The organism is Promicromonospora sp. NPDC110617 (genome assembly GCF_055598465.1).
This window is the reverse complement of the sequence record NZ_JBVKBM010000004.1, coordinates 419377-476127: the sequence shown is the minus strand read 5'-3', so window position 1 is coordinate 476127 and position 56751 is coordinate 419377. Positions and strand designations below refer to the sequence as shown.

The following is a 56751-nucleotide window of genomic DNA, read 5'->3' as shown; positions in this document are numbered from 1 at the left end:
ACGTCGGTCAGGTCGGCCGTGGTACCGGTCTCGAGCTGGACGGGCGCCAGCTCCCCCAGGCCCTCGACGACGGGCTGGAGCAGGGCCCGGACGGGCATGACCAGCAGCCGGACCTCGCTCGCCTGCCCGTGCCCCTCGGCCGGGTGCGCGAGCCGGCGGAACACGGCCAGGCGCTTGGCGACGGTGTCGGCGCGCGGGCTGAGCCGCTCGTGCGGCAGCGTCTCCCAGGCGGGGAGCACGGCGACCTCGTCGCCCCGCTCCTCCGGGAGGTAGCCGCGCAGGCTCGCAGCCAGGTCGTCGGCCTCCCGGCCCGTCGCGGTCACGACCACGAGGGGGCGCCGCTCGGCCGCGGCCACCAGCAGCGGCGGACGCACCCCCACCGGGCCCACCACGTCCGCGAAGCCGCGGGTGCGCACGTGCTCCACGGCGGCGGACGCGCCGGGATCGCGCAGAAGAGTGGGGAGGAGGCAGGTGAGGTTCATAGATCTGTTCCTTCGAGGGCGCACGACGACGGGCCCTTCACGGGCATGACCCGGGGAGGGCACATGCGGTGAGGGGCTGGGTCCAGGCTACTCCTGGGCACTGACACCGCGGTTTGCGGTGCCTTCCGTCCCGCTCTGTCCTACGATGACCGGCGATGTTCACCCCCTCCGGTGCCCCGCGGCACGGCACACCCGCGGCGCGCGACGCCGCCGTCGCGCGCCGCGGCGCCGTCCGCCTCGCCTGGCCCGACGCCGCGCGCGGCCTCGCCATCTCACTGGTGGTGCTCTACCACGCCACCAACTGGACGTGGTCCACGGGCTACGAGGTGAGCGTCCTGCGCGAGGTCAACGAGACGCTGCGCAGCCTGCGCATGCCACTGTTCTTCGCGGTGGCCGGCATGTTCGCCGGGAAGTGGACGGCGGTGCCGTGGTCGCGGCTGGCCCGCGGCAAGCTGCTCCACTTCGCCTGGGTCTTCGTGCTCTGGGAGCCGATCTCCCTGGTGGTGCGCCTGCTCACGGGCTACTACCAGGTGGCGGACGCCGACTGGGGCACCCTCGCGCACGACCTCGCCTGGTCGCTGCTGGTCCCCCGGTCGGAGCTGTGGTTCCTCTGGACGCTGGCCGCGTTCTTCGTGCTCGCGCGGCTGCTGCGCCGGGTGCCCGTGCCGGTGCAGCTCGTGGCGGCGGCGGCCGTGAGCGGGTGGGCGCTGGCCGGCTGGGAGCCGGAGAGCATCGCGTGGCGCGGCACGGCGCAGTTCGCGGTCTTCTTCCTGGCGGGCCTGCACCTGCGGCCGCTGCTCGAACGGTTCGCCGAGCGCGTCACCTGGCTCTGGGCGCTCCTCGCCGTCGGCCTCTGGCTCGGGATCCAGATCACGGTGCGTGACCTCGGCCTGTCCGACGTCCCCGGGCTGTACCTGCTGGCCAACGTCGCCGGTGTGCCGGCCGGCGTGGCGGTGAGCGTGCTGGTCTCCCGGGTGCCCGGCGCGCTCGGGCTGCGCTGGATCGGCTCGCGCACGCTGCCGGTCTTCGTCACGCACACGTCGGTGGTGCTCGCGCTGCTCTGCCTGCTGTACCGCAACGCGATCTGGATTCCCGCGCCGCAGTCGCAGTGGCTGCCCGTGGTCCTGTGGGCGACGGCGATCTCCGTCGGGCTGGGGCTGGGCGCGCTCGCACCCCGCATCGGCGCGCGCTGGCTGTTCGCGCCGCCGCGATGGCTGGCCGGCGGCACCCGCTGACGGGGCCGGCCCGGCCCGCTACCAGGACGTGCCGGATATCTACCCCGTAAGCGACTTGCCTGTTACTGTTTCACCCTCAGTACGGCGACGGCGCCGTCCTGACGGCGGAGCCGCGGCCTCGCCCTGGCCCTCCGGGAGGTCTCGTGCGACGCATCAGACGAACGGCGGTCCTCGTGACCGCGCTGCTGGCCCTGGGCCTCGGCGGCACCGCAGTGGTGGTACCGGCGTCGGCCACGGACGGCGCGCCCCAGGCCCTGCCCGAACCCACGCTCCCCACGCCGGAGTCCGAGGTGAACGCGACCGGGACGCCGTTCACCGGCACCCGGCCCGACGGGACGGTGTACGGCCTGATCGACGCGCACAGCCACCTGTTCATGCAGGACGGCATGGGCGGCGCCGCCGTCTGCGGCAAGGTGTTCTCGGAGCAGGGGATCGGGACGGCGCTGCGGGACTGCCCGTCGCACGAGCCGCACGGGCTCGGCGCGCTGCTGGAGAACCTGACCCGGGACGGCTCCCCGATCGGCACGCACGACACGACCGGCTGGCCCACCTTCGCCGACTGGCCCGCCCACGACTCCCTCACCCACCAGCAGATGTACTACCGCTGGGTGGAGCGGGCCTGGCGCGGCGGGCAGCGCGTGCTCGTCAACGACCTGGTCACCAACGGCCTGCTGTGCTCGATCAACCCGGGCACCTACCAGAGCTGTGACGAGATGACGGCGATCCGCCGCCAGGCCCGCGACACCTACGACCTCCAGGCGTACGTCGACGAGCAGTACGGCGGGCCGGGCCGCGGCTGGTTCCGGGTGGTGACCAGCAGCGCGCAGGCGCGCCAGGTGATCGAGGAGGGCAAGCTGGCCGTCGTGCTCGGCGTGGAGACGTCGGAGCCGTTCGGCTGCAAGCAGACCCTGCGCATCCCGAACTGCTCCCGGGCGGACATCGACGCCGGGCTCGACGAGCTCCACGCCCTCGGTGTGCGCTCGATGTACCTGTGCCACAAGTTCGACAACGCGCTGTGCGGCGTGCGGTTCGACGCCGGCACCCTGGGCACGGTCATCAACGCCGGCCAGTTCCTGTCCACGGGCACCTGGTGGGACGCGCGCTCCTGCCCCGCGGACCAGCCGCACGACAACAACCCGGGCAACGGCGAGCTGCCGCCCGAGCTGGAGGACGACCTGCCGCCGGTCCTGCCCCTCTACCCGCCGGGCACCGTCTGCAACACCCGCGGCCTGACGGGGCTGGGCGCCTACGCCGTCCGCGGCCTGGTCGAGCGCAACATGATGGTGGAGGTCGACCACATGAGCGCGAAGGCCGCCAGCCAGACCCTCGACCTCCTGGAGGACGAGGGCTATCCCGGCGTGCTGTCGACGCACTCCTGGATGGACGAGAGCTACCTGGACCGCCTCTACGCGCTGGGCGGGTTCGCCACGATCTACGGCCACGCCACCGAGGAGCTCGTCGCGGAGTACGAGCGCACCGCGCCCGTCCGCGACCGGTACGGCGCCGGGATCGGGTTCGGCTTCGACATGAACGGGTTCGGCGGCACGCCGCCGCCCCGGGCGGACGCCGCCGCGAACCCCGTCACCTACCCGTTCCGGTCGTTCGACGGCGGGACGCTGCTCGACCGGCAGACCACCGGCGAACGCACCTGGGACGTCAACGTCGACGGCGTGGCGCACTACGGGCTGGTGCCCGACTACGTCGAGGACCTGCGGCTCGTGGGTGGCCAGGACCTCGTCGACGACCTGTCGCGCGGCCCGGAGAGCTACCTGACGACGTGGGCCGGGGCGGAGGCCCACTGACCCCGCACGGGGTCGCCTCACCCGGGTGAGAAACCCAGTTCACCCCTGCCTGACCGGTCGGGACCGGGGCCCCCGGTCGTAGCCTGAGCGACATGTCAGGGCTCCTCCGCGCTGCTCCGGGAGGGACCGGCACACCGACCGGAACTCCGTCCCCCGAACGGCCGGGCGCGCGACCTCCCGCCCGGCAGGACGCCGCGCGCCGCCGCGCCGGACGGGTCTCGTCCACCGTGGTCACGCTCGGCGTGGTGAGCTTCCTGACGGACGTCTCCTCCGAGGCGGTCACCGCGATCCTGCCGCTGTACGTCACCGCCGCGCTCGGCCTGTCGGTGGTCGCGTACGGCGTGGTCGACGGGCTCGTCCAGGGCGCCGGCGCCCTGGTCCGGGTCGCCGGCGGCTGGGCCGCGGACCGCACCGACCGGCCCAAGTGGGTCGCCGCCGTCGGCTACGGGCTGTCGGCCCTGACCCGGGTCGGCCTGCTGTTCGCCGCGGGCCTCCCGGCCGTCGCGAGCCTCGTCGTCACCGACCGGGTGGGCAAGGGCGTGCGTACGGCACCGCGCGACGCCCTGATCGCCGCGTCCGCCAACCCGCGCAACCTCGGGCGCTCCTTCGGGGTGCACCGGGCCCTGGACACGGCGGGAGCCGCCCTCGGCCCGCTGCTCGCGTTCGTGGTGCTCTGGGCCATCCCGGACGGCTACACGACGGTCTTCGTGATCTCGCTCGGCGCCGCGGTGCTCGGCGTCGGCGCCCTCGTGCTCCTGGTCCCGGACCTGCGGCCCCGGCAGGCCGCCTGGCTGCGGACGCACCGCACGCGCGAGTCCCGCGGGCTGCCCAAGTGCAAGGGCTGCACGTGCGAGGCACCGGGCGGCCTGGAGCTCGCCGGGCGGCCGTTCTCGTGGAGCTTCCTGCGCGGCGGCGCCACGGTGCGCCTCCTCGTCGTCGCCGGGCTCCTCGGCCTGCTGACCGTGGGCGACGGGTTCGTCTATCTGGCGCTGCAGGACCGCGACGGCTTCGCGACGCAGTGGTTCCCCCTGCTCTACGTCGGCACGAACGCCGTGTACATGCTGCTCGCCGCGCCCGTCGGCCGGTTCGCGGACCGCTTCGGCCGGGCCCGCGTGCTGGTCTGGGGGCACGTGCTGCTCGCGGCCGCCTACGCGTGCGCGGCTTCCCCGTTCGCGGGCACGACGACGACGGTGGTCGCCCTGGTGCTGCTCGGCGCCTTCTACGCCGCGACCGACGGCGTGCTGTCCGCGCTGACCAGCGCGCTGGTCCCCGCGGCCGTGCGCGGCACCGCGATCGGCACCGCGCAGACCGTCACGGCCGTCGCGCGGATGGCCGCCTCCGCCGGGTTCGGCGTGCTCTGGTACGCGACGGGCCGGGTCGACGCGCTGTGGATCGCGACGGCGGCGCTCGTCCTGGCCGTCCCGGTCTGCGCCTACGTGCTGCGGAGGTCCCCCGCATGAGCCCGCGCCCGACCCTGCGCCGGCGCACGGCGTTCGGCGTGCTGGCCGTGGTGGTGCTGGCCGGCACCGGCTGGTACGTCACCACCGAGGTGCTGCGCGCGCGGGCCGAGCAGGCCGCACCCAGCGCGGTCGAGGTGGCCGAGGACGTGCTGGACGGCCCGCACGTGCTGTTCCGCGGCACCGCGCCCGGCGAGCTGTACGGCAGGGTGTCCGCCGTCGCGCTGGACGACCTGTCCGGTCCCCGCGAGGTGACGCCCGCCGTCTGCGACCGCGTCGACACCGACGGCGAGACGACGGTCTGCCTGCACACCCGCCGCGGCGTCGTCACCACCTACGAGGCCGAGGTGCTCGACGACGCGTGGCAGCCCACGGCGAGCTGGCCGCTGCCCGGCGTCCCGAGCCGCACCCGGCTCTCGCCGGACGGCCTGGTGGCCACCACCGCGTTCGTGACCGGCCACTCGTACGCCACGACGGGCTTCTCCACGGAGACGACGGTGCACCGCGCCGACGGCTCCGACGTGTCCGGCAACCTCGAGGACTTCACGCTGCTCGTCGACGGCGAGCCGGTGGCCCCCGTGGACCGGAACGTGTGGGGCGTGACCTTCGTGGACAAACGGACCTTCTACGCGACGGTCCAGTCGCAGTCGCTCGGCCGCACCTGGCTCGTCCGGGGCGACCTGGACGACCGCACCCTCGTCACGCTGCTCGACGGCGTGGAGTGCCCCTCGCTGTCGCCCGACGGGACCCGCCTGGCGTTCAAGCACGACGCCCGCGAGCCCGGCGCGGCCACCCCGCACTGGACCCCGGCGGTGCTGGACCTCGACACGATGGCGGTCACCGTGCTCGACGGCGAGGAGCGGAACGTCGACGACCAGATCACCTGGCTCGACGACACGACGATCCTGTACGGGCTGCCCCGCGCCGACGAGCCGGGCACCACCGACGTCTGGGCCCTGCCCGCGGACGGTTCGACGGCTCCGGCCGTCGCGATCCCGCAGGCCTGGTCCCCGAGCGTGGTCAGGGGATGACACCATGCGCACGAACCGTAGGAGCACCGCGCGGAGCATCGCGACCAGGAGTACCGCGGCCGCCCCGCTGCTGGCCGCGGCCCTGGTCCTGACCGGCTGCACCGGCACGCCCGAGGCGAGCCGGACGCCCGACGACGGCACCGCCTCCGCGACGAGTCCGGGCACGGCCCCGGCCACGCCGTCGGACGAGCCGGACGACGGCGGCACCGGGTCGGCCGAGCCGAGCACGGAACCGGGCGTGAGCGCGGAGCCGAGCGCCGAACCCGAGACCGAGCCGACGAGGACCGGGGCCACGGCGCCCATGCCGGACGGCGGCAGCGACGGGCAGAGCGGCGGCGACGGCAGCGAGGTGATCCCGCCCGTGTCGCAGGACGGGTCGCCCGCGAACGGCCTGGGCAACGCCACCGGACCCGCCGCGGGCCGGCTCGGCGGTGGACAGCAGACCGGCAGCGCCGCCGGCCTCGTGGCGGGCTTCCCCGAGGACGTCGTGCTCGTGCCGAAGGGGGCCGACGTCGACTCCAGCTCCGTGACCGGGGCGGACGGCCGCTACCAGGTCACGCTCGACGCGACCGTCGACGCCGCGTGCACCGACGTGCTGCTCGACTACCGCTCCTGGTTCACCTCCGGCGGCTTCGCCGAGCAGGACACGACGAACCGGCCGCGCCGCACCACCGTCGACCTGGCCCGCAAGGGCGAGAGCGTGGTGCTCACCACCGTCCGCGCCGGCGACGGGTGCGCGGTCACGGTGTTCGCCACGCTCACGGCGCGCTGAGCCCGGCACACCGGTGAGGCGGACGCCGCCCGGCACGGCAGCGTCCGCCTCACCGGCGCCTCACCGGCGTCGTCCTACTGGTCGGTGAACACGGGGTCCACCCAGTACCCGGTGCTCTGCCAGGTGTACTGCGGGAACCCGCCGCCGTAGAGGTAGGTGCCGGCGTTCGCGGGCGCCGTCAGCGGGCCGACGGTGCGCGCCTGGGAGAAGTAGCCCGACCCCGCCGCGTAGCCGCCGTTGGGCGCGAGGTAGGACACGGTGTACGTGCTCCCGGCGGTGACCGCCACCCGCTGGGCCAGGGTGACCGTCTGCCAGCCGTCGCTCCCGCCCGACGCCGCCTGGGCCGTCGCCAGGCGCGTGCCCGCGGAGTTCCACACCGACACCGTCTGGGTGCCGGTGTTCGCCGGCCCGCGGTAGAAGCGCACGGCCGTGACGAAGCCGTTGCGGCTCGCCGTGAACCGCGTGCCGAGCTCCACGGCCGCGCCGTCGTCCGCGGACGCGACCGGCGGCACGGCGGCGCCGAAGATCGTGCACGGGCACTGGCCGTCGGCCGCCTTCGTGGTGAACGACCACGAGGTGGGCCCGAGCGTCTGCCCGCCGGACGTCTTCCCGGTGAACGCCGCCGTGTAGGCCGTGCCGGGCGTCAGGGCACTCCCGGGCGTGAACGTCGCCGTCGTGCCGGAGACGGCCAGGCTGCCGGACACCGCCTGCCCGCCGGGGCCGGTCAGCGTCAGCGTCGTGCCGGCGGTCGCCAACGTCTGCGAGGCCGTGACCGAGACCTTGGTGCTCGTCGCCACGTCGACCGCGGAGGCGGACGGCGTCCGCGACGTGATGGTCGGGGCGGCGGCGGCCGGCTCGAACTGCACGTCGACGAGGTAGGACGAGGACGTCTGGGTGGTCGGACGGCCGGAGCCGTAGAGGTACACGCCCGCGTTCTGCGGCGAGCTCAGGTCCCCGACTGTCCGGGCCGCGCCGAGCGCGCCGAGCGTCACCGGGTAGCGGCCCGACGGCGCGCGGTAGCCCACCGTGTACTCCTGGCCGCCGGTCACGTCGGCCGGCGTGTCGAACGTGACGTCCTGCCACCCCTGCGGCACCGGGTCCGAGACGGTCTTCTGCGCGACCACCTGGCCGCTCGGCCCCCACAGGGTCGCCACGAACGGCCCCGCCATCTGGGTCGACTTCCAGAACTGCAGCCCGGAGACCTTGCCGGTCACCCGCGGCGTGAAGCGCATGCCCAGCACGACGGCGGCGTTGTCGGCCGCTGCCGTGACGCCCGGCACGGTCGTCTCGTCGAACAGACCGCAGGGGCACGTCGTGGACGGCGGGCGGAGGGTCCGGAAGCTCCAGGTGCCGCCGTCGGACAGCGTGGTGCCGTCGGTCGTCCGGGCGGAGACCACCATCTTGTAGGTGGCGAACCCGGCGAGCGGGGACGACGGCGTGAACGTGGCCGTGCGGGTGGCGGCGTCGTACGCCACGGTCCCGGGGGCCGCCACGCCGGCCTGGTCGGTCAGCGCCATGCTGATCGACGACGCCACGACGCTCTTGGAGAACGTGATCCGCACCGGGGCGTCCAGGCGCACGCTGACCTCACCGGGGACCGGGGTCCGCGAGGAGGCCACCAGCGGCGAGCTGTCGTTCGTCGTGTACACCGCGTCCACCCAGTAGGCGGCGTTGTCCCAGTTCTCGGTGGGGACCGTGCCGGGCGCGCCGTAGAGGCCGGCCGGCGCGGCACCGAAACCGCCCTCGACGGTGAGCGGCCCGGCCTCGCGCCCCTTGGTCTGGAAGGCCCACGGGCTCGACGTGTAGCCGCCGTTGGGCGCGGTGTAGGACACCGTGTACGCCTGCCCCCCGACGACGGGGACGGGGCTGGTGAACGACGCCTCCTGCCAGCCGCTCGCCGTCTCACCGGTGAACTGCACCCGGGCGAGCTGCTCGCCGGAGGCGCTCCAGAGCGCCCCGAAGTGGGTGCCCGTGTTCGCCGCCGTCTTGTGGAACCGCACGCCGCTCACGTAGCCGCTGTCCGTGGGCACGAACCGCATGCCCAGCTCGACGGCCGACGAGTCGTCGGCCGGGCCGGTCGGCGGCGTCGTGGTGCCGAACACGGTGCACGGGCAGGTCACCTGCGCGCCCACCGTCGCCACGGCCCCCGTGTTCGCGGAGTCGTCGATCGCCCGGGCGCGGAGCTGCGTCGCGCCCGACCCGAAGGCCTGACCGGTGTACTTCCAGCTCGCGCGGCCCTCGGCCGGGTGCCAGGACTTGCCGCCGTCGAGCGACACCTCCACGCCGGCCACCTTGCCCGCGGCGTCCGTGGCCGTGCCCGTGACGGTCACGCTCGCCCCGCCGCGGTACGTCTGCCCCCCGGCCGGGCTCGTGATCTGGGTGGTCGGCCCGGTGGTGTCCGTCGTCCGCGTCGCCGGGGTGATGCCCGAGGCCAGGGTGGCCGGCTGGATGCCCATGTCCGCGAAGAGGTTGACCGTCGCCTGGCGCATCCGCGAGTCGGCGGGCGCGCCGTTCCCGTCGTGCTCCTGGTCCAGGCCCCAGGCCCACTGCACCGTCCCGGCGGAGAACACCAGGGCGCCGCTGGAGGCCTTGTACAGGGTGATGGTGTGCTTCGTGACGCCGGGCGCCACCGTGTTGCCGAAGTCCTGCAGGTACTCCGGCACGTTGCCCACCGTCGTCGACATCCGGATCAGGCCCGCCGGTCTGAAGCCGTTGTCCAGGTCCTCGTTCGACTCGTACCCGACCGTGTGCTGCGCGAGCGCCTGGGAGGTCCCCGCGGGCAGCGAGCCCAGGGTCGTGCCACGCCAGATGCGCAGCTTGCCGTCCTCGGACGTGACCGTGAGCGGCAGGTCCGAGTAGTTGGTCGTGTACAGGGTGCCGATCACGCCGTTCTCAGGGCGTCCGGCGCCCGCGGCCGCGCTCGCGTACCGGGGGTCGCGCCAGGTCCCGGTCCACTCGCTGGACGGGTCGATCTTGGCCCGGCCCCAGGTCTCCTTGTACGAGACGAGGGTGCGGTGGCTGGTCGACGGGCCGGCCGCCGAGGGCTCCCAGCGCGTGCGCCAGTACATGTCGTTGCCCGCGAAGAAGCCCAGGTGCACGCCCGCGTCCCGAGCCTGCTCGACGGCGGCCCGTTGCGGGCCGGACCAGTACTCGTCGTGCCCCACGGACAGGAACGCCTTGTGGTTGAGCAGACGGGCCCCGTCGCGGTGGGTGTCCGCCCCGGCGATGTAGGTGACGTCGTAGCCGTTCTGCTCCATGAACCGGACCATCGCGTACTCGGCGCTGAAGTAGAAGTCCCGGCCGTTCTCCAGCCCGCGGGTCGCGAACGGGCGGTTGTAGCTGAGCTTGTACGCGCGCCCGTTGGCGCCGCCGGTGTAGAAGCTGGACCCGCCGTAGGTGTTGTAGGCCTGCCACGTGGTGTCCGACGTCTGGAAGACGACGTCGGAGGTGGACCCGTCGTCACGCACGACGAAGGTGATGTGGCTCTGGCCGCCGGTGTCCGTCCTCGTCAGGAGGGCGATGTACACCCCGGACACAGCGGTCGACGGAACGTTCCAACCCGCCGAGACGCCCCAGCTCCCGCAGTCGACCAGCTCGGTGGTCTCGTCCCAGGCGCACTCCGGCTGCCGCTGCGGCAGCGTGGCGCTGGGCGAGACCGACGTGATCTTGCGCGCCCCGAGCCCCTGGTACCAGCCGGTGCGGTAGATGTCGATCGTGTACGCCCGGGCGTCGGTGTCGATCTTGAAGTCGACCCGGCTGCCGGTGTCGACGCTCATCTGGGTGGCGAAGCCCTGGATGCTGGCGTCGCCGGACCGGTCGATGTCCCACACGTCGGGGGACGTACCCGGCTTCGAGTTCTCGCAGGCGACCGGGTTGCCCCCCGACCCGCACGGGTCGGCCGCGGTCGCCGCGGGAACCACCGCCAGCAGTGCCGACGAGGCCGCGAGGACGGCGACCACGAAGGCCGCGAGGGGGCGACGGCCCCGGCGGGTCCGGTGTGACGAAAGTGCGAAGGTGCTGCCCACATCGCCACCCTAGGATCGCCCGTGCCGGTTGGGCCCTGCCAGGACGGCATGATCACCCCCGGTTCACCCGGTTGCATACACCGCTGTCAGACCCCGCCGGACACGGCAGATCCCCAGGTCACGCGAGCGACCTGGGGAATCCGGCACGGGAACGAGACGGACGGCGGTGCGGCCGCCTCAGGCCTTGGCGACGTGGTACTTGCCCTGGGCCGCGAGCAGCCCCTCGGTGAGCAGCATCTCGACGGCGTCGGCGGCGTCGTCGACCAGGATCGGCAGGTCCTTCTTCTCGGTACCGCTGAAGTCGCGCAGCACGTAGTCCGCCGTGTCCATCCGGCCGGGCGGGCGGCCGACGCCGACGCGCACCCGGTGGTACTCCTTGGTGCCGAGCGCCTTGGTGGTGTCGCGCAGACCGTTGTGTCCGCCCTCGCCCCCGCCGACCTTGAGCTTGATGGTGTCGAAGGGGATGTCCACCTCGTCGTGCACCATGACCACGTGGTCGGGCTCGACGTCGTAATACTTCGCAAGGGCACTGACCGGGCCGCCCGAGGTGTTCATGTACGTGGTCGGCTTCGCGAGGATCACGCGGGGGCCGGGGGCCCCGCCGGGCAGCACCCCGAGCCGGGCCTCCGCGACGACGGCCTGGGCCCGGGCGTGCTTCGAGAAGCGCGCGCCGGTGCGCTCGGCCAGCAGGTCCAGCACCATCTGCCCCACGTTGTGCCGGTTGCCGGCGTACTTGGGGCCGGGGTTGCCGAGCCCGACGACGAGCCAGGGCCGGTCGCTCATGTCATGTTCCCTTCACGACGGCGTTCACGGGGGCGGGCTGCCGCGCCGTGCCGGAGAGACGGCACGGCGGAGACAGGTCGGGCCGAGGCGGAACCCGCGCCGCACACGATCCTCTCGTGCGCGCGTCAGGACGTTCCACCTCGGCCCGTCGTGCCTGGACCCGGTACGTCCGGCACAGGCCGGGACGCTGCGGGTCGCGGGAGGGGCTCAGCCCTCCGCGGGCGCCTCGGCGGCCGACTCGGCGGACTCCGCCGACTCCTCGGCCTCGTCCGGGCTGGCCTCGCCGCGCGGCTCGGTGATCAGCACGACGACGTGCTCCGGGTCGGTGAGCAGCGTGGAGCCGGACGGGAGGGCGACCTCGCCGGCGTGGACCTGCGCGCCGTTCTCCAGCCCCTCGATGGAGACGTCGACGGACTCGGGCAGGTGCGTGGCCTCGGCCTCGACCGACAGCGTCTGCGCCTCGACCAGGTGGATGGTGCCCGGGGCCGACTCGCCCACGATGTTCACGGTGACGTCGACGGTGATCTTCTCGCCGGCGCGCACGACCTGCAGGTCGATGTGCTCGATGACGTTGCGGACCGGGTCGCGCTGGATGTCCTTGGCGACGGCCAGCTGGCCCTTGCCGTCCAGCTCGATGGAGAGCAGCACGTTGGTCTGGCGCAGGGCCAGCATCGACTCGTGGCCCGGCAGGGTCACGTGCACCGGGTCGGTGCCGTGGCCGTACAGGACAGCGGGGATCTTGTTGTCGCGGCGGATGCGGCGGGCCGCACCCTTGCCGAACTCGGTGCGGGGCTCAGCGGCGAGCTTGATCTCGGCCATGGGAACTCACTCCTGGAAGATATGTGTGCAACTCGAAGATGGCGGCTGCGTCGGCGCGGGACACGTGACGGGCGCGGAGCGGGCACGCGGGGCGAGGTCTGGAGGGGTACTCCGCCCGGGGCCGCCGACGGCCGCCCAGTCGATCACGGACGCCGGCCGAGTGCTTGCGGGATCAGGTCCCGCCGCGGCCGTCAGACGTCCCTCGCCGAGGCAACCTGACTACTGTACCCGCTCGTCGGCCCGGTCCGCACCGAGAGGCGGTGTGACGCCGATCGCCGGCTGCGTGCGCCGGGGCTTGTAGACCACCTGGACGTGGAACACGAACCGCAGCAGGAACGCGACGACGAGCGTCACCGCCTGCACCAGCACGGGCCACATGCCCGTGTGCTCGACCAGCCACCACAGCACGGGCAGCCGGATGGCCGCCTCCGTGCCGTTGAACGCGAACGAGTGCGCGAACCGCGACCAGACGCCGCGGCCCTCGTCGCGCAGGTCCCGGAACACGAAGCGTTCCTGCAGCAGGAAGTTGATCAGGATCGTCACGACGGCGGAGATCACCGCCGCCTGCACGTAGTGCACGCTCAGCGCGGTGAGCAGCCACAGGATGAGCACGTTGAGCACGGCCCCGAAGCCACCGATGATCGCGAACCGCGACATCCGCCCGAACCGCAGCGCCGCGAGCTGCTCCAGGTAGCGCAGGCCGGTCTTGAAGGTCGCCTTGGAGTGCCCCGCGTACCGCTCGCCGAACACGAACGGCTCCTCGCCCACTGCGAGGGTGTTGCGCGCCAGCAGCTCGAGCAGGATCTTGAAGCCGCGCGGGTGCAGGGCGTCGAGGTCCAGGCGCTCCACGCGGGCGGCGAAGAAGCCGGTGAGCGGGTCGGTCACGTTCCGCAGCCGGACCGGGAACATGGAGCGCGCCAGCAGGGCCGACGCGATGGAGACGCCGTGCCGCCACCAGCCGTCCAGGCCCCCGGCGTCGCCGTCGCCCGTGTACCGGGACGCCACCACGAGGTCGAGGCCCGCCTCCCGCCCGCGCGTGACGAGGGCGGGCACGAGCTCCGGCGGGTGCTGCAGGTCGCCGTCCATCACCACGGCCCACTCGGTGTCCACCGTGCGCAGCCCGGCCACGACGGCACCGCTGAGCCCGCCCTGCGGCGTGTCGCGGTGCAGCAGCCGCACCGGGACGGGTGCGCTGGCCGCCACCTCGCGGATCCGGTCGGGGGTGTCGTCGGTCGAGTCGTCGACGAAGAGGATCTCGGCCAGCTCCGGAGCCCCCACCGGAGCGGGGCCGCCCTCGGGTCCGCTCGGGACGCCGGAGCGGCGACCGTCGTCGGGCAGCACCCCGAAGGCGGCGCAGAGCCGCTCCGTGAGCGCGGCGACGTTGGGTCCCTCGTTGAACGTAGGGACCACGACGGTGACGGTCACTGACCCTCCCAGATCGATGTCAAGACACGGTCCACCGTTGGCCGGGTCTGAGTCAAGTGTCCCGCTCGGCGCTCCGGATCAGGAGTTGCCGTCGAACAGCGAGGTCACGGACCCGTCGGAGTGGACCTCGTTGATCGCGGAGGCCAGCAGCGGCGCGATCGAGAGCACCTTGAGGTTCTCGAACCGGCGGTCCTCCTCGATCGGCAGCGTATCGGTGACCACGACCTCGCGCGCCCCGCACTCGGTGAGCCGCTGCGCGGCCGGTCCGGACAGCACGCCGTGCGTCGCCGCGACGGTCACGGACTTGGCGCCCGCCGCCATGATCACCTTGACGGCCTCGGCGATGGTGCCGCCGGTGTCGATGAGGTCGTCCACCAGCACGCAGTCCTTGCCCTGGACGTCGCCCACCACGCGGTTGGCGACGGACTGGTTGGGCCGCGTGACGTCGCGCGTCTTGTGCACGAACGCCAGCGGGCCGCCGCCCAGCTTGGACGCCCAGATCTCGGCGACGCGGATGCGGCCGGCGTCCGGCGACACGACGGTGACGTTCTCGACGTCGACGCGGGTGCGCACGTAGTCGACCAGGATCGGCATGGCCCACAGGTGGTCCACGGGCCCGTCGAAGAAGCCCTGGATCTGCGCGGTGTGCAGGTCCACGCTCATCAGGCGGTCCGCGCCCGCCGTCTTGAACAGGTCCGCGATGAGCCGGGCCGAGATCGGCTCGCGGCCGCGGCTCTTCTTGTCCTGCCGGGCGTAGCCGAAGAACGGCGCGACCACGGTGACGGAGTGCGCCGAGGCGCGCTTGGCCGCGTCGACCATGAGCAGCTGCTCCATGATCCACTGGTTGACCGGCATGGTGTGCGACTGGAGCAGGAACAGGTCCATGCCGCGCACCGACTCGCTGAAGCGGACGTAGGTCTCGCTGTTCGCGAAGTCGTACGCGGACACGCCCAGGAGGTCGATGCCCAGCTCCTTCGCGACGTTCTTCGCCAGCTCAGGATGCGCTCGGCCCGCCGCCAGGACGAGCGGGTGGCGGTTGGGTCCGGGAACGGTGCTGGACATCAGTGCGACTTTCCTTCCTCGTCGGCCCCCGGAGCGGGGGCCTGGTCGGCCGGTCCGGCCTGGGTGGCCGCGGCCTGCGGGGCCGTGGGGGCCCCGGCTGCATTCTGCTGGGCAAGCTGGCGCTGTGCCTGGTCACCGAGGCCGGACGGCGCGCTGGCCGACGCCGCGGCGTCCGCCGCGGCCGTGCCCGGCCGACGACGGCCGACCCAGCCCTCGATGTTGCGCTGCTGCCCGGCGGTGACCCCGAGCGCGCCCGCGGGGACGTCCCGGCGGATCACGGACCCGGCAGCGGTGTACGCGCCGTCGCCCACGGTCACGGGTGCGACGAACATGTTGTCCGCGCCGGTGCGCGCGTGCGAGCCGATCACCGTGCGGTGCTTGTGCACGCCGTCGTAGTTGACGGTCACCGACGCGGCGCCGATGTTGGTGTGCTCGCCGATCGAGGCGTCACCGACGTAGGAGAGGTGCGGCACCTTGCTGCCCTCGCCGATCTCGGCGTTCTTGGTCTCGACGAAGGTGCCGATCTTGCCCTTGCGGCCCAGCTTGGTGCCCGGGCGCAGGTAGGCGAACGGGCCCACGGAGGCGCCCTCGCCGATGACGGCGAGCGACCCGTGCGTGCGGACCACCGTGGCGTCCGCGCCCACCTCGACGTCGGTCAGCGTGGTGTCCGGGCCGATCGTCGCGCCCGTGGCGACCACGGTGGCGCCCTTGAGCTGCGTGTTCGGCAGGAGCGTGACGTCGGGGGCGAGCTCGACGTCGACGTCGATCCACGTGGTGGCCGGGTCCTGGACCGTCACGCCCGCGCGCTGCCACTCCTCGACGACGCGGCGGTTCATCTCGCGGGCGAGGACGGAGAGCGCCACGCGGTCGTTGACGCCCTCGACCAGCATCGGGTCGTCGGCGAGCAGCGCCCGCACGTGCAGGCCCTCGGAGCGGGCGAACGCGACGACGTCGGTCAGGTAGACCTCGCCCTGCGCGTTCTTGCTGTCCAGCCCGTTCAGCCCGCGACGCAGGGTGGCGGCGTCGAACACGTACACCGACGAGTTGATCTCCAGGATCCCGAGCTGGTCCGCGCTCGCGTCCTTGTGCTCGACGATCTCGAGCACGTCCCCCGTGCCCTTCTCGCGGACGATCCGGCCGTAGCCGGTCGCGTCGGCGACCTCGGTGGTGAGGATGGTGACGGCGTTGCCGTCCGCGTGGTGCGCCGCGAGGAGCTGGCCGAGCGTGGCGCCGTCGAGCAGCGGGACGTCGCCGGCCACGACGACGACCGGACCCTCGATGCCGTCGCCCACGACCTCGCCGTCGGCCAGGCCCGCCGCGGCGGACGCCGCCTGGGCCTTGGAGTCGAGCGCCGCCAGCGCGCACTGCACGGCGCGGCCCGTGCCGGGGACGTCGTCCTGGTCCACGAGGATCGCGGCGGGGTCGAGCCGGCCGACGGCCTCGGCGACCAGGTCGCGCTCGTGCCGGACCACCACGGCGACCTGCGCGGGCTCGAGCTCGCGAGCCGCGGCCAGCGCGTGCCCCACCATCGGCTTGCCGCCGAGGGGGTGCAGGATCTTCGGCAGCGCTGACTTCATGCGGGTGCCCTGGCCGGCGGCAAGAACGATGACTGCTGCCGGCTGAGGTGTCTCGGTCACGAGTGCTCCGATCGGTGGGTTCGTCAGATCCGGATGGCTCCGCCCCCAGGATTCGAACCTGGACTAAAGGCACCAAAAACCTCTGTGCTGCCGATTACACCAAGGCGGACCGGGCGCGCGGGAGGCTCCGTCGTGACCCGAGGCGGGCGTGTGCCACCGTCGCACGTCCGTGAACAGTCTGCCAGGTCCCGGGGCATGCCCCATGCCGGACGGGTCGAGTCGTCAGCCACATCCGCGGCGCGGGCCGCCCCGGCCGGGACACGCCCCGAACGGCCGCTCGGGCACAATGAACCCCATGGCCGCCGAAAACCGACGTACCCATCGACCTCGCATGACGGCCAGCCAGCGGCGTGAGCAGCTGCTCATGGTCAGCCGCGGCCTGTTCGCCCAGAAGGGCTTCGAGGGCACCAGCGTGGAGGAGATCGCGGCCCGGGCCGAGGTGTCCAAGCCCGTCGTCTACGAGCACTTCGGCGGCAAGGAGGGCATCTACGCCGTGGTCGTGGACCGCGAGGTGCAGGCCCTGACCCACGCCCTGACCGGGGCGCTCGGCTCCGGCGGCCACCCGAAGGTGCTGCTGGAGCGGACGGCGCTCGCCCTCCTCGACTACATCGAGTCGTCCGAGGACGGATTCCGGATCCTCGTGCGCGACTCCCCCGTGGCGCAGGCGACGGGGACGTTCTCCAGCCTGATCGGCGACGTCGCGACCCAGGTCGAGGCGATCCTGGAGCCGCAGTTCCGGGAGAACGGGCTGGACACCAAGGCTGCCCCGCTCTACGCCCAGATGCTGGTCGGGATGATCGCGCTCACCGGCCAGTACTGGCTGGACGCGCGCAGCCCCAGGAAGACCGAGGTGGCGGCGCACCTGGTGAACCTGGCCTGGAACGGCCTGCACAACATGGAGAAGAAGCCGGCCCTGACAAAGATGTCGCGCTGAGGCCCGGCGTCGCCGCACACTGACGGAGCGTCAATACCGGCGGCGAAATGCCGTGGACAACTGAAATGCCCGGTGTCGTCAAGTCAGTTTGCGCGGACGCAACAATGTCTGCGCCAGCGCAAAAGAACGAACGCCCCCTGCGTTGAATACGCAGAGGGCGTTCGCTTTGGCTGGGGATGTTGCTCACGCCGCTATAGCGGCGTATTCCCTGCTCAGAGACCCAGAAGGACGCGGATCTGCGCCAGGGTGATGCCGAGGGAGTCGAGCAGGGTCGAGACGATGTCAACAACAGACATGGTGCTTTTTCCTTCCGGAAAACGGGAATCACAGGATGATCACCTGCGAGCGGAACAGTGTTCGCGTTCCATACATTAAGCACACGACACGGACTCTGCAACGGGAAATGGATATTCGACTTTAATGCGCACCCAGTTTCACCCTGTGATATTGGGGGTGAAACTGAACCATGGTCCGCCATGAAGCGGACATATTTCTGAACGAGAGTCAGTTGTTCCTGGCGCCGGTCAGCGCGTGCAGGACCCGCGAACACGTCGCGCCCGTCGACCTCCCGGTGGCGCACATCTGACCGGGCACCGCGCCAACGAGTGCCATAGAGTGGAGGTACGAGAAGGCGGGCCCCGAGTCACCGGGGCTCGCCTTCGTGCATCCACGACGACAGGAAGCCCGTGCGGCCGATCGATCCCGACCGACAGATCCCCGATGAGGTACCTCGGCGCGCCCACGTCTTCATCGACGAGTCAAAGTCCCGCGGCTATCTCATGGCGGCTGCCTTCGTCCATCCCAAGCATCTGCAGTCCCTGCGCCGTGCTCTGCGCCAGCTCCGGCCTCGCGGGCGGCGCAGCGTGCACTTCAACGGGGCTCGGGACGACCTTCGCCATGCTGTCCTGGACGTCCTGGTCGCGCACGAGGTCATGGCGATGGTCGTCCAGGCGACCGGGCGACGCGGGCTGCGGCAACGAGAGACATGCGTCCGGAAGCTTGCCCAGTGCTGTGTGGCGGTAGAGACCGGCGTGGTCGTCCTGGATCTCGACGAGAGTGTCGTCGGCAAGGACCGCCGGTGGCTGTACGAAGAGCTGCACAAGAGCGAGACCCGCTATGACCATCTGCACCGCCACGAGGAACCCTTGCTCTGGGCAGCGGATGCGGTCGCGTGGGCGTGGCAGCGGGCCGGTTCGTGGCGAGACCGTGTGCGCCCGATGGTCGCCCAGTTCCACGAGGTGCCCTGACAGCGCGAAGCCCGGGCCACCCACCTGAAGGGTAGGCTCCCGGGCTCACTTCTCGGGGCTAGTGCCCCTCGCATCATCAATTCTACCGACATCCCTGTGCTCGGCAAGCACTGACGACTGCCGACGAGGACGATCTAGGCTGCGCCGCGTGACCACCTCCGAGCAGCTCGCAACCGTCCGCGACGACTACGACGACCAGGCCGAGGCGTACACCGCGTTCATCGGCGAGGCGTTCGCCGGCCAGCCCCTGAACCACGTCATGCTCCAGGCGTTCGCCGACCTGGTCCGGCGCTTCTGTGCGCAGACGCGCGGCGAGCAGGCGGACGGCGGGCAGTCAGCCGGCGCGCAGGTGGCCGACGTCGGCTGCGGCCCCGGGCACGTCACCGCCTACCTCCGGGACCGGGGCGTCGACGCGTTCGGCGTCGACCTGTCGCCCCGGCTCGTGGAGCACGCCCGCGCGGCCCACCCGGGTGTGCGGTTCGACGTCGGCGACATGGGCGACCTCGGCGCGCTCGGTGTCGCGACGGCGGGCCTGGCCGGGGTGGTGGCGAACTACTCCCTCATCCACACGCCGCCGGACGCGCTGCCGGCGACGCTCGCCGAGCTGATCCGCGTCCTGGCCCCGGGCGGGTACGTCCTGCTGTCGTTCCAGGCGCTCGGCCCCGCGAGCAGCCCGGCCGAACCCTTCGACCACAAGGTGTCGCCGGCCTGGCGGTACTCGCCCGACCACGTCGTCGGCCTCCTCGGCCGGCACGGCGTGACCGAGGTCGCCCGCCTGGTGATCGCGCCGGGCGAGGACCCGGTGCGGGGGTTCCCGCAGGCGCACCTCCTGGGCCGCAGGGCGGCCTGAAGCCCGCCGCCCGTCGGCTGGTGCTCGTCCGTCGGACCGGGCTCGTCGCCCGCGCCTCACCACGCGGCGAGCAGCAGCTCCTCCACCGCGTCGGCGGTGACCTGGCGCGGGTTCGGGTAGGGGTCGGCGGCCACCCGTTCGGCCGCCTCGCGCAGCGCGGTGCGGGGCAGGCCGAGCGCGCCGAGCGTCGTCGGGCCGTCGTGCCGGGCCGCGAGCGCCGCGACCGCGCCCGCCGGGTCGCCGTTCGCGACGCGCGTCAGGCGCGCTGCCGCGTCCGGGGCGGCGACCAGGTCGAACCGCATGACGTGCGGCAGCAGCAGGGCGTGCAGCTCGGCGTGCGGCAGGCCGTAGGTACCGCCGAGCACGTGGGCGAGCTGGTGGTGCAGGCCCATCCGCGCCTGCGCCAGGCACGCGCCCGCCAGCCATGCCGCCTCCTGGAGCCGGCCCCGCGCGTCGACGTCGGACAGCCGGTCCAGCACCAGCGGGAGCGCGGACAGGATGCCGTCGGCGGCCTCGACCCCGTACGCGCGAGTCGCCGCGCTCGACTCGGTGTCCCACAGCGCCTCGACGGCGTGGGCCAGCGCGTTGAGCGCGGAGGTCAGCGTGAGCCCGTGGGGCATGGACAGTGTGAGCTCCGGGTCGTAGACGACGGTGCCGGGCGCGAGAGCCGGGTCGCGCCGCGTCGTCTTGACGCCGTTCTCGGTCTCCCCGAGCACGGGCGTCGCCTCCGAGCCCGCGTAGGTGGTGGGCACGGCGACCTGCGGCATGCCGGTCCGGACCGCGAGCGCCTTGGCGAGCCCGATCGCGGACCCGCCGCCGATCGCCACGAGCGCGTCGGCACGTACCTCCCGGGCCACGGCGAGCGCCTCGGCGGTCACCTCGACGGGGGTGTGCTGGGCCGGGCGCCCGAAGGTCGCAGCATGCCGCTCCCCCAGGTTCGTGGCCAGGTCCTGCGCCACCTCGGCCGACGACGGCGCCGCGACCACCAGCACCCGCTGCGCACCGAGCCGTTCGATCTCGTCGGGCACGAGGGCTCGCGCCCCGACGCCCTGCAGCACGCGTCCGGCGTAGACCTGGTGCACCCTGATGTCTGTTCCCACGATGCCTGAGCCTACGGTCGCCGGACCATCGTCCACCACGGTACGCACGGCAGGCGTCTGGTCGAGATTCTTGATATCGAGACATCCGGTAGCCTCTCGCCATGGAGCACACAGGTCCCGCCGACGAGGTCGACCGCATCGTCGCCGCGTGGCACCACGTGCGCCCGGACCTCGAGCTCGAACCGCTGACGGTGTTCAGCCGGGTGTCCCGGCTGGCCCGGCACCTGGATCTGGCCCGCCGCACGGCGTTCGCCCGGCACAGCCTGGAGACCTGGGAGTTCGACGTGCTCTCGGCGCTGCGCCGTGCCGGCGAGCCCTATCGCCTGTCGCCGGGCACGCTCGTCACCCAGACGCTGGTCACGAGCGGCACCATGACCAACCGGATCGACCGGCTGGAGTCGCGCGGGTTCGTCAAGCGGCACCGCTCGCCGGACGACCGCCGCGGTGTGCTGGTCGAGCTCACCGACGAGGGGCTGGCGCGGGTCGACGCCGCGATGAGCGACCTGCTCGACATCGAGGCCAAGGTGCTGACCGCCCTGTCCCCCGCGGAGCGCCCGCAGCTCGCGGCGCTGCTCCGCACGGTGACCGCCCAGTTCGACGACTGAGTCGGAGGTGCAGCGCAGGGTGAGGGCCGAGGAACGAGGCACGCGCCCGGAGCGGAACCGCAGGCTCAGCGGTCCCGGCTCACCATGATCTTCTCGCGGCCCACCTGGTCCGGCAGGAAGAAGAGGTCGTCGGCGTCGGCGACGTACAGGGGCAGCTCGCCGAGCTTCGCCGGCATGCCGTCCGCGTCGGTGACTGTCAGCTCGACGTGGTCCGCGGAGCTCTTCGAGTTGTACTTCCAGGTGCCCTCGATCTCGGCGGGCACGTCACTGCCCGCGCCGTCGAGCAGCTCGTCGGGGACGCCGACGGCCGTGAACGTCCGGTCCTCGCCGAGCGCCACGACGGTCCCTGCGCCGTCACCCACCCAGGAGCCGACGAACTCGGGCTCCGTGTAGTCCACCTTGCCGAGATCGAACCCACATCCCGACAGCATGAGTACGCCGACGAGTGCTCCCACCGCGGGGAAGACCTGCCGCTGGTTCATTCCACACCTCAGTTGTTCCAGTCGTGACCGGTCGCCCAATCTAGCGGGAAAGCCGCAATCCCTCCTGGGGGAACCGGGGTGTCGAGCAGCACATCGTGTGGTGATGCGATGGACGTCCGACGCAACCAACTGCCGCCGTCACGCACAATGAACGCATCATGAGCAACATCCGCGCGGCGGCGGGCGGCTCCGCGCTGCTCGTCGCGGTACTCGTCTTCGCCCTGAACCTCCGCACCCCCATCACGTCTCTCCCGCCGGTCATGTCCGACGTCGCCGCCGGGCTCGGCCTCGACCAGACCCTGGCGGGCCTCCTCGTGGGCATCCCGGCGCTCTGCTTCAGCGTGGTGGCACCGGCGGCGTCGACCCTGATCGCCCGGGTCGGGCCGTACGCGGCGGTCACGGTCGCCCTGGTCGGGGTGATCGTGGGCACTCTGATCCGGTCTGCCGGGTCGGGCACGGTGGGGGTGGTGGCGGCCTTCACGGGGACCGTCGTGCTGGGCTCGGCCATCACCGTGGGCAACGTGGTGGTCCCGGTGATCATCGCGCGGGACTTCCCGGCGCGGACGGCGCCGGCCACCGGCCTGTACTCGTCGGTGATGAACCTCGGGTCGGTCTTCGCGACGTCGCTCACCGCGCCCCTCGCCGCCCTGCTGGGGTGGCGGGGCGCCATCGCGTCGTGGGCGATCGTGGCGTTGGTCGCGCTCGTGTGGTGGAAGATCACCACCCGCCACCTCGTCGACCGGCCTGCCGTCACGCGCGCTCCGCACGTGGCGGAGAGGCCTGAGGAGACCTGGGCCGGCGTGCTGCGCCGTCCGATCACCTGGGTGCTCACCGTCGCGTTCGCGGGCCAGTCCTTCTCGTACTTCGCGGTGACCGGCTGGCTGCCGGAGCTTCTGCGCGACCTGCTGGGCGTGTCGGTGACCACGGCGGGCAACGCGGCCGCGCCGTTCCAGGGGCTCGCCATCGCGGGCAGCGTGCTGGTGCCGCTCGCCCTGGCCGCCCGGGTGCCGATGCGTGGTGCGGCGGTGGCGATGGCCCTGCTCTGGGTCTCGCTGCCGGCGGGCCTGCTGCTCGCGCCGCAGTGGTGGCTGCTGTGGGTGAGCCTCGCGGGGATCGCGCAGGGCGGGAACTTCGTGGTGATCTTCACGGTGGTGGCGCAGCGGTGCCGCACCGTCGCCCAGACCCGGCGGACGGTCGCGGCCGTGCAGGCCTTCGGCTACGCCGTGGCGGCGTCCGCGCCCGCGGTGATCGGCGCGGTCCACGCGGCGTCGGGCGGCTGGACCGCGGCGCTCGGGGTGATGCTGGGGTCCACGCTGGCGCTCGGGACGGCCGAGCTGGTCGCGACCCGGCGGCGCGGGCCCGCGCGGCCGTAACAGGAACTTTTCCATACTCGTTGAAACTTGGCAGGATCATTGCCAATCTTTCCAGCATGACGACACACCTTGAGCCCACCGCAGTGCTCCCCACCCTCCGCGAGCACCTCCTCGTCGACGGGTTCGACCTCGTCCTCGACCTCACCCGGTCGCACGGCTCCACGCTCGTCGACGCGCGGGACGGTCACGAGTGGCTCGACCTGTTCACCTTCTTCGCCTCGTCGCCCCTCGGCATGAACCATCCCGCCCTGGCCGACGACCCGGCCTTCCGCGAGGAGCTCGCCGCCGCCGCGATCAACAAGCCGTCGAACTCCGACATCTACACGGTCGAGATGGCGCGGTTCGCCGACACGTTCGCGCGGGTGCTGGGCGACCCCGCCCTGCCGCACCTGTTCTTCATCGACGGCGGGGCGCTGGCCGTCGAGAACGCGCTCAAGGTCGCGTTCGACTGGAAGTCCCGCCACAACGAGGCGAACGGCCGGTCCCCTGAGCTCGGCACCCAGGTGATGCACCTGGAGCACGCGTTCCACGGCCGCTCGGGGTACACGATGTCGCTCACCAACACGGAGCCGGGCAAGGTCGCCCGCTTCCCCAAGTTCGACTGGCCCCGCATCCCGTCCCCGTACCTCGCCGAGGGCAAGGACATGGACGCCGCCGAGGCCGCGGCGCTCGGGGCCGCCCGCGCGGCGTTCGAGGCCAACCCGCACGACATCGCGGCCTTCATCATGGAGCCCATCCAGGGCGAGGGCGGCGACCACCACTTCCGCCCCTCGTTCCTCCAGGGCACGCAGGCGCTGTGCCGGGAGTTCGACGCCCTGTTCGTCATGGACGAGGTGCAGACCGGCGCCGGGATCACCGGCACCACGTGGGCGTACCAGCAGCTCGGCGTCACGCCGGACATCGTCGCGTTCGGCAAGAAGACGCAGGTCTGCGGCATCATGGCCGGCGGCCGCGTGGACGAGGTGCCGGACAACGTGTTCGCCGTCTCGTCGCGGATCAACTCCACCTGGGGCGGCAACCTCACCGACATGGTGCGCTCCCGCCGGATCCTGGAGACCTACGAGGAGGAGGGCCTGGTCGAGCGGGCCCTCATCATGGGCAAGCAGCTCCAGGACGCCCTCACCGAGCTCGCCGGGCGGCACGCCGGTGTGACCGACGTGCGCGGCCGCGGCCTGATGTGCGCGCTGACCCTGCCCTCGCGCGATGTGCGCGACCGGGTGCTGGCGGCGCTCACCGAGCGGAGCGTGCTGCTGCTGGGCTGCGGCGAGCGCTCGGTCCGCTTCCGCCCGGCCCTGACGGTCACGACCGAGGCGCTGGAGGCCGGCGTCCAGGCCCTCGACGAGGCGCTGACGGCCGCCCTCTGACGGCCCGGCCGCCCCCTCCCGGGCGGCCCCGGACCGACCGGTCAGGCGCTCGGGTGCCCAGAAGACCCGGGCGCCCGGCCGGTCACTCGTCCTCGGCCGCGACGCTGTCCGCGATCCGGATCAGCTCGGCCACCGAGGGCCCGGCGTTGGCCGTCGGCGTGCGGCCGATCGTGGCGAGCAGCAGGTAGGAGCCCACGTCGTCGGTCCACTCGACCCGGACCGGGCCGAACCCGTTGTTGTCCACGCGGGTCACGCGTGCCTCCAGGCCCGACTCCTTCAGGTCCTGCCACTCGACCGTCACGGTGTCGCCGGACAGCTTGCCGGACAGCTCCTTCGCTCCCGGGTACGCCACGTAGACGATGGCCGACGCCGGGTGGAACGCCCCGCTGCGGACCTCCTCCTCGGGCCACCCGGGGCCAGGCCGGCCGCGGAACGTCTCCGCGTTCTCGGGGCCGTCCAGCGGGTAGGTGATCCAGGTGCCGAGGTGGTCCTCCGCCGTCGTGCGACCCATCCCCGCCGAGATCTCGGCAGGGCACTCCGCCACGGCCCGGCGCACGTCGTCGGGCACCCAGTGCGGCTGGCGCAGGTCGGCGGCGCAGGTGTTCGCCGTGAGTTCGGTGGCGTCCGCCGGGACGACGACGGGCTCGTCCTCCCCCGCGCCGAGCACCATCGTGACCACCACGATGATGATGGCGCCCAGCAGCGTCACGGCCCCGCCGAGCAGCCACTCCGGCCGGATCTTCGGCTCGTCGATGGTGGTGACCACGTCAGCCCCCGCACTCGATCTCGGTGACCGCGTCACGCGAGAGCGCGATGACCTTGTTCGAGGCAACCGGGCTCCGCGCCACCCCGGGCAGCACGTAGGAGCCCCAGTCGCAGTCGTTCTCCGCGAGGTAGGCGTCCCGTGCACCGCCCGGCGCGGCATAGCGGATGCGGTGGTCGGGGCCCTGGCAGCTGTAGTCGGGATCGCACAGCGAGATGGCCAGCGCGCGCATCGTGACCCACGTGCTGGTGTCGACGCAGCCGTCGACGGGCAGCCCGTTGTACGCCTGGAACGCCCGGGTCGCGGCCTCCGACTGGCTGTCCCAGGTGCCGTCCACGGTCTCCAGCCCGGTCGCGGCCGACAGCACGTTCTGCGCCGCGACCACCTGGCCGCCGGACGTCTTGCCGCACTCGCCCACCGGGTCGTTGGACACCCAGGTCGCGCTCGAGTTGGCCGCCTGCACCACGGCGGCGACGATCAGGGCGAGAACCGCGGTGCCCCCGCCCGCCTGCAGCCAGGTTCGGGTGGTGGGCATTTCCTCGCGCTCCTTCGTGTGCCCGACGACGGAGCCGGGCGCGGGTGCTGGTTACCGCGAGCGTAACAATTCGCACTTACACGACGGAAGCGGCGCACCGGCAGAAACCGGATCTCATGTGTTTCGATGGGCTACCGGGTCGTGTGCGCGCCGCCGTTCACGTGCAGCGTCTGCCCCGTGATGTGCCGCGCGGCCGGCGAGGCGAGGAACGAGACCAGCCCGGCGACGTCGTCCGGCGTGCCGGGACGCCCGTCGTGCGTGGCCGCGACCAGCCGGCCCAGGCGCTCCGGCGTGAGCCGGCCCTTGAAGTAGCCCGTGTCCTCGATGTACCCGGGCGCCACGCAGTTGGCGGTGATCCCGCGTGGCCCGACCGTCGCGGACAGGCCCGCGGTCCACGCCTGGACGGCCGCCTTGGCCACGCCGTACGACGTGCCGGCGTACTCCGCGCCGATCGAGCCGACGGTGACGACCGAGCCGCCGGTCGGCATGTGGTCGAGGACGGCGGTCACGACGAGTACGGTGCTGATCAGGTTCGCGTCGAGGTTGGCCCGCCAGCCGTCGGCCACCTGCGCGAGGCCCGCCGGCTCGGGCCCGTCGAAGTCCGTGTTGCCGCCGGCCATGGCCACCAGCACCTCGACGGGTGCGCCGAGCTGCGCCACGAGCGCCTCGACGTCGTCCGGCCGTCCGACGTCGCAGCGCACCGCGCGTGCGCCTGTCGCCACGGCGGCCCGGTCGAGCCGTTCGGCGTCACGGCCGGTGATCACGACCTGGCGCCCCTCCTCGACGAACCGGCGCGCCACCGCGCCACCGATACCGCCCGATCCGCCGGTGACGAGTACGAGTCCGGACATGCCGCTACCTCCTGGGGCCGTGTACGTTTAGATCTAAACGTACAGGAGGCCAGCGTGACCGAGTACCCCTTCGACACCACGGCGGCCGTTCCGCCCGAGGACATCGCCGCGGCGTGGGAACGCGAGCTGCCGGGCGTCACGGTGGCCTCGATCGGCGTGATCACGCCGCTGTGGCGCGCCGCCAAGACCCTGGCGGACGAGCGGCGCCGGACGTTGCGGCGGATCGGCATCGACCCCGCGACGCTCGACCTGCTCAGCACCCTGCGCCGGTCCGGGACGCCCTGGTCGCTGACCACGCGCGAGCTCGCGGCCCACACGCTCGTCACCGCCGGCGCGATCTCGCAGCGGGTCGCGCGGGCGGAGCGCGAGGGCCTGGTGGTCCGCTCGTCGTCCGACGCCGGACGGCGGGCCGTGGCCGTGACCCTGACCGACGCCGGGCACGCGCTCGTCGAACGCGCCGTGCGGGAGCTGCTCACCCACGAGGAGACCTTGCTGGCCGGACTGCCGGCCGAGGACCGCCTGCTGCTGTCGGGGCTTCTCACCCGGCTCACCACCGCACTCCGGGGCCAGATTTCAGATGATTGAAAGAAAGCACCACCAGCGGGCGCACGCCGGACCGGCGAGTAGTGTCGGCGGCATGCTGCGGCCCCTGACCAGCCCGCCGCGACTGCGCCCGGGCGACACGGTCGCCGTCGTCGCCCCGTCCGGCCCCGTCCCGGCCGACCGGCTCGACGAGGGCGTCGCCCACCTGCGGGACTGGGGCCTCGACGTGCAGGTGATGCCCCACGTGCTGGACACGCACCCCGACCACGCCTACCTGGCGGGTCATGACGAGGCGCGGGCCGCGGACTTCCAGGAGGCCTGGCTCGACCCGGACGTCCGGGCGATCGTCACCGCACGCGGCGGCTACGGCGCCGCGCGGATGGTCGAGCTCGTCGACTGGGACGCGCTCGCCGCCACCGACCCCAAGGTGCTCGTCGGGTACAGCGACTGCACGGTGCTGCACCAGGCGGTCGCCGCGCGGCTCGGTCTGGTGTCGCTGCACGGGCCGATGTCCGGGACCATGTCGTTCCTCAAGTCCGACGTCGCTCGCGAGCACCTGCGGCGCACGCTCTTCGAGCCGGAGGCCACGCAGGTGCTCACCGGCCCGGACGCGCACACCCTGGTGGGCGGCACGGCCCGCGGCGTCACGACCGGCGGCTGCCTCTCGCTCCTGACGACGTCGGTCGGGACCGGCCCCACCACACCCACGACCTCCTCGGCCGCAGGCGGCCTCGTGCTCCTGGAGGACATCGAGGAGAAGGCCTACCGGATCGACTCGTTCCTCACGCACCTGCTGCGCGCGGGCTGGTTCGACGGCGCGGTGGGCATCGTGCTCGGGTCGTGGCAGGACTGCGAGCCGGTCGAACCGGTGGTCCTGGACCTGCTGGGCCCGCTCGGCATCCCGATCCTTGGCGAGCTCGGGTTCGGCCACGGCCCCGACCCGCTCACCGTGCCGTTCGGCGTCACCGCGGAGCTGGACGCCGACGGCGGCACGCTCACGCTGGACCACCCGGCCCTGGCGCTGCGCTGAGCCGAGCTCGACTGAGCCCGGGCCCGGGCCCGGGCCCGGGCTCAGTCGAGCTCGGCCGTCTGCCCCTCGAAGTACGTCTGCAGCACCACCGTCGTGCGCGTCGAGACCTTCGCCGTGCGCCGGATCTTGCCGAGCAGCTCCTCCAGCGCCCGCGGCGACGCCACCCGCGCGGTGAGCAGGTAGTTCGCGTTGCCCGCCACCGAGTAGCAGGACTCGATGCCGGCCATGCCGCGCAGCCGTTCGGGCGCGTCGTCCTCCTGGGCCTGGTCCAGGGGCGTGATCTCGATGAAGGCGGAGAGCGGCAGCCCCACCGCCTCCGGGTTCACGACGGCCCGGTAACCCGTGATGACGCCGCGCGCCTCCAGCTTGCGCACCCGCACCTGCACGGCGGACAGGGAGAGCCCCGAGATCTCGGACAGCACCGCCAGCGTGGTGCGCCCGTCCTTGCGCAGTGCGTCGACGAGCGCCCGGTCCACCCCGTCGAGCGGTGTCAGATCGTTGTCGGTCATCCCGCCACCTCCGCAGCTTCCAACCAGGCCGCCTCGAGCTCGTCCCGTTCGCTCACCAGGTCGCGGAGCTCCGCGTCCAGCCGCGCGACGGCCTGATAGTCGGTTGCCTGCCGCGCGATGTTCTCGTGCAGCTCGGCCTCTTTCTGGGCAATCTTCGCAAGTTGCCGTTCAATCCGGGAGACCTCCTTCTTCGCGGCGCGGATGTCGCGCTGCGAGAGCTCCTCGCTACCCGACGCCGGCGCGCCCGCCGTCGGCCCGGCCGCGCCCGCGCCGGACCCCGCGGCGGCCCCGGAACCGCCGCCCGAGCCGGAGGAGCCCGAGGCGCCCGAGGCGCCCGGCGCCTTGGCCGCCGCCCGCAGCCGCAGGTACTCCTCGACTCCCCCGGGCAGGTCGCGGATGGTCCCGTCGCCGAGGAGCGCGACCTGCCGGTCGGCGACCCGCTCCAGCAGGTACCGGTCGTGCGAGACGACGATGAGCGTGCCCGGCCAGCCGTCCAGCAGGTCCTCGACGGCGGCGAGGGTGTCGGTGTCGAGGTCGTTGGTGGGCTCGTCGAGCAGCAGCACGTTGGGCTCGGACACCAGCAGCCGCAGGAGCTGGAGCCGCCGCCGCTCGCCGCCGGAGAGGTCCCGCACCGGTGTGTACGCGCGCTCGCGCGTGAAGCCGAGCTTCTCGGTGAGCTGCGCGGCGGTGAGCTCCTTGCCGTCGACGACGACCCGGCCCTTCTCCTGCTCGATCACCTCGACGGCCTTCAGGGTCCCGAGCTCGTCGAGCTCGGCGACGTCCTGCGAGAGCTCCCGCACGTGGATGGTCTTGCCGCGCTTGACGCGTCCCGAGTCCGGCTCACGGCGACCCGCCAGGAGCGCGAGCAGCGTCGTCTTGCCGGCGCCGTTGACGCCGACGACGCCGTACCGGTCGCCGGGGCCGAGGCGCCAGGTCACGTCGTCGAACAGGACCTTGCCCGGCACCGTGACCGACACCGACTCGAGGTCCAGCACGTCCTTGCCGAGCCGCCGCGTCGCCATGCGCGTCAGCTCCATCGAGTCGCGCGGCGGCGGCTCGTCGTCGATCAGGGCGGACGCGGCGTCGAGCCGGAACTTGGGCTTGGACGTGCGGGCCGGCGCCCCGCGGCGCAGCCACGCGAGCTCCTTGCGCAGCAAGTTGTCCCGCTTCTCGGCGGCCGTCGCGGCCTGCCGGGCCCGCTCGGCGCGCGCCAGGATGTAGGCCGCGTAGCCGCCCTCGTACCCGTCGACGGCGCCGGTCCCGTCGCCGCGCACCTCCCACATGCGGGAGCAGACCTCGTCGAGGAACCAGCGGTCGTGCGTCACGACCACGAGCGCGCCCGTCGTGCCCGGGCGGCCGTACCGCTCGCGCAGGTGGGCGGCGAGCCAGGCCACGCCCTCGACGTCGAGGTGGTTGGTGGGCTCGTCGAGCAGCAGCACGTCCGGGTCCTGGACGAGCAGGGCCGCGAGCGCGACCCGGCGGCGCTGGCCGCCCGAGAGCTTCGCGACCGGGGCGTCCCAGGCGAGGTCGGCGATCAGGCCGTCGTGCACCTCGCGGACGCGGGCGTCCGAGGCCCAGACGTGGGTCTCGGCGTCGCCGTGCACGAGGTCGAGCACGGTCGCGTCCGCGGGCAGCTCGTCGCGCTGGTCCAGGAGGCCCAGGGTGGAGCCGCCCACCCGGGTGACACGGCCGCCGTCAGGCGGCGTGGCGCCCGCGAAGATGCGCAGCAGGGTGGACTTGCCCGCGCCGTTGGGGCCCACGATGCCGACGCGGTCGCCGTCGTCGAGCCCCAGCGAGACGTCCGCCAGAAGGGTCCGGGTGCCGATGGTCAACGCGATGCCGTCTGCGCCGAGAAGATGTGCCACCTACCAAGGGTAGTCGCGCGCTACGCTCACCCCGGCCGACCCTTCGACAAGCTCAGGACGGCGCGCCGACGACGCAGGAAGGACTTCGCCGCCGGCACAGCAGACGACGACGCCGAGGAGCATCCACGTGGCCCAGTTCGACATGCCGCTGCCCGAACTCGAGAAGTACACCCCGGAGGTCGACGAGCCCGCCGACTTCGACGAGTTCTGGTCGACCACGCTGGCCGAGGCCCGCACGTTCGACGACGCCCCGCAGGTGGAGCGCATCGACGTGGGACTCACCGAGATCCTGGTCGACGACGTCACGTTCGCCGGTTTCGGCGGGCACCCGGTCAAGGCGTGGCTGACGCGTCCCGCGCACGCGGCGGGCGACCTGCCCGTCGTGGTCGAGTACCAGGGCTACGGCGGCGGGCGAGGCCTGCCGCACGAGCGCATCCAGTGGGCCGCCGCGGGCTACGCGCACCTCATGATGGACACGCGCGGCCAGGGTTCGGGCTGGGGCGCGGGCGGGGACACGCCGGACCCGGTCGGGTCGGGCCCCGCGTCCCCCGGGTTCATGACCCGCGGCGTGCTGGACCCCCACGACCACTACTACCGGCGCGTCTTCACGGACGGTGTCCGCGCGGTCGACGCGGTGCGGGCGATCGACGGGCTCGACCCGGCGCGCGTGGCGCTGAGCGGCGGGAGCCAGGGCGGCGGCATCAACATCGCGGTCGCGGGCCTCGTGCCGGACGTCGTGGCCGCCATGCCGGACGTGCCGTTCCTGTGCCACTACCGCCGCGCGGTGTCGATCACGGACAACGCGCCGTACAGCGAGATCACGAAGTACCTCTCCGTGCACCGCGACCCGGCGGTCGAGGAGCAGGTCTGGCGCACCTTCTCCTACCTGGACGGGGTGTCGTTCGCCCGGCGCGCCCGCGCGGCGACGCTGTTCTCGGTGGCGCTCATGGACGCCACGTGCCCGCCGTCCACCGTGTACGCCGCGTACAACGGCTGGGGACCGGGCGGCTCCCGCGCGGTCGAGAAGGAGATCGACGTCTACCCCTACAACAACCACGAGGGCGGCGGGGACTACCGGTTCCCCCGCAAGCTCGCATGGCTGAACAAGACCGTCTGACGGCCGGGGGCCGTGGACCGGCGTCCGGACTGTCGGACACGGGCGGTACGCTCCGAGCGCACGCCCAAGACCCGGAGGTACCACCCGTGCCCGAGTACGACCTGCCGCTCGTCACGGTGGCACCGGCTGCTCCGCCCGCCACCGACGAGCCCACGGACTTCGACGCGTTCTGGGCGGCGAACCTCGCCGCGCACCGGGACATCGAGGTCGCGCCGGTCCTGACCGCGACCTTCGCCCACTCACGGGACCTCAACGCGGAGACCGTGACGTTCGCCGGCTTCGAGGGCCGCCCGGTGACGGGCTGGCTCGTCATGCCGGTCGGGTCCGCCGCGACACTGCCCGGTCTGGTCGAGCTGCGGCCGGCCGGCAAGGCCGCCGCGCGCGACCTGGAGTGGCTCGCGTCCGGCGGGTTCGCCCACCTGGTCGTCGAGGTGCCGCAGGACGACCTGGACGACCCGTACAACCGCGGCGTCTTCACGGACGCGGTCCGGGCGGTGCAGGCCCTGCGCACGCTCGAGAGCGTGGACCCGTCGCGCATCGCGGTGCTCGGCACGGGCCCCGTCGCGGCGGCGGCCGTCGCCGCGGCCGGCCTGCTGCCGGACCTCGCGTGCGCCCTGGTCGAGGGCGACATCCCGGCGGCGCACAAGGACTCCCTGGTCGCGTTCGCCCGCCGGGCGAGCACCCCGCTGCAGCTCACGCAGGGCGCGGGCGCCCAGGTGCTGCTGGAGGAGTGGGGCCGCAACGCCGCCCTGGCGCTCAGCGCGATGACGGGCACCGTCGAGCGGGTGGTCGAGTGCGCCCTGACCGCCGAGAGCAACCTGGCGACGCGGCGCACCCGCTGGATCACGCGGCACACGCACCTGACGAACGTCTTCGTCCCCCAGGTCGCGTACTGACCCGGTGCGCGCTCAGGCGCGCATCGGGGTCACGATCTGCGTGCCCGGGGCGGGCCCGGTGGCGCACCAGACCGCGTCGACGACGTCGGCCGCCGTCCACGCGGCGCCCAGCGCCAGCGCGTGCTGCCGGGACCGGCCGAGCGCCGCCACCGTGGGGCCCGACCCGGACACGACGACGCCGAGCGCGCCGGACTCCGTCGCGACCTCCAGCACGTCGGCGAGCTCGGGGCGCAGGTCGAGCGCCGGACCCTCCAGGTCGTTGTGCAGCGCCTTGCCGAGGGCCACCGCGTCACCGGCGCGCAGCGCGTGCATGATCGCGGTGTCGTCGGTGGGGGCCACACGCGGCGTCGACGGCCCGGCCAGCTCGTCGAACCGGCGGAACACGGTGGGCGTCGAGAGACCCTCCCGCTGCGTCGCGAAGCACCAGTGGAACTCGCCGCGGGTCATCGCGGGCGTGAGCAGGTCGCCCCGTCCCGTGCCGACGGCCGTGTGCCCCAGCAGCGAGAACGGCACGTCGGCGCCGAGCTCGGCGGCCAGCTCCACGAGGTCCGGGCGGGGTATGCCGGCCTCCCAGAGGGCGTCGCAGGCCACGAGCGCGGCGGCGGCGTCGGCGGACCCGCCCGCCATGCCGCCCGCAACCGGCACACCCTTGGTGATGTGCAGCTGGACGTCGTCCGGCAGGCCCGTGCGCTCGGCCAGCAGCGCGGCGGCGCGCCACGCGAGGTTGGTCTCGTCGGTCGGGACGGCGTCGGCCTGCGGGCCCGAGACCGTCAGCGAGATGCCGGCGCCGGGTGCCACCTGGGTCGCCGTCACCTCCTCGAACAGGGAGACGGCCTGGAAGATCGTCGCGAGCGGGTGGTAGCCGTCGTCGCCGACGGGACCCACGCGCAGCCCGAGGTTGACCTTCCCGGGCGCGCGGACCCGGACCGACGGCGGTGGGGCCGCTGAAAGGCGCGGGATCACTCGTCCCCCTCCTCTCGCTGATCGAGCTCGTCGAGATCCGAGGCCTCGACAGGCTCGACCGACGAGGTCGCGGAAAGCCGCTCCGCGATGCGCGCGAACTGCTCGACGACGAGCGTCTCACCCCGGGCGCCCGGGTCCACGCCGGCGGCCCGGAGCGCCGCCTCCGCGGCGGCGCCGGAGCCGAACACCCCGGACAGGGCGGCGCGCAGCGTCTTGCGGCGCTGCGCGAACGCGGCGTCCACGACGGCGAAGACCTGCTCGCGCGAGGCGGTGGTCGACGGCGGGTCCCGGCGCTCGAGGTACACGAGCGCGGAGTCGACGTTGGGCGCGGGCCAGAAGACGTTGCGCCCGATGGTCCCGGCGCGGCGGGCCGACGCGTACCACGCGGCCTTCACCGACGGGATGCCGTAGATCTTGGAGCCCGGGACGGCGGCGATCCGGTCGGCCACCTCGGCCTGCACCATCACGAGCACGCGTTCGAGCGAGGCGAACCGCTGCAGCATGGTGAGCAGCACCGGGACGGCCACGTTGTATGGGAGGTTCGCGACGAGCGCCGTCGGCGGCTCACCGGGCAGCGCCGTGACGTCCAGCGCGTCGGACAGCACCACCTCGAAGTCGGCGCCCGGGACCCGGGTCCGCACGGTGTCGGTGATCTGCCCGGCCAGGACCGGGTCGATCTCGATCGCCACGACGGAGGCGCCGGCCTCCACGAGGCCCAGCGTCAGGGAGCCCAGCCCGGGCCCGACCTCGACCACCCGCTCGCCGGGCCGGAGCCCCGCGGTGCGCACGATCTTGCGGACGGTGCCGCCGTCGTGCAGGAAGTTCTGGCCGAGCGTCTTGGTGGGCCGGACGCCCAAGCGCCCTGCCAGGTCGCGGATCTCCGCGGGTCCGAGCAGGGCGCTTGAGGTGTCGTTCATGCAGGTGAGCCTAACTGGAGAATGTCGCAGTCAGCGGATCAGTACCAACCCACCGACTCCGAGTGGCCCCACGCACCGCACGGCGTGCCGTAGCGGTCCGCGATGTAGCCGAGGCCCCACTTGATCTGCGTGGCCGGGTTGGTGGCCCAGTCCGCGCCCGCCGAGCCCATCTTGGAGCCCGGCAGCGCCTGCGGGATGCCGTAGGCGCCCGAGGACGGGTTGGCCGCCTGGTAGTTCCAGCCGGACTCGCGCTCCCAGAGGGCCTCGAGGCAGGTCCACTCCGAGCCGGTCCAGCCGCGGGCGGCGGCCAGCTGCTGGCCGATCTCCTTGACGGAGCCGGACGGCGCCGGGGTGCTGCTCTCGGTGCTGGTCTCCTCGACGGTGACCTTCTTCTCCACCGGGCGCTCCTTGGTGCCCTCGACGATCACGCCGGTGACCGGCTTCCTGGTCACCTTGTTCGAGAGCTCCTTGCGGGCGACGACCTCGCCGTCGACCGTACGGAGCTGGACGATGCGCGTGCGCACGCCGTCCTTGCCCGCGGTGCGGACGTGGTCGCCCTCGTCCGCGTAGCGGTTCTTGTCCTGGACGGTCTTCACCTCGTGGTCCACGTCGAACCGCTGGGTGACCTTCTTGGTCTCGACCCGCTGCACCTGGACGGCGACGTCGGCGCCGGCCTTCTCGGCGGCCTTGGCCGACTTCGCGTCGATCGCCTTGTCGTCGGCCAGCGTGGCCACGGGGACGATGTTCACGAGGTCGTCCTTGTCGAGCTCGACCTCCAGGCCGTTGAGCACGCTGTCGACGCCGTCGGCGTGGTCCTCGACCACACGGGTCTTGCCGTCCGCCACCACGGCGACGGGGCCGTCGTCGTTCAGGCGGAGCGGGAGCGAGGCGCGGTCGCCGGAGCGGGACGCCACCAGGGCGACGTCGCCGCCGCGCTCGGCGAGGGTCGTCAGGGCCTCGCCGGCGTCGGTCACGGTGACCCAGACGTCGCGCTGGTCGCCGCCGTCGGACATGGTGACCTGGCGGGCGTAGCGGACGACCACCTGGTCGCCGTCGGACAGCTTCGCGTCGGTGCCGGGGGCGACGACGTCGCGCTCGCCCAGACGGACGCCCTGCGACTCGAGCATGCCCTGCACGGAACCGGAGTAGGTGGTGATGGTCTTGGTGGTGCCGTCGACGTCGAGCGTGACGGTCTTGCGCGCCTCCGCGAAGGCGACGGAGCCGGAAGCGGCGATCGCCACGGCTGCAAGGCCGGCGACCAGGGGCCAGCGACGGCGACGCTTCGAGAGGGTCGTCTGAGGGTTCGGGGCCTCGGACTCTGAGTTGATGCTGGGGATGGAGCCAGAACTCTGCTGCTCAGAACGGGGGTTCACTCGTGTCCAGTCGTCGGACGTCCCGGGCACGGGCGGCGAGCCAGGGGGCGCGCGCTCGCGCGAGCGTCCCCACCACGATTCGGCCTGGGGGCCTGGGCGACTCTTGCGAGCCGTCGCGGTCTCGACCGGCCGATCCGGCGGTCTCGCACTGATCACGAGGTTCCGTTCTCAGTGCCGCCCTGCCACCGTTCGGGCGCTGTGGCCTACACCACTGAGCGCCCTCCCGCCAGCGAGGACAACCGAACGTAACTGATCCGTTATCGTCCGGCCAAGTTTCTCGGTGCTATCGGGGTGTGTTGTCGGTCACTCGTCTAGGACAACCGTCCAACTCACTCCCCGTGTCAGACGTACAGGTCACTCGGATGACCTGTACGTCTGACACGTGGGGAGGAGGTCAGAGCAGGCCGAGCTTCGCGGCGCAGCCGGGCCACTGTCCCCAGCCGGACTGCGCCTGGAGCTTCTGGGCCCGCATGGTCTGCTCGGCGGCCGAGGCGTCCGACGGGAGGCCGGAACCGCCCATCGCCACCCACGTCTGCTGCGAGAACTGGTACAGGCCGTAGTAACCGTTGCCGGTGTTGGTGGTGGGATCGCCGCCCGACTCGCACTGCGCGAGCTGGGCCCAGACACCGGTCGTCGCGACCACGTCGGACTTCGGCTCCGGCGCCGGGGCGGCCTTCTGGGCCGGCTCCTTCGCGACAGGCTGCGGCTCTGGTTCGGGCGCCGGTTCGGGCTTCGGCGCCGGCCGGTCCTTGGTGCCGTACACGGTCACCTGGTCGACGGGCTTGCGCTCGACCTTCGAGGAGCGCTTGTCCCGCTTGACGACCTCGCCGTCCACGGTCGTGACGTCCCACGTCGTGACGCGCTTGCCCACGACACCCTTGGTCGCCACGTACGGGTCGAGGTCCTCGTACCGGTCCGGGTCCGCGGTCCGCACCTTGTCGAAGGACAGGCGGGTCACGGTCTTCTGGACCGAGCTCCGCACCTGCTCGACGACGACGGACAGCGTCGCGACGCCCGGGTCCGCCGACGCGTCGGACGCGCCGTCCGACCTCTTGACGGTGACCCGGTCGTCCGCGTCGACCGCCACGTCGTGCTCGGCGAGCAGGTCGTCGAGCTGCGCGGCGCCGTCGGCCACCCGCTGGGTCTTGCCGCCGACGACCAGGTTCACCGGGCTGTCGGCGTCGAGTCGCAACGGGAGGGTCACGCGGCCGCCGGAGCGGGACGGGACCAGCGCGACGTCGTCGGCCCGCTCGGAGAGCGTGGCGAGCGCCTCGTCGGCGTCGAGCGCGGTGACCCAGGTCGTGCGCCGCTCGCCGTCGGCCTGGAGGGTGATCTCGTGGCCGTAGCGGACCACGACCATGCCACCGTCGCGGAGGGGGCCGCCGGGCGTCACCGCGTCGCGGTCGGTGACGTCGACGCCCTCGTCGGCCAGCAGGCCGGCGACGTCGCCCTGGAAGGTCTCGACGGTCGTGACCTTGCCGTCCACGTCCAGCGTGACGGTCTTGTGGGCCGAACCGTAGGCGGTGATGCCACCGGCGCCGGCGACCGCGATGGCCGCGGCCCCCGCGAGGAGGGCGGCTCTGCGGTGGCGCTTGCGGGGCGGGGCCGGGTCGGGGGAGCCCGGCGGGGTGAGGGGGTGAACCGTTGTGGGCGGTTCGAAGATCTCGGTGATGCCGACGTCGGAGCCGGCCTCAGGGGTGGGGGGCAGTTCGCTGGGGATGCCCTGAGCTGGGTGGGGAGATGACACGCGGGTCCAGTCCTCGCGCGGTCCGGGCACGGAGGCCGGGACGGTACGAGTCGCACGCACCTCCCGCGCGGGGGCGCGGGCCCGACCGGCCGATCCGGCGGTCCCAGAGACCGTAACCCTGCCGTTATCAAATGCAAGCCTATCCGCGAAATACACCTTGGAAAGGTCGGGATAGATCCTTAAATATCCCAAATGTTCCAGGGTGAAAAATGGTCCGCTCAGTACCAGCCGATCTCCACCGAGTGCGCCCACGCACCGCACGGCGTGCCGTAGCGACCCGAGATGTAGCCCAGTCCCCACTCGATCTGGGTGGCCGGGTTGGTGAGCCAGTCGCTGCCGACCGTGGCCATCTTGGAGCCCGGGTTCGCCTGGGCGATGCCGTACGCCGAGCTGCTGGGGTTGTCGGCGTTCCAGCGCCAGCCGCTCTCCTTCTGCCAGAGCTGGTCCAGGCAGGAGAACTCGTCGGCGCCCCAGCCGCGCTCGGCCGCCATCGCCTGGCCCAGGGCCCGCGCCGAACCCGGGTCCACGGGTGCGGTGGCCACGTCCATGGTCCCCACCACGAGCACCTCGTTCACGGGCTCGCGCGTGACCTTGCGGTCCACCACGGTGCGCTCGACCACGGCACCGCCCACCGTCTTGACCTCGTACGTCACCTTCGCCTCGCCGGCGATGCCCGCGGTGCGGATCGACTCGTAGCCCTCGGGGAGGCTCGAGTCCTCGACCGTCTCGGTCTCGAACGGCACCACCTCGGTCACCGTGCGCGACGACGACGCGTCGCGGCTGACCATGATGATCATCCCGTCGACGGCGGCGGCGTCGAGCGGCACGGACGTGACGTCGCCGTCGGCCAGCGAGATCCCGGCCTCGTCGAACACGGAGCGCACGGTCGACCGGGTGGTGCTGAACTCGAGCACCGAGCCGTCCACGGCGATGCTGACCTTCTTGACCGTAGAGAACCGGACCGGGTCGCGGTCGAGCTGCGTGGTCCGGGAGGCCGTGGCGAGGGCGCCGTCGCCGCGCGGCCCGAGGGCCGCCAGCAGCTCGCCGACCGTGCCCGCGGTGGTGCGCAGCGTGATCACCTGGCCGTCGAGCTCGACGGTGACGTTCCGGCTGGTGCGGACCACCACGGTGTTGCCGGGGCCGACGCCGGACGTGGCGGACGGCTGCACCACGTCGTCGGGCTGCAGCTCGATGTGCTGCGACGCCAGCGCCTCGGCGACCGTGTCGCCGTACACGCCGAGCGTGCGGACGTCGCCGTTGTAGTCGATCGTCAGGGTCGTCGCGTTGGCCGTGTACATGCCGGCGACGCCGGCGAGCACGCCGACGACGGCACCACGAACCAGCCAGCGGGCCGGTCTGCTTGCGAGCCACGGCCGTGCGTACCTCACCACGAGCACCAGACCGTAACGGAACAAACCTCGCAGCAAAAGGCGTGGGGATATGAAATCAAATGCCGCTTTCTTCCGCCCAATGCGCCATTCTTACCAGGTGCCGTAGACGCGCTCCGCGTTGGCACCGATGTCGGCGCACAGCACCCCGAGGTCTTCCCCCAGGTGGGCCGCCATGCCGCGCACCGTGTGGGCCGCCGCGAACGGGGCGTTCGGCTGCCCCCGGTAGGGGTGCGGCGTGAGGTACGGGGCGTCGGTCTCCAGGAGGATCAGCTCGCGCGGCGCCACGGCCAGGGCCGCGCGCAGGTGGTCGTTGGCCTTGAACGTGATCGGTCCCGCGAACGACAGGTACCAGCCGTGCTCGGCACAGACGCGGGCCATCTCGGCATCGCCGCTGTAGCAGTGGAAGACGGTGCGCTCGGGCGCGCCGTCGGCCAGGAGGACCTCGATGACCTGGGCGTGCGCGTCGCGGTCGTGGATCTGCAGGGCCAGGCCCAGCTCCTTGGCCAGCGCGATGTGCGCGCGGAAGGCGTCCCGCTGGGCCTGCTCGCCGCGCGGGCCCGTGCGGAAGAGGTCCATGCCCGTCTCGCCGATCGCGCGGATGCGGTCGTTGCCCTTGGCCAGGTCGGCGATCTCGGCGACGGCGTCGTCGAGCCCTACGGTGTGCCGCTCCTCCGGCTCGGGCGTGAGCCCGTCCGGCCCCACCTCGAGCACCCCTGCGTGCAGGGTCGCCTCGTTCGGATGGATCGCGACGGCGCCCAGCACCCGCTCGTCCTGCCGGACGAGGGCGTCCGTCCAGCGGGCCGACGGGAGGTCGCAGCCCACCTGGACCACCCGGTCGACGCCTGCTGCCGCGGCGCGCACCAGGTGGTCCGCGACGGACGGTGGCCAGTCGCCCCGCTCGCCCTCCGGCGCCACGCCGGGCAGCACCGCGGCGATGTGGTCGAGGTGGGTGTGGTTGTCGACGACCGGGACGGGCAGCGGCTCCGGGTCGGTCGGGAACCCGCGCTCGCGTGTGCGCTTCGCCATCGCCGGGCTCAGGCCGCGGTGTCGTCGAGGCGCGGGAACAGGGCAGCGCCCTTCGTCACGGTGGTGCCGGCCGGGAGCACCCCGAACGTCGCCGCGCCGGCGAGCGGCTGGGCGTCGAGCGCCCCGAGCGAGGCCTCCGCGCCGAGCAGCTCCCAGAGCCCGGCCGCGGCCTTCGGCGTGATCGGGTTGAGCAGCACGGCGAGCGAGCGCAGCGCCTCCGTCGCGGTCACGAGCGACGTCGCCAGGCGGCCGCCGTCCACCCCCGCGCCGGCCTCGTCGGTCTCGCCCGGCTCCTTGGCGAGCTTCCAGGGCTGCGTCTCGGCGAGGTACCCGTTCGTCGCGTCCACGAGCGTCCAGACCGCGGCGACCGCGTCGTGGATGGCGAGCCGGTCGATCGCCGCCTCGGCGTCGCGCACTGCCTGGGCCGCCACCCGGGCAAGTCCCGTCTCGGCGTCGGTGAGGCTGCCCGGGGTGGGCAGGGAACCGCCGAAGTACTTGCCGATCATCGCGGCAGTCCGGGACGCGAGGTTGCCGAAACCGTTGGCGAGCTCGCCGTTGTAGCGGGCGGTCATGTCCTCCCAGGAGAACGAGCCGTCGCCGCCGAACGCGATGGTGCGCATGAAGTAGTAGCGGAACGCGTCCGAGCCGAAGGTGTCGATGATGTCGGACGGCGCGATGCCCGTGAGCTTGGACTTGCTCATCTTCTCGCCGCCGACCAGCAGCCAGCCGTGCGCGAACACGGTCTTCGGCAGCGGCAGGCCCGCGGCCATGAGCATGGCCGGCCAGATCACCGCGTGGAACCGCAGGATGTCCTTGCCCACGAGGTGCACGTCGGCCGGCCAGGTCCGGGCGAACTGCTCCTTGCGCTCCGGGTCGTCGCTGTCGAGGCCCACGGCCGTGGCGTAGTTCAGGAGCGCGTCGAACCAGACGTAGAGCACGTGGGAGGAGTCCCACGGGATCGGCACGCCCCAGTCGAACGTCGAGCGCGAGATCGAGAGGTCCTGCAGCCCCTGCTTCACGAAGCTCACGACCTCGTTGCGGGCCGACGCCGGCTGCACGAACTCGGGGTGCTCCTCGTAGAGGGCGAGCAGCCGGTCGGCGTACTCGCTCATCCGGAAGAAGTAGTTCTGCTCGGACAGCATCTCGACCGGCCTGCCGTGGATGGAGCAGACCTTCTGACCCTCGTACTCGCCCGTGCCGTCGAGCAGGTCGCCCGGGAGCTTGTACTCCTCGCAGTCCACGCAGTACGGCCCCTCGTAGGAGCCCTCGTAGATCCCGCCCTTGTCGTACAGACCCTGGAGGAAGGCCTGCACCGCGGTCTCGTGCCGCTCCTCCGTGGTGCGGATGAAGTCGTCGTTGCGCACGTCGAGGGTCTCCAGCACCGGCTTCCAGGCCGTCTCGACCAGCCGGTCCGCCCAGTCCTGCGGGGTCACGCCGTTGGCCTCCGCGGTGCGCAGCACCTTCTCGCCGTGCTCGTCGGTGCCGGTGAGGAACCAGACGTTCTCCTGGCGCTGGCGGTGCCAGCGTGTCACGACATCGGCGGCGACCGTCGTGTACGCGTGCCCGATGTGGGGGGCGTCGTTCACGTAGTAGATCGGCGTCGTGAGGTAGAAGGTCTTCTCGGCTTCCGGCATGAGTCCATCGTAGGTGCGCGGTCCAGCCCGATCTGCGCGTCCGGGGCGTCGTGGTGCGGCCGCGACGGTTGCCGAGCGGCGCCGCTCTGGAGCTCAGCGGACGACGGCGGGGTCGACCTCGTCGGCCCAGTCGAGGAAGCGCCCGACGATCTCCTTCCGCCAGTCCTCGCCGACCTCGTACGCCTCGAACGACTCCGGGCTCTTGCCCTGGACCGAACGGAACCGATCCGCCAGCATCACCCGGTCGAACGGCAGCGACTCCTGCTCGTCACCGATCGCCAGGACCTCGTCACGGGTGAAGCGCCCGGAGCCCACGACGGCGTCGATGTCGATGAAGTCACGTGTCTCACCCCGGGACCACAGGGCGCTCATCTTCCCGGCGACGGCGTCGCGGACGTCGAGCACCGGCCCGACGGCCAGCTGCGAGGGAAGGAACGCGCGGTAGTTCGCGCCGAGCTGGACGTCGCTCGACTCGCCTGTGACAGGGTCCGTGACGTTCACGTCGGCGAACGTCCGCCCGATCAGGTTGTCGCGCACGTCCAGACCGGCGGCCAGGAACGCCGCGCGGAGCTTCGCCACTGAGACGACGAAGACATCGGGCTCGAACACGTTCGTGAACAGGTCCACGTCGTTGGACGGCCGGTCGCCGATGCCGTTCGCGGAGATCGCGTAACCGCCCGCCAGCGCGAAGCCATAACCCTCCAGCGCCTCCAGGCCGATCGTGGCGAGGCGCTCGTGAAAGGGGAGCATCAGGCGGCTCCCGCGACCTTCGAACGGGCCGCCAGCTCCGGGAACCTCGACTCCCAGACCGCACGACACCGGCCCGGGAGATTCAGGGACGGCCAGAGGCGCAACAGCTCGGACCGGTTCAGCACGGCCCGGTGGTCCGGCACGAAACCGTCGCGGACGGTCGCGCTGTACAGCTCCAGCTTCCGCGCTCTCCGCGCGAGGTCGTACGTCGGGTCCAGGCTCGTGTCGATGTGCGGCCCCACGGTGACGATCCCGGTGCTCGGCCCCCGCAGCTCCTCCAGGGACTCCGGGGTGACGTACGGGATGTGGTCGGCGTAGACGTAACCGCGTGGCACCGTCCGGTACGCGCCAGGTTCTGCGGACATCCTGTTCACCCCTCTCGATCGGCAGTGGTTCGAGCCTACGACGAGGCCCCTTCCCGGCAGCCAGGATATCCACAGCCCTAGACGTCTGCCAGTGGATACTCCCCGAGCCGGCTGCCCCGCCGGCCGGTCAACCCGCCGGCGTCAGCGTGACCCGCAGCAGCCGGTCGTCGACGAGCCGGCCGTCCTCGGTCGCCGGCTCGCCCCGGCCGTCCGTGTTGCCGGTCAGGACGAACAGCTCGCCGTCGTCGCCGGCCTGGACCGCGCGCAGCCGCCCGTACTCCCCTGCCAGCAGCTCCTGCGGCTCGCCGAAGCCGGGGCTCGCGCCGTCGGCGACGTCCTGCGCCGTGCCGAGCAGCGGCACGCGCCACAGCCGCTCCCCGCGCAGGGCCGCCAGGTACACGGCCTCGTCGGTGACGGCGATGCCCGACGGCGACGCCTCCGACGTCGGCCACCAGGCGACCGGGTCGACGAACCCGGCCCGCTCCCCCGGCCCCTCGACGTCCGGCCAGCCGTAGTTGCCACCCGCCTCGATCACGTTCAGCTCGTCCAGCTCGTCCTGCCCGAACTCGCTCGCGAACATCCGGCCGCTCGCGTCCCAGCCGAGGCCCTGCACGTTGCGGTGTCCCAGGGACCACACCGGCGAGCCGGGGTCCGGGTTGCCCGGCGCGGGCTCGCCGTCGGTGGTGACACGCAGGATCTTGCCGCCCAGCGACTCCGGGTCCTGCGCGTTCGCCGGGTTCCCGGCGTCGCCGGTCGCGACGTACAGGTACCCGTCCGGGCCGAGCGCGATCCGGCCGCCGTTGTGGTTGGACGCGCTCGGGATGCCGTCGAGGATCGTGGTGACGTCGCGCAGCGTCATGCCGTCGAGGTCGAGCTCGGCGCGCAGCACCGCGTTGTCCTCCGCGCCGGTGCGGTACAGGAAGACCGTGAACGTCGGCCCGGTGTCCTCCGGGTCCACGGCCACGCCGAGCAGCCCGCCCTCGCCGCCGGGCATCGTCTGGTCGGCCAGGTCCTGGGCGCCCCCGGACGAGTCCAGCGGTGCGACGTCCCCGTTCGGGTGCACCACGGCGAGCGCCGCGTCGTCCCGCATCGTGACCAGGAACCGCCCGCCGGGCAGCGGGGCGATACCCCACGGGACCGGGAGCTCCTGGGCCACCACCTCGGCCTCGGCGGTCACCCCGCCGTCCCAGGGGTCCGCACCGTTCGCGCCCGACGGCGCCGCCGTGCTCGCCTCCGCGGTCGGGCTCGGCGAGGCGGTCGGGCTCGGCGACACGACGCCGGGCTCGGCCGACCCGCTGCACCCGGCCAGCCCCGCGACCAGCACGAACGCGGGCAGAGCCCAGGTCAGCAGGTGCCGGCGCACCCCGGCGTCAGTGTCCACTCCCCCATCCAAGCACCCCGCGCGTGCCGGGGTGAGGCGTGGCGATCGGCAGTCCGTCAGGTGATCGGCACTCCGGGGTGCCGATCATGTGACGAACTACCGACCACCGGGGGGTACCTCGTCCCACCCGCGCAGTGGAAGAGTGAGTCCTATGAGCCTTGCCGAGTCCTCGCCCGAGCTGCGGGCCCTCATCGTCGTCGACGTGCAGCCCACGTTCTGCGAGGGAGGTGAGCTCGCCACGGAGGGCGCGAACGAGATCGCGCACCGCGTCGCCGCCTACGCCGCCGCCCACCGGGACCGGTACACGACCGTGGTGACCACCCAGGACTGGCACATCGACCCGGGCGAGCACTTCAGCGACACCCCCGACTTCGTCGACTCGTGGCCGCCGCACGGCGTCGCCGGCTCACCGAACGCCGAGCTGCACCCCGCGCTGGCCGACCTCGCGCCGGACGCCAAGCTGCTGAAGGGCCAGTACTCGCACGGGTACTCCGGCTTCGACGGCGCGGACGAGCACGGCCGCAGCCTCGCCACCGTCCTGTCGGACGCCGGGGTCACCGCCGTCGACGTCGTGGGCCTCGTCCAGTCGCACTGCGTGAAGCACACCGCGCTCGACGCCCGCCGCGCCGGGCTGCACGCCCGCGTGCTGACCGACCTGACCATCCCGGTCTCGCCGGAGCAGGGCGAAGCCGCCGAGAAGGAGCTGACGGCCGCGGGCGTCGACCTCCGCGACTCCTCGGCCCTCTGACGCCTAGATCCAGCTCGGGAGCACCATGAGCCGCTGCCAGTACTCGTACGGCACCGGCATCGCGGTCCAGATCGGGTAGTAGAGCACACTCACGCCCACGATCAGCACCACGATCACGGCGGCCAGCCAGCACACGATCCGCCGGTCCGCGCTCCGGCGCGGCGTCCGTTCCAGCCCGACCGCCAGCACGTACACGAGCGTGAGGATCACGAACGGCGTGAACACGATCGAGTAGAACGTGAAGATGGTGCGGTCCGCGAGCGGCCACGAGTACAGGAACCACGGCAGCCAGCCCGCGGCGATCCCCACGAGGGCCGCGGTGCCGCGCCAGTCCCGGAACTTGATCACGAGCACCAGGACCACGGGGATCGCGACGGCGCCCAGCCACCACAGCAGCGGGTTGCCGAGCGATGTGACGGCGGTGGCGCAGTCGCCCACGGAGTCCGCGGGGCAGGGGCCCTGGCCCGGGGCGAACTTCTCCCAGAAGAACGACGTCGGCCGCCACTGCACGATCCACCCCAGCGGGTGCGACGCGTAGTTGTGGTCCGAGTCCAGGTTGGTGTGGAAGTCCCACATCATGTGGTGGTACTCCCACAGCGACCGGCCGGCCTCCCAGGCGCCCTGCGCCCAGCCCCAGTCCGGCCACCAGCCCGGCGGCGTCACGCCGTTCACCACCGCCCAGTCGCGCAGGTACGACTTCGGGTGCGCGAACCACGCCGACCACGACGCGACGTACACCGCGAGAACGGTGGGCAGCATGACCAGGGCGGCCGGGACGGCGTCGACCACCAAGGCGTCCTCCCACCACCGCCCGATTCCGGCCGTGCGGCGGGCCGTGAGGTCCCAGACCACGGTGAGCAGGCCGAACGCCGCGACGAAGTACAGGCCCGACCACTTCACGCCGCAGGCCAGCCCCAGCGACACTGCCGCCGCGAGCCGCCACCAGCGGAAGCCCAGCCGCGGCCCGTACCGGCCGATCTCCCCGCCCGCCTCGACGATGTGCGCCACCCGGTCCGCGAGCCGGCGTCTGGCCCACTCGCGGTCCATCACCAGGCAGCCGAACCCGACGAGCACCCAGAACATGAGGAACTGGTCCAGCAGGCCGGTGCGCGAGTGCACGATCGCCTCGCCGTCGACCGCCAACAACAGGCCCGCGACCAGGCCGAGCAGGGTGGACGAGAACATGCGGCGCGCGATCCGGACCATGAGGAACACGGCCACCACGCCGATCACGGCACTCGCGATGCGCCAGGCCATCGGGTCGGTCGCGCCGCCCATGAGGCGCATCCCGATGGCGATCATCCACTTGCCGACGGGCGGGTGGACCACGTACTCGGCCTCGTCGGTCTTGTACGAGCTGACGTCACCGGCCTCGAACGCCGGGTTGGGCTTGTCGGGCCACGCGGCCTCGAAGCCGAGGCTGGCCAGCGACCAGCCCTCCTTGACGTAGTACGTCTCGTCGAAGACCAGCTTGCCCGGGCGGCCGAGCGCGTACAGCCGCGCGCCCGCGGCGATCGCCGTCACGACCAACGCGCCGAAGATGCCCCAGAACCGGTCCGAGGCGCGGCGGCCGAGCGCGAGCCGGCGCTCGCCCAGCAGGTCGCGCAGGAGGCGGTCGCGCACCGGCGGCTCGGCCGGGGCGACGGCGGGGAACGATCCCGTCGGTGTCATCCGGGCGCCCACCGCCTCGCGGCGCACGTGCGCCCCGTAGGTTCCAGGCAGAGCCTGCTGCACTGCGGCGTGATGTGCTCCGGTGGCTTCAGGCTGCTGAGACACCGGGCCAGCATAGAGCGTGGGACCCTGTGGTTCATGACCGACTCGTCCCCGGTTCCCGGGCCCGCGCCCGAGGCCGGCACCCTCGTCCTGGCAGCCACCCCGATCGGCAACGCGGAGGACGCCTCGCCGCGGCTGGTCCGCCTGCTGGCCGACGCCGACGTGGTGGCCGCCGAGGACACGCGCCGCCTGCACGCCCTCGCCGGACGGCTCGGGGTCGAGGTGCGCGGCAAGGTGACCAGCTACCACGAGCACAACGAGACGGCCCGCGCGGACGAGCTCCTCGACGTCGTAGCCGACGGCGGCACGGTCGTGGTCGTGACCGACGCCGGCATGCCGTCCGTCTCCGACCCGGGGTACCGCGTCGTGGAGCGGGCGATCGAGCGCGACCTGCGCGTCACGGCCGCGCCCGGGCCGAGCGCCGTGCTCACGGCACTGGCGCTCTCCGGGCTGCCGACCGACCGGTTCACGTTCGAGGGCTTCCTGCCGCGCAAGGCCGGCGACCGCTCCCGGACGCTCGCCGCACTGGCCGGCGAACCACGCACCATGGTGTTCTTCGAGGCGCCGCACCGGATCGCCGAGACGCTGGGCGCCATGGCCGCGGCGTTCGGCGACACCCGCCCGGCCGCCGTCGCACGCGAGCTGACCAAGACGTACGAGGAGGTGCTGCGCGGCCCGCTCGCGGACCTGGCGGAGCGCGCCGCGGCCGAGCAGCTCCGCGGCGAGATCTGCGTGGTGGTCGGCGGGGCTCCGGCGGTGCAGGCGAGCGTGGACGACGTCGTGGGCGAGGTGCTCGAACGGGTCGCCGCGGGCGAGCGGCTCAAGGCCGCGGTCGCCGAGGTGGCCGACGCCGCAGGCGTGGCCAAGCGCGACCTCTACGCGGCGGCCCTGGCGGCACGCCCCGCCCCGTCCCGCTGAGTGCTGGCTATGTGTTGAGATTCCCGCCCGGATCCAACAAATAGCCCGCACTCAACGAGGTGGGGAGGGTAGGTCACCAGTCGATCTGGGGGGTCGGGTGGTAGCTGGCGCCGTCGCGGCGCCAGGCGCCGGCCTCTACCGCGATCCGGCCTCGGAACGACTCCCAGTCCTTGACGCCGGGCTGCGACCACGCGGCCTCGGCCACCGCCGCGAGCCGGGGCAGCAGCATCGAGAACAGGTGGTCGCGGTTCAGCAGGGTCTCGGTCCAGACGGCGGCCGAGACACCTTCGATCGCCGACTCGGGCAGCCCCTCGATGAGGGTCGCCGGGTCCCAGTCGTAGGAGTCGTGCAGCTCGACGAACGCCGCCCACTGCTGGCCCAGCGGGTGCTCCGGCGTGTACTTCATGTCGAGGTAGGCCCGGTCGGCCGGGGACATCACGAACTTCGCGCCGGACTGCGCGGCGCGCAGGAACGGCGCCGGGTCGGGCCGGGTGTCCCAGTACTGGAGCACCGTGCCGGGCTCGACCAGGGCGGGTGCCTCGCCGTCGGGCGCGCCGGCGTGGTCCGCCGGGGCGCCGGCGCCGGGAGCTGAGTCAGAACCGGACTCGGCGAGCGCCGCGACCGCCGCCTGGTCGCCGTGCGCGGAGCCGGCCGCTTCCTGCCAGGCGACGGGGATCTTGCCCGCGCCGGCGATGATCTGCTGGCAGAGCACCACGAACCGGCCGAACTCCTCGGGCTGCATCACCAGCACCTCGTCGCCGCCGAAGTGCACCCACGGCCCCAGCGTCATGCGCGCGACGTCGGTGAACACGTCCCGCAGGAACGGCTCGGTGGTCGGCAGGTCGAAGTGCAGCTTCGAGAAGCCCACCTCGATCCCGTCGTAGGCGTCGGTGGCCTCCCCCGACGGCGTGAGCTCGCCGTAGGCGTGGGTCGCCGCGTTGACGTGCCCGGGCACGTCGATCTCCGGGACGATCACGATCTCCCGCTCGGCCGCGTACTCCTGCAGCTCGCGGTACTCGTCGGCGGTGAGGAAACCGCCGGTCGCTCCCGACACCGCGCCCTGCGACGACTTCTCCGTCAGCGCGGGGCGCGACGGGATCTCCAGCCGCCAGCCCTGGTCGTCGGACAGGTGCAGGTGCAGGCGGTTCATCTTGTAGGAGCCCACGAGGTCCACGACCGCCCGCAGGTCCGCGGGCCCGAACCAGTGCCGCACCACATCGAACGACAGCCCCCGCCAACCGAACCTCGGCTCGTCCCGCACGACGACGGCGCGCACCTCGAGCGGCGCGTCCGTCGCCCCGGCGTCGCCGTCGCCGTCGGCGCCGTCGGCGCCGAACCGGCCCGCGTTGACGAGCTGGCGCAGGGTCCGGACGCCGTGCAGCAGGCCGGAGCGCTCGGGAGCCGCGACGGAGACGTTCTCGGCGGTCACGGTGAGCGTGTAGCGCTCGGGGTTCGAGGAGCCCGCGGGGCCGGCGGCGGGGTCGACGGTCAGCGTGACGGCCGTGGCGCCGTCCGCCCCGACGGCGCCGTCCGCGACGACCGCGGCGCCCGCGCTCGTGAGCAGCTCACCCGCGAGGCGCGCGGTCACGGCGTCGGGCGCGTGCACGGTGACGGACCTGACGTCCAGCGCCCCCTCGCCCGCGACGAGCTCGACAGGTACGGGGATGATGGCGTCGGCGACGACGGCCGCGCCGCTGCTCACGGTGGTCACGATTGTTAGGGCCCCTTCGCTCCGATGGATGCCCGCAGTTTGGCAGGTTCAGCCGGCGGAGACCAGGCCCAGGAGCGGTTCGGTGGGCAGGATGCTGGTCGCGTCAGCGGGCACCTCGCTCGGCGCGGACCAGCCGAGCACGGCGTGGGCGGGCAGGTCGTTCGCGACGTCAGCCCAGACACCACCGGCCGTCGCCTGGCCCGCGGCCGGGCCTGCGGCGGTGAAGACCACCGCGACCTGCGACGGGATCCGCAGCCTCGACCGGTCCACCACCGACGCCGCCGTGGACTGGTGCACCTCCAGCATGATCTGCGGCAGCCCCTGCGCGGTGGCGATCCGCGCGAGCCGGTCCACCACCTCCTGGAGCTCCGCCACGGGAACGGCCCCCGACTCCGCGCCGTTGCCCGCGACCCGGAACTCCGGGTGCACGGACAGGCCGACACCCGGCTGGGTCAGCAGCGGTTCGAGGTCGTCCAGCTGAGCGGCGAGCGGCTGGACGCCGGGCGCGACGTCGAGCAGCACGATCTGCCCGGCGTCGCGGATCGCCTCGACAGCGGGCGTGAGCAGCTCCAGCGGCTGCTCGTCCACGTAGTCGCCGTCCTCGCCGGGCGCGCTCGACCGCACGCTCGCCGTCACGGTCACCAGCGGCGACCCGCCGAGCAGCTCGCCGTTCGTGGCGGCCGCGTTCACGGCGCGGACAGCGTCCGCCGCCGGGTCCGCGATGCCGGCGGGCACGGTGTACGACGTCGACACGTAGCGGCCCGGGAAGAGCTGCAGCGAGCCGTCCGGCAGCGTCGCACCCGACGTCGCCACCGCGACCTGCCAGCCCAGGTCCTCCGCGGCGCCGAACTCGGCGCCGATCCCGACCACGCCGAGCGGCTTGAGGGCACGGATCGTCTCGACGGTGCCCGCGTGGGCCGCGACGTCGCCGCCCGGCACCTCGACCGGCACGGCGCCGGCCGCCAGGGCCGTGCCGATGGCGGCCTCCTGTCCGGGCTTCGGGTCGACGGCAACAAGGATCTCCTGCAGCAGCTCCGGATCGCTGACGTCGGGGATGTCCGCGCGCAGCCCGGCCAGGTCGGCCGCGTGCAGGCGGTCCGCCGTCGGCAGCTCGACCTTGGCGTCGCCCTTCGTGCCCGCGTCGCCCTTCCCGGGCTCGCCCCCGGCCCCGTCACCCTTGCCCGCGGAGGCGGCGGCCTCGGCGGCCGCGCTCAGCGCGCCCGGGTCGAACCGGACCACCTCGGCGTCGCCCGCGGCGGGCCCCACGTCCGCGACGGCCTGCTCGTCGCCGACGACGACGACCGTGCCCGCGCCGAGCCGTTCGAGCTCGGCCACGACATTGGTGTCCGAGACGCCGCCGTCGGTCAGCAGCACCGGCGCGGTGACGGCGGCGCCGGTGGCCGCGGCGGTCGCGCGTGCGTCGACGTCGTCCGCCGAGGCGACGACCGCGACCGGGGACGCGTGGAAGAAGGCCTGGCTCGCCGTGAGGGCAAGCTCGGCGGGGTCGGTCGAGTCGAGCACCAGGGCCGGCCCGGAGGGGTCCCTGACCTGGAACTTCTCCCCCGTCTTGCCGTCATCGCCCTCGGCCGTCGGCACGGTACAACCGGCCAGGAGGAGGGCGCCGACCGCGAGCAGAGCCGCGGCGGACGCAGGTCGGTGGTGCGGGACGAATCGGGCGTTCCGGATAACCACGGATGTCATTCTCCCCCACCGGACGGCGAAGTGGAAACCCCGGGGTGTGGGCCCGGCGCGGTAGACGAACCCGTCAGTACACCTCCGGGTAGACTCTTCTCCTCAGATCGTCGGAACGAGTACGAAGGCAGGTGCGCACATGAGCACGACGTCGGCCCCATCGACCCGGGACCGCATCCTCGACGCGGCCACCGAGCTGTTCTACGCCCACGGGATCCGGGCGGTCAGCGCGGACAAGATCATCGAGCGCGCCGGGATCACCAAGGTCACGTTCTACCGGCACTTCCGGACCAAGGACACCCTGGTGGTGGCCTACCTGGAGCGGCAGGCGGCCAGGGAGCGCGGCGCGCTCGACGGGCTGCGCGCGTCCGGGAGCGACGCCGAGGCACTCAGCCGGTTCGCCGCGGTAGTGGGCACCGAGGCCTGCAAGCCTGGCTTCCGCGGCTGCTCGTTCATCAACGCCGCGGCTGAGTACGCGGAGCCCGGCAGCGACGTCCGCAAGGTGGTCGCCGAGCACCGCGCCTGGTACCGGCAGACCTTCGCCGCGATGGCCGCGGAGCTGGGCGTGACCGATGCCGAGCAGGCGGCCGAGGAGCTGATGATGCTGCGCGACGGCGCCATGCTGTCGGGGTACCTCGATGACCCCGCCCAGGTCGGCGGCGCCCTGGAGCGGGCGTTCTTCGCCGTCATCGACTCAGGTCAGGCCGCCGGTTCCCGCGTGTAGCCGCATCCGCTCCGGACCCGCCCGGACCCGACGAGAGCCCGTCGCCACCTCACCGTGGCGGCGGGCTCTCGTCGTCGGTCGCTTGTGCCGCCCGGGTCAGGTGCTAGGGTAGACGTACTAGTTCGTCTACATGGTCGGAACTGCGGTTCCCGGCCTCGAGAAGGAGCGCATCCCATGGCTGACAGCATCTACACCGCCGTCGCGACGTCCACCGGCGACGGCCGCGCGGGAGGCCGCGCGGTGAGCGACGACGGTCTGCTGGACCTCAAGCTGGCGATCCCCGCCGACATGGGCGGCCCGGGCGGCGCCACCAACCCCGAGCAGCTGTTCGCGGCGGGCTGGGCCTCGTGCTTCCACAGCGCGCTCAAGGCCGTCGCCGCGGCGCAGAAGGTCACGATCAGTGACTCCGCCGTGGTCGCCGAGGTGAGCATCCACCCGGCCGACGGCGGTGCGTTCACCCTGAGCGCCGCGCTGCACGTCGAGCTCTCCGGTGTGGACCAGACCACCGCTGACGGCCTGGTCCAGGCCGCGCACGCGGTCTGCCCGTACTCGAACGCGACGCGGGGCAACATCGAGGTCACGGTCGACGCGACCGTCGACTGAGCCGGAGGTGCAGCGGAGGGTGGGGGCCGAGGAACGAGGCCCGCGCCCGGAGCGGAACCGCAGGCTCAGGCGACAAAAGGTAGAGCCTGAGCCGCAGGCGCAGCGCAGGGTGGGGGCCGAGGAACGAGGCACCCGCCCGGAGCGAAACCGCAGGCTCAGGCGACCGACAAGCAGAGCCTGAACCCTGAACCGGAGGCAGTGTCAGACGCTCAGGTCACCATGGTGACCTGAGCGTCTGACACATCCCGTGCAAGGAGCCCCATGCCGTTCGCCGACGAGCTCATCAGTGACACCACCGCCGCGACCCTGACCCGCGCGGTCCGGGCGGCCGCCCCGGGCGTGACGCTGCGGGCGCTGCCGGCGACCGCGGGCCGGCTCGCCGACCTCTCGCTGCGCGAGCGGGCGGACCTCCTGCGGGACGCCCTGCTGACCGACCTGCCGGGAACCTACGCGGATCTCGCGACGGTGGTGCGCGCCGCGCGCGACGGCGCGGAGCCGTTCGGGGGCTGGCTGATCTGGCCGGTCACGAGCGCGGTCGCGGCCCGGGCCGTCGCGGAGGGCACGGACGCCGCGTTCGACGACGCGATGGCGCTCCTGGCCGACCTCACCGGCCGGCTCACCGCGGAGTTCGCCGTCCGCACGCTGCTGCGGCACGACCTGGATCGCGCCCTCGCCACGGCCACGGCCTGGGCGGGGTCGGACGACGTCGGCGTGCGCCGTCTGGCCAGCGAGGGCACGCGCCCGTACCTGCCCTGGTCGGTCCGGGTGCCGGAGATCCTGGCCCGTCCCGGGGTGACGGTGCCGGTGCTCGACGCCCTGTACCGGGACGAGAGCGAGTACGTGCGCCGTTCGGTGGCCAACCACCTCAACGACCTGAGCCGGGACCACCCGGAGCTGGTGGTCGCGACGGCGGCACGCTGGCTGGCCGCCCCCGCGCCGACGACGCCGGCCCTCGTCCGGCACGCCCTCCGCACCCTGGTCAAGCGCGGGGACCCGGGCGCCCTCGCGCTGCTCGGGTTCGGCCCGGCGACGCTGGAGATCGACGGGCCGGTGCTCGACGCCGCCCGCGTGCCCTTCGGTGGCACGGTGCGGTTCACGGCCGCGGTCCGCAACGTCGGGCCCGAGGAGGCACGGCTGGCCATCGACTACGTGGTGCACCACCACAAGGCCAACGGCGCGCAGACGACTAAGACCTTCAAGCTGACCACCCGGACGCTCGCCCCGGGCGAGCAGGTCGAGCTCAACCGCGAGCACTCGTTCCGGCCGATCACCACGCGCCGCTACTACCCGGGGCCGCATGCGGTGACGCTCCAGGTCAACGGGGTCGCGACCGACCCGGCGGCGTTCGAGCTGGACGCGCCCCCGGCCGACTGACCTCGCTGATCGTGCTCGTCGAGACCTGGTCTCGACCAGCTCGACCAGCGGCGGCGCCTCAGCGCAGCGACGTCCGGACGATCCCCGCGACCACGTCCGCGAGGTCCGCCGGGATCGGCCTGCCGGAGCTCAGGTACCGCCGCACCGCGGCGTAGGGCAGGTCGACGACGACCAGGAGCAGCTCCGTGGTCGAGACCGAGGTCTCCGCACGGACCCGCCGGGTCAGCCCACGGATCGCGTCGTTCCAGCGCGCGCTCTCCGTCGCCTCCGTGTCCCGGGCGGTCTCGGGCCAGGCCTCCGCCTCGAACCGCGCACGACCCGCGAGGAGCGCGTGCGCGTGGGCGGGCTCGGCCTGGCACCACCGCACGGTGTATGCGGCGAGCGCGGCCGCCGCCTCGACCGGGTCTCCCTCGAACAGCGGGTACGCGTCGCGGTGATAGCTCTCGATCGCGCCGTTCCACAGGGCCGCGAGCAGGGCGGGCCGGTCGGGGAACCGGTAGTAGAGCGACCCGCTGGGCACGCCGGCCTCGCGGATGACCGCCGCCATGGTGACCTTCGCCGGCCCGCCCTCGCCGAGGATCCGGCCCGCGGCGTCGAGGATCGTCGAGGTGTCGTGGGTGGGCCGGGCCATGCGTTGACGGTACTGCAGCACGTCGTTAGAGTCCCATCTCTAGAGAGAGATCTCTACAACCGTGACCCGAGAGGAACCTCATGACACCGACCGCGGACGACGTCTATGCGGCAGCACCGTTCGTCAGGACGCTCGGCGTCGAGCTCGACCGGATCACGCCGGAGGCCGTCGTCGGACGACTGCCCTACTCCCAGCCGCTGTCCACGGTGGGCGGCGGCCTGCACGGCGGGGCCCTGATGGGGCTCGCCGACGGGGTCGCCGCCGTCTGCGCCTCGGTCAACGGCGCACCGGGCGCGCTGCCCGCGACCGTCGACTCCACCACGCACTTCCTGCGCCCCGTCACGGGCGAGGCGACCGCCACCGCCGTGCCGGTCCGCGCGAGCACCCGCCAGGTGCTCGTCGAGGTCCGGGTGACCGACGAGACCGGCGAGCTGTGCGTGCACGTGCTCCAGACCGTGCGGCTGGTCCACCCGGCCTGACAGCACCGGACCGGGCGAGCCCCCTGCACCCTCCCGGTCCGGTGCTGTCCCGCCGGCGCAGCCGTCAGCCGAACGTCATGGTGAAGACCTGCACGCCGGCCGGAACCTTCAGGTCGACGAGACCCTCGGTCGGCTCGTCCCCCTCCAGCACGGGGTAGAGCCGCGGGTTCCCGGAGACGTCGATGTCGCGTGTCTGCTCCTCGCCGTCGGCCGTGACGGTCGCCTCGACGGTCCCCTCGCCGCCGAGCACCACGAACACGTCGGTCGAGCGGTACGCGAGGCGCACGCGGGCGTCGTCGGACACCGCCTCCGCGCCCTGGAAGTCGATCTCCCACGTGCCGCCGAGCGAGAACGTGTCCTGCTGCTGGTCCTCCGCGAGCGTTAACTCCTCGCGGCCCGCCCCGTACTGCGGCCCGCCCGCGTAGTTGATGACGCGCTTGATGGAGAAGTACGTCTCGGGCGTGATCTCGTCGGGCGGGGTCGCGTCCCGCACCGTCGTCGCCCCGGGTAGCTCGACGCCGGGGTTGGCGTCGGCGAGCAGCTCGCGGATCAGGTTCTCGGTGCGCTGGTACCCGCCCTCGCCCAGGCGGATGTGCCGCACGGTGCCGTCGGCGTCGATGAGGTACTGGGCGGGCCAGTACCGGTTCCGGTACGCCGTCCAGGTGGCGTACGAGTTGTCCTGGGCGATCGGGTAGGTCACGCCGAGGTCCTTCGCGCCCGCGATCACGTTGCGCGTCTCGCGCTCGAAGGCGAACTCCGGCGTGTGCACGCCGATCACCTCGAAGCCCTTGCCGACGTCGGCGTACTTGTCGTACCAGGCGCTGAGGTGCGGGATGGACCGCTGGCAGTTGATGCACGAGTAGGTCCAGAAGTCGATGAGCACGACCTCGCCGCGCATCGCCTCGAGCTGGAGCGCCTTGCCGTCCGGCGTGTTCAGCCACCGGTCGATGCCGCGGATCTCCGGCGCCGTGCCGCAGTCCTCCAGGACGGGCGCCCCGTTGGAGCAGTTGGACAGCTCACGGTTCTCGTCGGTCACGAGACCGCCGAGGTCGAGCGCCTCGCGCACCGTCTCGGAGGAGTCGATGCGCTGCTGGAGCGCGCCCGTGTAGTCCGGGAGCAGCCGCTGGATCGCGGCCGGCACGTTGAAGGCCAGCGCGACCGCCAGGAGGATGACGACGATGCCGCCACCGGTGCGGATGGCCTTGGTGTGCCGCTGGAAGGCCTGCACCCGCTCGGCGATCCGCCGTCCGGCCAGGGCGAACAGGAGCAGCGGGAGCGCGGCGCCGACGGCGAACGACACGGTCAGCGCCACCGTCTCGACCCCGATGTTGCCCGTGGCGCCGGCGACCGTGATCGCCGCGAGCACCGGTCCGGCGCACGGCACGTACAGCACGCCGAGGCCGAGGCCGAGGATGAAGGCGCCCCGGTCCTGCCGGGCCGCACCCCGCTTGGCCCCGAAGGCGGCGATGCGCTGGAAGGGACGCTCCAGGATCATCTCGAACCGGGGCACGATCATGCCGATGCCGAGCAGCACCAGCAGCGTGATCCCCGCCCAGCGCAGCAGGTCCTGCGGCAGCCCCAGCACGGACAGCAGCAGGGAGCCGACCAGCGTGAAGAAGCTGAAGCTCAGGACCAGGCCCGCGATCACGATGTAGGGACGCAGGGACCTCCGGCCCGCACCGCCCGCCCGGTCGCGTGCGCCCTGGACTCCGCCCGCGAAGAAGACGGCCGGCAGCATCGGGAGGATGCACGGCGAGATTCCGGTGATCAGGCCCCCGAGCAGGCCGATGACGATGAGGGTTCCCATGTGGCGGGTTCGGCGCGCGGCCCGTTCCGGATGGGTCGCCGGACGGGTACGGACCGGACATCGGACGCCGCGGAAAACTGATCCGCGCCGACCCCCATCCGGGGCGGCGACGGCTCCGAACCCCGGTCAAGACGCCCCGTGAGACGCGGG

At 72.8% G+C, this 56751-nt stretch carries 50 protein-coding genes and 1 tRNA gene (1 of these 51 only partly in view); 21 read left to right on the top strand and 30 right to left on the bottom strand.

Annotation, left to right across the window (positions count from 1 at the left end):
- Positions 1-482 carry the 5' portion of a transcription-repair coupling factor gene (mfd, locus tag ACZ7LE_RS23960; RefSeq protein ID WP_470405717.1) on the bottom strand. 3142 nt of this gene lie to the left of the window's left edge, so 482 of the gene's 3624 nt are visible here — the first part of the coding sequence; it begins with the start codon at positions 480-482; the stop codon falls past the left edge of the window.
- 155 nt (positions 483-637) lie between these two features.
- On the opposite strand from mfd, the gene ACZ7LE_RS23955 reads away from it, so the two are divergent.
- The 5 genes from ACZ7LE_RS23955 to ACZ7LE_RS23935 all read left to right on the top strand — a co-directional run bounded on the left by ACZ7LE_RS23955 (position 638) and on the right by ACZ7LE_RS23935 (position 6779).
- Positions 638-1717: an acyltransferase family protein gene (locus tag ACZ7LE_RS23955; RefSeq protein ID WP_470405716.1), complete on the top strand. Its 1080-nt coding sequence runs from the start codon at positions 638-640 to the stop codon at positions 1715-1717.
- A 143-nt stretch (positions 1718-1860) separates the two neighbouring features.
- On the top strand, positions 1861-3519 hold the full coding sequence (locus ACZ7LE_RS23950; protein WP_470405715.1) for a Coagulation factor 5/8 type domain-containing protein: 1659 nt from the start codon (positions 1861-1863) through the stop codon (positions 3517-3519).
- Positions 3520-3611: 92 nt separating this feature from the next.
- The gene (locus ACZ7LE_RS23945) at positions 3612-4979 is read left to right on the top strand and encodes an MFS transporter (RefSeq protein WP_470405714.1); all 1368 of its coding nucleotides are present in this window, start codon (positions 3612-3614) and stop codon (positions 4977-4979) included.
- Complete coding sequence (locus tag ACZ7LE_RS23940) at positions 4976-6007, top strand: hypothetical protein (RefSeq protein ID WP_470405713.1); 1032 nt, start codon at positions 4976-4978, stop codon at positions 6005-6007. The genes ACZ7LE_RS23945 and ACZ7LE_RS23940 overlap by 4 nt, the downstream gene beginning before the upstream one ends.
- 4 nt (positions 6008-6011) lie before the next feature.
- The gene (locus ACZ7LE_RS23935; protein ID WP_470405712.1) at positions 6012-6779 is read left to right on the top strand and encodes a hypothetical protein; all 768 of its coding nucleotides are present in this window, start codon (positions 6012-6014) and stop codon (positions 6777-6779) included.
- Positions 6780-6853: 74 nt separating this feature from the next.
- On the opposite strand, the gene ACZ7LE_RS23930 is transcribed toward ACZ7LE_RS23935, so the two are convergent.
- The 7 genes from ACZ7LE_RS23930 to ACZ7LE_RS23900 form a co-directional block, all read right to left on the bottom strand.
- Positions 6854-10804, bottom strand: a complete 3951-nt coding sequence (locus ACZ7LE_RS23930) for a DUF4082 domain-containing protein (protein WP_470405711.1) — start codon at positions 10802-10804, stop codon at positions 6854-6856.
- A gap of 177 nt (positions 10805-10981) precedes the next feature.
- On the bottom strand, positions 10982-11587 hold the full coding sequence (gene pth, locus ACZ7LE_RS23925) for an aminoacyl-tRNA hydrolase (RefSeq protein WP_285105733.1): 606 nt from the start codon (positions 11585-11587) through the stop codon (positions 10982-10984).
- A gap of 207 nt (positions 11588-11794) precedes the next feature.
- On the bottom strand, positions 11795-12406 hold the full coding sequence (locus ACZ7LE_RS23920; protein WP_470405710.1) for a 50S ribosomal protein L25/general stress protein Ctc: 612 nt from the start codon (positions 12404-12406) through the stop codon (positions 11795-11797).
- 219 nt (positions 12407-12625) lie between these two features.
- Positions 12626-13831, bottom strand: coding sequence for a GtrA family protein (locus tag ACZ7LE_RS23915; protein WP_470405709.1), 1206 nt, complete (start codon positions 13829-13831; stop codon positions 12626-12628).
- A gap of 78 nt (positions 13832-13909) precedes the next feature.
- Positions 13910-14893 carry a ribose-phosphate diphosphokinase gene (locus tag ACZ7LE_RS23910; protein WP_397398328.1) on the bottom strand — a complete coding sequence of 328 codons (984 nt, stop codon included), beginning with the start codon at positions 14891-14893 and terminating at the stop codon, positions 13910-13912.
- Positions 14893-16470, bottom strand: a complete 1578-nt coding sequence (gene glmU, locus ACZ7LE_RS23905; protein WP_470405731.1) for a bifunctional UDP-N-acetylglucosamine diphosphorylase/glucosamine-1-phosphate N-acetyltransferase GlmU — start codon at positions 16468-16470, stop codon at positions 14893-14895. Before glmU ends, ACZ7LE_RS23910 begins: the two co-directional genes overlap by 1 nt.
- Positions 16471-16564: 94 nt before the next feature.
- A tRNA-Gln gene (locus tag ACZ7LE_RS23900) sits at positions 16565-16639 on the bottom strand.
- A gap of 222 nt (positions 16640-16861) precedes the next feature.
- Between ACZ7LE_RS23900 and ACZ7LE_RS23895 the strand changes: the two genes are divergently transcribed.
- The 3 genes from ACZ7LE_RS23895 to ACZ7LE_RS23885 all read left to right on the top strand — a co-directional run bounded on the left by ACZ7LE_RS23895 (position 16862) and on the right by ACZ7LE_RS23885 (position 19561).
- Entirely contained in the window at positions 16862-17464 is a 603-nt protein-coding gene (locus tag ACZ7LE_RS23895; protein ID WP_470405708.1) for a TetR/AcrR family transcriptional regulator, read from the top strand.
- Positions 17465-18150: 686 nt separating this feature from the next.
- Complete coding sequence (locus tag ACZ7LE_RS23890) at positions 18151-18711, top strand: DUF3800 domain-containing protein (RefSeq protein ID WP_470405707.1); 561 nt, start codon at positions 18151-18153, stop codon at positions 18709-18711.
- Between the two features lie 148 nt (positions 18712-18859).
- The gene (locus ACZ7LE_RS23885) at positions 18860-19561 is read left to right on the top strand and encodes a class I SAM-dependent methyltransferase (RefSeq protein ID WP_470405706.1); all 702 of its coding nucleotides are present in this window, start codon (positions 18860-18862) and stop codon (positions 19559-19561) included.
- Between the two features lie 56 nt (positions 19562-19617).
- On the opposite strand, the gene ACZ7LE_RS23880 is transcribed toward ACZ7LE_RS23885, so the two are convergent.
- Positions 19618-20661, bottom strand: coding sequence for a maleylacetate reductase (locus ACZ7LE_RS23880; protein WP_470405705.1), 1044 nt, complete (start codon positions 20659-20661; stop codon positions 19618-19620).
- A 101-nt stretch (positions 20662-20762) separates the two neighbouring features.
- On the opposite strand from ACZ7LE_RS23880, the gene ACZ7LE_RS23875 reads away from it, so the two are divergent.
- Positions 20763-21266, top strand: coding sequence for a MarR family winged helix-turn-helix transcriptional regulator (locus ACZ7LE_RS23875; protein ID WP_285105718.1), 504 nt, complete (start codon positions 20763-20765; stop codon positions 21264-21266).
- 65 nt (positions 21267-21331) lie between these two features.
- On the opposite strand, the gene ACZ7LE_RS23870 is transcribed toward ACZ7LE_RS23875, so the two are convergent.
- On the bottom strand, positions 21332-21748 hold the full coding sequence (locus ACZ7LE_RS23870) for a hypothetical protein (RefSeq protein ID WP_397398325.1): 417 nt from the start codon (positions 21746-21748) through the stop codon (positions 21332-21334).
- Between the two features lie 158 nt (positions 21749-21906).
- Here ACZ7LE_RS23870 and ACZ7LE_RS23865 point away from each other — a divergent pair, with 158 nt between their 5' ends.
- Complete coding sequence (locus tag ACZ7LE_RS23865) at positions 21907-23121, top strand: MFS transporter (RefSeq protein ID WP_470405704.1); 1215 nt, start codon at positions 21907-21909, stop codon at positions 23119-23121.
- 56 nt (positions 23122-23177) lie between these two features.
- Complete coding sequence (gene lat, locus ACZ7LE_RS23860) at positions 23178-24485, top strand: L-lysine 6-transaminase (RefSeq protein WP_470405703.1); 1308 nt, start codon at positions 23178-23180, stop codon at positions 24483-24485.
- Positions 24486-24567: 82 nt separating this feature from the next.
- Here lat and ACZ7LE_RS23855 read toward each other — a convergent pair whose 3' ends face one another.
- From ACZ7LE_RS23855 to ACZ7LE_RS23845, 3 genes are all read right to left on the bottom strand, one after another.
- On the bottom strand, positions 24568-25251 hold the full coding sequence (locus tag ACZ7LE_RS23855) for a hypothetical protein (protein WP_470405702.1): 684 nt from the start codon (positions 25249-25251) through the stop codon (positions 24568-24570).
- 1 nt (position 25252) lies between these two features.
- Positions 25253-25783, bottom strand: coding sequence for a peptidoglycan-binding domain-containing protein (locus tag ACZ7LE_RS23850; protein ID WP_470405701.1), 531 nt, complete (start codon positions 25781-25783; stop codon positions 25253-25255).
- A gap of 131 nt (positions 25784-25914) precedes the next feature.
- On the bottom strand, positions 25915-26634 hold the full coding sequence (locus tag ACZ7LE_RS23845) for an SDR family NAD(P)-dependent oxidoreductase (protein WP_470405700.1): 720 nt from the start codon (positions 26632-26634) through the stop codon (positions 25915-25917).
- Positions 26635-26688: 54 nt separating this feature from the next.
- Here ACZ7LE_RS23845 and ACZ7LE_RS23840 point away from each other — a divergent pair, with 54 nt between their 5' ends.
- Positions 26689-27219 carry a MarR family winged helix-turn-helix transcriptional regulator gene (locus ACZ7LE_RS23840; RefSeq protein ID WP_470405699.1) on the top strand — a complete coding sequence of 177 codons (531 nt, stop codon included), beginning with the start codon at positions 26689-26691 and terminating at the stop codon, positions 27217-27219.
- Between the two features lie 52 nt (positions 27220-27271).
- Complete coding sequence (locus tag ACZ7LE_RS23835) at positions 27272-28207, top strand: S66 peptidase family protein (protein ID WP_470405698.1); 936 nt, start codon at positions 27272-27274, stop codon at positions 28205-28207.
- A gap of 41 nt (positions 28208-28248) precedes the next feature.
- Here the strand turns inward: ACZ7LE_RS23835 and ACZ7LE_RS23830 are convergent, their stop codons facing one another.
- On the bottom strand, positions 28249-28716 hold the full coding sequence (locus tag ACZ7LE_RS23830) for an Lrp/AsnC family transcriptional regulator (protein WP_377227827.1): 468 nt from the start codon (positions 28714-28716) through the stop codon (positions 28249-28251).
- Positions 28713-30581 carry an ABC-F family ATP-binding cassette domain-containing protein gene (locus ACZ7LE_RS23825; protein WP_470405697.1) on the bottom strand — a complete coding sequence of 623 codons (1869 nt, stop codon included), beginning with the start codon at positions 30579-30581 and terminating at the stop codon, positions 28713-28715. Before ACZ7LE_RS23825 ends, ACZ7LE_RS23830 begins: the two co-directional genes overlap by 4 nt.
- A gap of 127 nt (positions 30582-30708) precedes the next feature.
- Between ACZ7LE_RS23825 and ACZ7LE_RS23820 the strand changes: the two genes are divergently transcribed.
- Both ACZ7LE_RS23820 and ACZ7LE_RS23815 read left to right on the top strand, forming a co-directional pair.
- Positions 30709-31698: an acetylxylan esterase gene (locus tag ACZ7LE_RS23820; RefSeq protein ID WP_470405696.1), complete on the top strand. Its 990-nt coding sequence runs from the start codon at positions 30709-30711 to the stop codon at positions 31696-31698.
- A gap of 86 nt (positions 31699-31784) precedes the next feature.
- Positions 31785-32594 (top strand): acetylxylan esterase, encoded by an 810-nt coding sequence (locus tag ACZ7LE_RS23815; protein WP_470405695.1) that lies wholly within the window; start codon positions 31785-31787, stop codon positions 32592-32594.
- Between the two features lie 12 nt (positions 32595-32606).
- On the opposite strand, the gene ACZ7LE_RS23810 is transcribed toward ACZ7LE_RS23815, so the two are convergent.
- The 10 genes from ACZ7LE_RS23810 to ACZ7LE_RS23765 all read right to left on the bottom strand — a co-directional run bounded on the left by ACZ7LE_RS23810 (position 32607) and on the right by ACZ7LE_RS23765 (position 44141).
- Positions 32607-33557, bottom strand: coding sequence for a 4-(cytidine 5'-diphospho)-2-C-methyl-D-erythritol kinase (locus ACZ7LE_RS23810; protein ID WP_470405694.1), 951 nt, complete (start codon positions 33555-33557; stop codon positions 32607-32609).
- Entirely contained in the window at positions 33554-34474 is a 921-nt protein-coding gene (gene rsmA / locus ACZ7LE_RS23805) for a 16S rRNA (adenine(1518)-N(6)/adenine(1519)-N(6))-dimethyltransferase RsmA (protein WP_470405693.1), read from the bottom strand. Before rsmA ends, ACZ7LE_RS23810 begins: the two co-directional genes overlap by 4 nt.
- 38 nt (positions 34475-34512) lie before the next feature.
- Positions 34513-35715, bottom strand: coding sequence for an aggregation-promoting factor C-terminal-like domain-containing protein (locus ACZ7LE_RS23800; protein ID WP_470405692.1), 1203 nt, complete (start codon positions 35713-35715; stop codon positions 34513-34515).
- Between the two features lie 526 nt (positions 35716-36241).
- A complete protein-coding gene (locus ACZ7LE_RS23795) occupies positions 36242-37594 on the bottom strand; it encodes a transglycosylase family protein (RefSeq protein WP_470405691.1) in 1353 nt (450 codons plus the stop codon).
- A 218-nt stretch (positions 37595-37812) separates the two neighbouring features.
- Positions 37813-38982 carry an aggregation-promoting factor C-terminal-like domain-containing protein gene (locus ACZ7LE_RS23790; protein ID WP_470405690.1) on the bottom strand — a complete coding sequence of 390 codons (1170 nt, stop codon included), beginning with the start codon at positions 38980-38982 and terminating at the stop codon, positions 37813-37815.
- A 93-nt stretch (positions 38983-39075) separates the two neighbouring features.
- Positions 39076-40011 (bottom strand): TatD family hydrolase, encoded by a 936-nt coding sequence (locus tag ACZ7LE_RS23785; protein ID WP_470405689.1) that lies wholly within the window; start codon positions 40009-40011, stop codon positions 39076-39078.
- 8 nt (positions 40012-40019) lie between these two features.
- A complete protein-coding gene (gene metG / locus ACZ7LE_RS23780) occupies positions 40020-41645 on the bottom strand; it encodes a methionine--tRNA ligase (protein WP_470405688.1) in 1626 nt (541 codons plus the stop codon).
- A gap of 93 nt (positions 41646-41738) precedes the next feature.
- Positions 41739-42395, bottom strand: coding sequence for a hypothetical protein (locus ACZ7LE_RS23775; protein WP_470405687.1), 657 nt, complete (start codon positions 42393-42395; stop codon positions 41739-41741).
- Entirely contained in the window at positions 42395-42760 is a 366-nt protein-coding gene (locus ACZ7LE_RS23770; protein ID WP_470405686.1) for a hypothetical protein, read from the bottom strand. Before ACZ7LE_RS23770 ends, ACZ7LE_RS23775 begins: the two co-directional genes overlap by 1 nt.
- A 127-nt stretch (positions 42761-42887) precedes the next feature.
- Positions 42888-44141 carry a PQQ-dependent sugar dehydrogenase gene (locus ACZ7LE_RS23765; RefSeq protein ID WP_470405685.1) on the bottom strand — a complete coding sequence of 418 codons (1254 nt, stop codon included), beginning with the start codon at positions 44139-44141 and terminating at the stop codon, positions 42888-42890.
- Positions 44142-44292: 151 nt separating this feature from the next.
- On the opposite strand from ACZ7LE_RS23765, the gene ACZ7LE_RS23760 reads away from it, so the two are divergent.
- Positions 44293-44889, top strand: coding sequence for an isochorismatase family protein (locus ACZ7LE_RS23760; protein ID WP_470405684.1), 597 nt, complete (start codon positions 44293-44295; stop codon positions 44887-44889).
- 3 nt (positions 44890-44892) lie between these two features.
- On the opposite strand, the gene ACZ7LE_RS23755 is transcribed toward ACZ7LE_RS23760, so the two are convergent.
- Entirely contained in the window at positions 44893-46665 is a 1773-nt protein-coding gene (locus tag ACZ7LE_RS23755; RefSeq protein WP_470405683.1) for a dolichyl-phosphate-mannose--protein mannosyltransferase, read from the bottom strand.
- A 33-nt stretch (positions 46666-46698) separates the two neighbouring features.
- Between ACZ7LE_RS23755 and rsmI the strand changes: the two genes are divergently transcribed.
- The gene (gene rsmI, locus ACZ7LE_RS23750; RefSeq protein ID WP_470405682.1) at positions 46699-47580 is read left to right on the top strand and encodes a 16S rRNA (cytidine(1402)-2'-O)-methyltransferase; all 882 of its coding nucleotides are present in this window, start codon (positions 46699-46701) and stop codon (positions 47578-47580) included.
- 73 nt (positions 47581-47653) lie between these two features.
- Here rsmI and ACZ7LE_RS23745 read toward each other — a convergent pair whose 3' ends face one another.
- Both ACZ7LE_RS23745 and ACZ7LE_RS23740 read right to left on the bottom strand, forming a co-directional pair.
- Positions 47654-49291, bottom strand: coding sequence for a family 20 glycosylhydrolase (locus tag ACZ7LE_RS23745; protein ID WP_470405681.1), 1638 nt, complete (start codon positions 49289-49291; stop codon positions 47654-47656).
- A 48-nt stretch (positions 49292-49339) separates the two neighbouring features.
- A complete protein-coding gene (locus ACZ7LE_RS23740) occupies positions 49340-50983 on the bottom strand; it encodes a hypothetical protein (RefSeq protein ID WP_470405680.1) in 1644 nt (547 codons plus the stop codon).
- A 139-nt stretch (positions 50984-51122) separates the two neighbouring features.
- Between ACZ7LE_RS23740 and ACZ7LE_RS23735 the strand changes: the two genes are divergently transcribed.
- From ACZ7LE_RS23735 to ACZ7LE_RS23725, 3 genes are all read left to right on the top strand, one after another.
- Complete coding sequence (locus ACZ7LE_RS23735) at positions 51123-51707, top strand: TetR/AcrR family transcriptional regulator (RefSeq protein WP_470405679.1); 585 nt, start codon at positions 51123-51125, stop codon at positions 51705-51707.
- A gap of 174 nt (positions 51708-51881) precedes the next feature.
- Positions 51882-52310 (top strand): organic hydroperoxide resistance protein, encoded by a 429-nt coding sequence (locus tag ACZ7LE_RS23730; RefSeq protein ID WP_470405678.1) that lies wholly within the window; start codon positions 51882-51884, stop codon positions 52308-52310.
- A gap of 261 nt (positions 52311-52571) precedes the next feature.
- Entirely contained in the window at positions 52572-53684 is a 1113-nt protein-coding gene (locus ACZ7LE_RS23725; RefSeq protein WP_470405677.1) for a DNA alkylation repair protein, read from the top strand.
- A 58-nt stretch (positions 53685-53742) separates the two neighbouring features.
- Here ACZ7LE_RS23725 and ACZ7LE_RS23720 read toward each other — a convergent pair whose 3' ends face one another.
- Entirely contained in the window at positions 53743-54315 is a 573-nt protein-coding gene (locus tag ACZ7LE_RS23720) for a TetR/AcrR family transcriptional regulator (protein WP_470405676.1), read from the bottom strand.
- Between the two features lie 80 nt (positions 54316-54395).
- On the opposite strand from ACZ7LE_RS23720, the gene ACZ7LE_RS23715 reads away from it, so the two are divergent.
- Positions 54396-54794, top strand: coding sequence for a PaaI family thioesterase (locus tag ACZ7LE_RS23715; RefSeq protein WP_470405675.1), 399 nt, complete (start codon positions 54396-54398; stop codon positions 54792-54794).
- Positions 54795-54858: 64 nt separating this feature from the next.
- Here the strand turns inward: ACZ7LE_RS23715 and ACZ7LE_RS23710 are convergent, their stop codons facing one another.
- Positions 54859-56601 carry a cytochrome c biogenesis protein CcdA gene (locus tag ACZ7LE_RS23710; protein ID WP_470405674.1) on the bottom strand — a complete coding sequence of 581 codons (1743 nt, stop codon included), beginning with the start codon at positions 56599-56601 and terminating at the stop codon, positions 54859-54861.
- Positions 56602-56751: the final 150 nt, after the last annotated feature.

Bases quoted from the DNA above. Each gene is read 5' to 3' on its own strand.
- pth (WP_285105733.1), bottom strand. From the start codon at position 11,587: ATGAGCGACCGGCCCTGGCTCGTCGTCGGGCTCGGCAACCCCGGCCCC.
- ACZ7LE_RS23945 (WP_470405714.1), top strand. From the start codon at position 3,612: ATGTCAGGGCTCCTCCGCGCTGCTCCGGGAGGGACCGGCACACCGACC.
- metG (WP_470405688.1), bottom strand. From the start codon at position 41,645: ATGCCGGAAGCCGAGAAGACCTTCTACCTCACGACGCCGATCTACTAC.
- ACZ7LE_RS23720 (WP_470405676.1), bottom strand. From the start codon at position 54,315: ATGGCCCGGCCCACCCACGACACCTCGACGATCCTCGACGCCGCGGGC.
- glmU (WP_470405731.1), bottom strand. From the start codon at position 16,470: ATGAAGTCAGCGCTGCCGAAGATCCTGCACCCCCTCGGCGGCAAGCCG.
- rsmI (WP_470405682.1), top strand. From the start codon at position 46,699: ATGACCGACTCGTCCCCGGTTCCCGGGCCCGCGCCCGAGGCCGGCACC.
- ACZ7LE_RS23770 (WP_470405686.1), bottom strand. From the start codon at position 42,760: ATGTCCGCAGAACCTGGCGCGTACCGGACGGTGCCACGCGGTTACGTC.
- ACZ7LE_RS23870 (WP_397398325.1), bottom strand. From the start codon at position 21,748: ATGAACCAGCGGCAGGTCTTCCCCGCGGTGGGAGCACTCGTCGGCGTA.
- ACZ7LE_RS23830 (WP_377227827.1), bottom strand. From the start codon at position 28,716: ATGACCGACAACGATCTGACACCGCTCGACGGGGTGGACCGGGCGCTC.
- ACZ7LE_RS23785 (WP_470405689.1), bottom strand. From the start codon at position 40,011: ATGGCGAAGCGCACACGCGAGCGCGGGTTCCCGACCGACCCGGAGCCG.
- lat (WP_470405703.1), top strand. From the start codon at position 23,178: ATGACGACACACCTTGAGCCCACCGCAGTGCTCCCCACCCTCCGCGAG.
- ACZ7LE_RS23775 (WP_470405687.1), bottom strand. From the start codon at position 42,395: ATGCTCCCCTTTCACGAGCGCCTCGCCACGATCGGCCTGGAGGCGCTG.
- ACZ7LE_RS23715 (WP_470405675.1), top strand. From the start codon at position 54,396: ATGACACCGACCGCGGACGACGTCTATGCGGCAGCACCGTTCGTCAGG.
- ACZ7LE_RS23865 (WP_470405704.1), top strand. From the start codon at position 21,907: ATGAGCAACATCCGCGCGGCGGCGGGCGGCTCCGCGCTGCTCGTCGCG.
- ACZ7LE_RS23760 (WP_470405684.1), top strand. From the start codon at position 44,293: ATGAGCCTTGCCGAGTCCTCGCCCGAGCTGCGGGCCCTCATCGTCGTC.
- ACZ7LE_RS23730 (WP_470405678.1), top strand. From the start codon at position 51,882: ATGGCTGACAGCATCTACACCGCCGTCGCGACGTCCACCGGCGACGGC.
- ACZ7LE_RS23845 (WP_470405700.1), bottom strand. From the start codon at position 26,634: ATGTCCGGACTCGTACTCGTCACCGGCGGATCGGGCGGTATCGGTGGC.
- ACZ7LE_RS23935 (WP_470405712.1), top strand. From the start codon at position 6,012: ATGCGCACGAACCGTAGGAGCACCGCGCGGAGCATCGCGACCAGGAGT.
- ACZ7LE_RS23940 (WP_470405713.1), top strand. From the start codon at position 4,976: ATGAGCCCGCGCCCGACCCTGCGCCGGCGCACGGCGTTCGGCGTGCTG.
- ACZ7LE_RS23710 (WP_470405674.1), bottom strand. From the start codon at position 56,601: ATGGGAACCCTCATCGTCATCGGCCTGCTCGGGGGCCTGATCACCGGA.
- ACZ7LE_RS23835 (WP_470405698.1), top strand. From the start codon at position 27,272: ATGCTGCGGCCCCTGACCAGCCCGCCGCGACTGCGCCCGGGCGACACG.
- ACZ7LE_RS23875 (WP_285105718.1), top strand. From the start codon at position 20,763: ATGGAGCACACAGGTCCCGCCGACGAGGTCGACCGCATCGTCGCCGCG.
- ACZ7LE_RS23920 (WP_470405710.1), bottom strand. From the start codon at position 12,406: ATGGCCGAGATCAAGCTCGCCGCTGAGCCCCGCACCGAGTTCGGCAAG.
- ACZ7LE_RS23955 (WP_470405716.1), top strand. From the start codon at position 638: ATGTTCACCCCCTCCGGTGCCCCGCGGCACGGCACACCCGCGGCGCGC.
- ACZ7LE_RS23910 (WP_397398328.1), bottom strand. From the start codon at position 14,893: ATGTCCAGCACCGTTCCCGGACCCAACCGCCACCCGCTCGTCCTGGCG.
- ACZ7LE_RS23895 (WP_470405708.1), top strand. From the start codon at position 16,862: ATGACGGCCAGCCAGCGGCGTGAGCAGCTGCTCATGGTCAGCCGCGGC.
- ACZ7LE_RS23725 (WP_470405677.1), top strand. From the start codon at position 52,572: ATGCCGTTCGCCGACGAGCTCATCAGTGACACCACCGCCGCGACCCTG.
- ACZ7LE_RS23735 (WP_470405679.1), top strand. From the start codon at position 51,123: ATGAGCACGACGTCGGCCCCATCGACCCGGGACCGCATCCTCGACGCG.
- rsmA (WP_470405693.1), bottom strand. From the start codon at position 34,474: ATGAACGACACCTCAAGCGCCCTGCTCGGACCCGCGGAGATCCGCGAC.
- ACZ7LE_RS23850 (WP_470405701.1), bottom strand. From the start codon at position 25,783: ATGCCCACCACCCGAACCTGGCTGCAGGCGGGCGGGGGCACCGCGGTT.